Genomic DNA, 48279 nt, shown 5'->3' on the forward strand with positions numbered 1-48279 from the left:
CGGTGAAGTCAACCGGATTCAAGAGACGACGCAGCGGGCCGGAGGAAAAGGCATCAACGTCGCGTTCGTCTTACGTGAATATGACGTCGAAACAGTCGCGTTAGGATTCGTCGGCGGCACGACGGGAGACTTCATCAAGAAGGCGCTGACCGACAAAGGCGTCCAAACGGATTTCGTCGAAGTCGATGGTCAGACGCGCATCAACGTCAAAATTCGAGCGCAAGAAGAGACGGAATTGAACGCGAGCGGCCCGGTCATCTCGGACACGGAACTTGAACGGTTGACGCGTCAGTTCGATCACGTTCAACCGGGCGACATCGTTGTCCTCGCCGGAAGCATTCCGGGCAATCTGCCGGATACACTCTACCGCACGCTCGCTGAGACGGTGCGGGCAAACGGTGCCGAGTTCGTCGTCGATACGACGAAGGAAGCGATGCTCGAAGTCCTCTCACTCAAACCGCTCATGATTAAACCGAACCACCATGAACTCGGTGAACTGTTCGATACAGACATCGAGACGTTCGAACAGGCGCTCCCATATGCGGAGCAGTTGGTCAAACGCGGTGCCCAAAACGTCATCGTTTCATTCGCCGGTGACGGTGCGATGCTCGTCAACAGTTCAGGCGCCTATACGGCGAACACACCGAGCGGCAAACTTGTCAACTCGGTCGGCGCAGGCGATTCACTCGTCGCAGGATTCGTCGCCAACATTCTCGACCACGACGCAACCGAAGCGTTCCGCTATGCGGTCACGACCGGCAGCGCGTCTGCATATACGTTCGGGCTGTGCACAAAAGAAGACGTGGACCGCTTGGTCGGCGAAGTCAGCGTCACCCCACTATCTCGATTGGAGGAAACAACATGAATATCACGGACCTTCTTAAAAAGGACACGATTCAACTGAATCTCCGCAGCCGTTCGAAAGCCGAAGTCATCGAAGAACTCGTCGACGTGCTCGACCGCGCTGGCAAACTATCGGACCGTAACGGCTACCGCGACGCCATTCTCGCACGTGAAGCACAAAGTACGACCGGACTCGGTGAAGGGATCGCCATCCCGCACGCGAAGACGAAAGCCGTCAAACAACCGGCCATCGCCTTCGGGCGCTCGGAAGGCATCGATTACGAAGCACTCGACGGCCAAGACAGCCGCTTGTTCTTCATGATCGCCGCCGGAGAGCACGCCAATAACGAACACTTGGAAACACTCTCGAAATTATCTGTCTTCCTTATGGATCCAGCGTTCCAAGAACGTCTCTATGCGGCCACATCAGAAGATGATGTCATCCGGGCCATCGAAGAAAAAGAAGCGGCTGAGGCGGCTCCTGTTGCTTCGAAACCGGTTCAAGCGGATGCACCTTACATCCTTGCTGTCACGGCTTGTCCAACGGGTATCGCGCACACGTACATGGCTGCCGATAGCTTGAAGCAAAAAGCAGAGGCGATGGGAGTTGACATCAAAGTCGAGACGAACGGTTCGACCGGTGTCAAAAACGAATTGACAGCGACCGATATCGCGAAAGCAACTGCCATCATCGTCGCGGCCGATAAAGCCGTCGAGATGGACCGGTTCGCCGGAAAACATGTCATCGAAGTCCCGGTCGCCCAAGGCATCCGGAAGCCGGAAGAGTTGATCAACCGGGCCGTCAAACAAGACGCACCGGTGTATCGAGGAACTGGTTCGTCAGGTGGGACGAAAGAACAGCGCACAGGCATCTATAAGCACTTGATGAGCGGTGTATCCGCGATGCTCCCACTCGTCGTCGCTGGTGGTCTCTTGATCGCCATCAGCTTCTTCTGGGGCATCAACTCGGCAAACCCGGATGACCCGTCATTCAATGAATTTGCGGCACAACTCAACACAATCGGTGGGGCAGCCTTTAGCTTCCTCGTCCCGATTCTTGCCGGTTTCATCGCGATGTCAATCGCCGATCGTCCAGGTCTCGCACCAGGTCTTGTCGCTGGTTTATTAGCCAGTCAAGGTGGCGCCGGATTCCTCGGCGGACTCATCGCTGGTTTCCTTGCCGGATATGTCGTCCTCTTCTTGGTTAAAGCACTTTCTAAACTACCGGCCTCGCTTGAAGGAATTAAACCGGTATTACTCTATCCGTTACTTGGGTCATTTATTTCCGGTATGATCATGTTACTCGTTGTCAATAAACCGATCGCAGCCTTCATGACATGGTTGATGGATGTCATGAACAGCCTGAGCGGCGCCAACGCCATCTTGCTCGGTGTTATCGTCGGTGGAATGATGGCCGTCGATATGGGTGGTCCGATCAACAAAACAGCCTACGTCTTTGGTACAGCTGCACTCACTGCCGGTAACCAAGAAATCATGGCAGCTGTCATGGCCGGTGGGATGGTACCACCGCTTCTCGTCGCATTCGCTTCGACTGTGTTCGCCCGTCAAAAGTTCTCGAAACAAGAACGTGAAGCCGGGAAGACAGCGTATATCATGGGTGCCTCGTTCATCACGGAAGCGGCCATCCCTTTTGCAGCGGCCGACCCGATTCGGGTATTGCCGTCAGCGATTCTCGGATCTGCGATTGCAGGTGGATTGTCCGCCTTCTTCGCGATCCAATTGCCAGCGCCACACGGTGGGATCTTCGTCTTCCCACTCCTTGAAGGAGCTGGAAACGTCGTCATGAGCATGGGACTTTACGCCCTCGCGATTCTCGCCGGAGCCTTGATTGGAGCACTCCTCCTCTCGTTCTTGAAAAAACCATTGACGGAGACGCAAGCTACAACAACGCGTAACGTCGCTTGACCAGTACGACCGTAGGATTTCCTACGGTCGTTTTTTGTCAAATGATTGTCAGTCAAATCTGGAAGAAGTCTGATTTCGATTGGGTGATTTGTGGTAAAATACTTGTAAAACTTACGCTAAGGAGGGGGTACGGATGCTCATACGGAAAGCCGAGCCAAAAGACGCTTACGGGATTGCGCGGGTGAGGGTGAACGGATGGCGCACAACCTATCGGGGAATTGTGCCGGCCGACTTTCTCTTGAAGCTCGGTTCGAACGCAATCGAGTGGTCTGAAAAGGTCCGCAGCGCCCTCGCGAAACGAGAAGTCGAAGGGTTTGTCGCCATCGTCGAAGAGGAAATCGTCGGGTTCGTTCTTTACGGGGAAGAACGGACGGGCGAATATCCGGACCATCCGAATGAGATTTATGCGATTTACATTCTAGAGGACCATCAGCGTAACGGGATTGGTTCGCTATTGCTGGAGCAAGCGATTCAAGCGATGTCGAATCACGGGCTCATCATTTGGGCGCTCGAATTGAACCCTTACCGCACGTTCTATGAGCAACGTGACGGGCAAGTCATCGATGCGAAAGAGCGCTTGTTCGGGGAACTTGCCCTCCGTGAAGTCGCCTACGGATGGACGAAAGGGAATCACGACGCGATTGTCGGAGCATGAACGGACGCGGCCTGAGCGGGTCGCGTCCGTTTTTATGGATAAGGGGGATGACCATGCAAGAACAGACAAGTAAGCTGCCTGGGTTTGACGGGATGGAAATCTCGTATACATTGCTGACGCAAGAGAGGCCTTCGCGACAACTCGCGATTCTACTACCAGGATATCGGTATTCGACCGCTGCCCCGATGTTCCATTTTACGACGAGCTTGCTCTTAGAACGTTCAAGCGATGTTTTGGAAATCAACTACCAGTATTACCGTGACGACTATGCGCACATCGATGACATCGACGCGGTCGTCCGTCACGATGTGAGGACGGTCATCGATCATGTCTTGTCGACACATAAATACGAAGCGTTCATCTTCGTCGGGAAGTCGCTCGGTACCGTCGCGTTAGCCCATGAGTTGACTCGTCCCATATTCCACGAGGCACATGTCATTTGGTTGACGCCGCTCCTTGGACGCGAGGATGTGACAGAGACGATGAGGACGACTCGGGCATCTCAACTCGTCGTCATCGGTGACAAGGACCATTGTTATACGGCGAATCGGGTAGACGCGTTAGCGGCCATCACATCGCTCAAGACGCACCTGCTCATGGGAGTGAACCATGGGCTAGAGCGGGATGCCGGTACGTTCGGTACGATTGAGGTTCTACAGGAAGTCATAGAAGCAATTGATGCGTTTTTGCCGTCTAAGCTGACGACAGTGAGGTCTCCGTTTTTCAAGACGGAGTGATCCGTGATGAAGCGGCGTATCGACACGGGTCTGTTTACATGATAGAAAACCATCAACGCAACGGGGTTGGCCCAATCTGCGCGAAGTCGCCTACGGGTGGACGAAAGGGAATCACAACGCCGTCGTCGGCGCATGCTCGGACACGACTCAACCGTTGTGTCCGTTTTTTAGAGTACCAATATCAAAAGAACAGGCCAGGTGACTAGATGAACATCTATAGCGTAACCAAATATCATCCTGGAACGAGAGGTGAGATTGACGAATGGACAGAAATCTCTGACATCAATCGAACGTTTGACGGAGTCGTCTTCACATTGGAGGAATATCTCCGCATGGAATCGAATTACGTCAAAGCGATTGAGCAAATCATGTTCTATTTAGGCGTAAAGACGTTGACCGTCTCCTATCTAGAGCGACGCGACTATGACTATCGACCTTCTTCGAAACACGCGTTCAATACGCTTTATCCGATCCGGATGAGAGAACTTCGTAAAAAAGTGAAGCCAGGAAAGGTCTTGTCCCGAGACCAAGTCCCGAACATGCTTCGCCTTATGTTCCGTAATACGCTTTACGCCGAGTTAGAGTATAAAGAAAATGAGTCAGATAAACAATACACGTTCAAGGTGTTCTTCGGATACGACTATATGATGGGGGTCCATTCGGTAAAAGATTTGTCGCCGCTTCGAGACGAGCTGTTGCATTTAGATATGTATCTCGAACATTAAGTCAACAGTGATTCCTGATTCAATCACAATATTTTATAAAAAGGTGTTGGCTATATGCATAACTACACGCTGTTGGAGAGGTTTCTATTTTTTTCGCCTTCCTTTCATTTCGAAAAAATGAAACAAGAAGTGGATGGGAAGACGGTCTTGATCACTGGAGCGAGTTCAGGAATCGGCAAGGCGTTCGCCTATCTGTTAGCGGATACGACTGCGCACCTGATTCTAGTGGCCCGCAGCGAAGCAAGCATGAACGCTATGAAAGACGACATTGAACAGGTTTCAGCCCGTGTGACGGTATTCCCGGCAGATTTGAGAAACGAAGAGGAACGAATCGAATTGCTGACATTTCTGCATCAATTGACGAACGGATTAGATGTTGTCGTCAGCAATGCCGGCATCTCCATAAACCGTCCAATTGCCCAGTCGCTGGATCGTTACCATGACTTCACACGTACAATGGCACTTAATTATTTTGCCCCGGTCCAGTTATTGCTATCGCTCATTCCGATGCTTGCCAAGAATAATGGGCAAATCATCAATGTTTCCTCTATCAACGTCTTGTTATTCCCCATACCTTATTGGGCTGCCTACCAGGCGTCTAAAACCGCGTTTGATACGTGGTTGCGCTCGGCGGAGCCGGAACTGAAAGTCAAAAACATATACACCACTTCTATTTACCTACCGCTCGTGAGAACACCCATGATTAAACCGACCATTGCTTATCAGAGTACTTCTGCCATGTCACCGGTTCACGTGGCGGAAATGATTGGACACGCCTTGTATACGAAACGAAAAGTTTATAAACCGTGGTGGCTGATTCTAGGTCAATGGGCTTCAGTTGTGTTCAGATCACCGTTATCATTTCTCGTTCTCAAGTTAGTAAAGAAAAAGGAGCGTGACAGAGACCATGTTTAATTTATTGAACATATTGTCGCAGCTCAATTTTCTTTCCCCATCGAACTTAGGACGTCTTTGCTTGGCAATCCGTCAAAACGGTGTAAACCTGATGCTTCTTTTTTCATTGACGGAAAAGACAGGAGGGCAAAAGATTGCTTTGGTGGATCATCGGGGAACACTCAATTATGAGGAGCTCCAAAAACATTGTGAAAATCTCGCTCACCAATTAGTGGAGAGGTACGGGATTTGTAAAGGCCATAAAGTAGCGTTCTTCTGTAAAAACCACGCGTCGTTCGTGCAAGGCATCTTTGCTGTCTCACGGCTCGGCGCAGATATATATTTGCTCAATTGTTCGATGAGTCAACTACAGTTCGATCGCCTCGTGCAAGAACATCGTTTCGACTTCCTAATTTACGACGAAGAATTTAGTGGATTGATTGAAAAATCTTCATATCAACATGCGAAACTCGTCAGTTATCATGAAACACATGAATCCATCAACAGGTTGTCAACGTCGGTTCCACATCGAAAAGACAAACTGACGGCCTCTTCAAGCGGAAAGGTTGTCTTGTTGACCGGTGGTACAACTGGAAAGCCCAAACAAGTGGTTCACCGCCCATCCTTGTTTAATTTTCTAAATCCGTTTGCGGCTTTACTGAACCGATTGCAGCTGCCAACATACAACACGGCCTATATAGCCACGCCGATTTATCATGGCTACGGGATCGCTGTCCTGTTATCATTTCTGGCTTTAGGAAAGAAAGTTGTCATTCAAGAGAACTTTGATGCGAAAAGCGCATGCGCCCTCATTCGGCAACACCAAGTAGAAGTGGTCACGGTCGTTCCGTTGATGGTCCATAAAATGTTGAAGCACGATCAAGAAGCGCTCGGATCCCTGGCTTGCATTGCGTCTGGAGGTGCAAAACTAAATCCGGTTTTAGTGAGTGAAGTAACCCATCATCTGGGGAACGTCTTATACAACCTATATGGAACGTCGGAAGCCGGCTTGAACATCATTGCGACACCAGAAGATTTAAATGATCATCCAGATACGCTCGGAAAAGCAATTCCGGGAAGCCACTTGCAGGTCTTAATGGATGGAAAAGAAGTTGAACCCGGCAGGATTGGGCAATTTTGTATTCGGAATAAATGGTCCATGAAAAACAGCCAAAACCTTTGGATTCAAACTGGCGATATGGGTTACCGGGACGAGAACGGTAATTATTTTCTATGTGGACGAACAGACGATTTGATCATTTCAGCCGGCAACAATATCTATCCGTCGGAAATCGAAGCTGCTTTGTGCAATCATCCGAGTGTCGAAGACGTCGCTGTCATCGGTGTGGACGATGTCTACGCTGGCAACATTCTGAAGGCATTCGTACAGCTATATGCTGATAATAAAATGACGGAGGAAGCACTTTTGAGCTGGTTACGCACGCGAGTGGCTGCATACCAAATCCCCCGAGAAATCACTTTTGTTGAGAAGTTGCCGTATACACCTGTAGGCAAGTTGGATAGAAGACGAGTTCAAACAATGACTCGTACTGAGGGCAAAGTAATTGAGGATTCGAGTGATAAAAATTGAGTGTCAAATCAAGATACGTTTAGAACGCTCACCGTTTTGACAGAAGTGATGGTAACACTACATCAATTCCTAGAAAACAGGATACAGTCGGATAATTCTCAGCATTCGATGAAGGAGTGATCCGAAATGAATCGACGTATCGATACAGCCACGACACGGATTGAGGCAACACCTTTACGGGTCTATCAAGCATTTCTCAACCCTGATGAGCTCGTCGAGTGGCTACCGCCGGAAGGCATGTCGGCTCGCGCCACCGTGTTCGAGCCTTGGATTGGAGGCACGTACCAGCTCGTTCTTAAGTATGAAGAAACTGATTTCGCCTCCGGCAAAACGACGGACCGGACCGACGTGTCGAACGGCCGTTTTTTGGACCTCGTTCCCGGCCTCAAAATCGTTCAAATCGGAACGTTCGAGTCATCCGACCCGGCCTTTGCTGGTGAGATGATTCAGACGTGGTATTTGGAGGCGCTCGATGGAGGGACGCGCATCACGATCGTCTGTGAGAACGTGCCGCCGGGCATTCAGAAACAAGACCATGATGCCGGACTTCGCTCCACACTCGACAATCTGGCCCGCTATTTGACCAACGACTGAGTCCGTTTGTTCGCTTCCTGCGAACAGACGGTCTTTTTGTGTATGAAAAGGGTTTCAATAATGAAAAATAGAAAAAGGTGATGTTTTTTTGTCTAGGGTGTCAACATCCTCCTCCATCTGACCGATACAAAGGTTAACATAACGAGTTTTTCTCGAGAATGGGAGTTGTTTTATGAGACGAATGAACGACCGAACCATCACCATCAAACAAAAATTGATTACGATGTCGTTGGTGCTATTATTGATTCCTTCTTTATTGATTGGGTTTGTCGCCTACAATCAGGCGAAACAGAAAATCACCGAACAAATTATGCAGTCGGCCCACGCGGGAGTGGAGCGGATGAATGATGAAATCACCAACCTGATTGAACCGATTCAACGCGATGTCGCGTTCTTTGCGGGACGGATTGATTCGTCCCTTTACGAGTCGGGGGCAGAGAACCTCGACTTGGAAGAGAAGTTTCTCGAGTATTTGGAGACGCATCCGAACGTGACGAATATTTACTACGCCTCGACTGGTGGCGAGATGACGATTTATCCGGCGCAAGAGTTACCGGATGATTACGACCCGCGCACGCGTCCTTGGTATGAAGCGGCCGAAGCGGCCGGTGGGAACGTCGTCGTGACGGACCCATATGTCGATGCAGCCTCGAACAAGATGATGATCACGCTGTCGCAGACAGGGACGGATGGTCGCGGGGTGATCGCGGTGGACGTCGACGTTGACGATATCGCAGCCGTCGCGGCGAGCATTCAAATCGGGAAAGAAGGCTACGTGACAATTCTTGATGCGTTACAACAGTTCGTCACCCATCCGACGATGGCGCCTGGGGAAAAAGGGGAAGGCGAATGGATTGAACCGCTCTATGCGGAAAATGCGGGCCGCTTTGCCTATGAGTTCGAGAATGAAGGCAAGCAGATAGATTTCATGACGAACGAGTTGACCGGGTGGAAAATTGCCGGGACGCTGTATGATGAAGAAATCACGGATGAGACGTCTGGAATCTTATGGACGACCGTCGGTGTGATCGGATTGATGCTCGTCTTGGCAGCGGGACTGCTCTACGTCATCTTACGCTCGATTTTGCGCCCGTTGAACCGCTTGACGGTCGGGGCCGAACGAATTCAAGCCGGTGACTTGACCGAAGACATCGTCGTCGAGTCGAATGACGAGGTCGGTCGTGTCGCCGCAAGTTTCAACGAGATGACGCGTTCCTTGCGCGCCATCATCCAAAATCTCGATCAATCAATCGGACAAGTCGCCGCCTCGTCACAGGAACTGATGGCCAACTCGGCGCAGAACACGGCCGCCTCGGAACAAATCGCCGGAGCGGTCCAACAGATGGCCGCCGGAGCGGATGACTCGAAACGTCAACTTGACGATAACGCCGTATCGCTCCAAGCCATCACCGGTGGTATCATGCGCATCGCGGAAAGCTCGACCGACGTGTCAGAGCTGTCACGGGAGACGGCGCTCGAGGCCGAGAACGGAACGACTGCTGTCACGGAAAACGTGGCCCAGATGCAAGCGATCGACTCATCGGTCGAGACGTTCGGGAAAGTCATCTACTCGCTTGCCGAACGGTCAAACGAGATCGGCAATATCGTTGATGTCATCAACGGCATCGCGACCCAGACGAACTTGCTCGCTTTGAACGCTGCGATTGAAGCGGCACGGGCTGGTGAGAACGGGAAAGGCTTCGCCGTCGTGGCGAGCGAAGTACGGAAACTCGCCGAACAATCGCAACAGTCGACGAAACAGATTTCCGAGTTGATTGACAATATCAAACAAGAGACGGAACGTTCGGTCCAGTTGATGAAAGAAGTGTCGGCTCATACGAAAGCCGGGCTCGAGACGACGGAAAACACGGCCAAGCGTTTCCAAACGATTATGACCCAGACGCAGGCGATCACGCCGCGAATCGAGGACGTGACGGCGACGGTTGAAGAGATTGCCGCCAACGTCGAAGAAGTCTCGGCCGCAGCGACGCAAATCGCCCATATCGCCGATGAGAACTCGGTCGCCTCGAAGCAAGTGGCGGCGACGACGGAGGACCAACTCGGTTCGATGGAAGAGATTGCGCAATCCGCGAAGTCACTTGCGGATATGGCAGAAGAGTTGCAGGAGCTTGTATCACGCTTCAACGTATAATGAAAAAAGGGATGATGATCTGTTCGAGGCAGATCATCATCCCTTTTTTGTTATTTATACATATGCTTCACTAACGTTTGCTCGACACTTGATTGCGGCCCCGGTTCTTGGCGACGTAAAGTGCCTCGTCCGCGTCTTGGAGCGCCTGTTCGACCGTCTTTCCGCCCTCGAGCGAACTGACGCCGAACGAGCACGTGACGCGCGGGACGGGACCGAACGGCTCGGCGTTAATCTTTTGCCGGAGCTTGTCGGCGAGCTGGACGCCGTCGGCGAGTGTCGACCGGGGGGCGACGATTAAAAACTCTTCACCGCCCCAACGTCCGATAGAGTCCGACTTGCGGATGTTGCGCCTGAGCAATTGGGCGATCGAGCGCAAGACGAGGTCACCGGTCGGGTGCCCGAACGTGTCGTTGACGAGTTTGAAATAGTCGATGTCGAGCATGATGACGGCGGCGGGTGCCCGTTTGTCGACCGTCTCTTGGGCCGTCGTCGAGAGGACGTCTCCGACTTTCTTCCGGTTATACAGCTCTGTCAACGGGTCGAGCGACGACAAGTGCTCCATCCGCTCTTCATAGCGACGTTGTTCCGTCGCGTCTTCTAAAATACCGACACCGCCGTCGAGTTTTCCATCTGCTGAAAAACTCGGGGACATCGTCGTCCGGATGAAGCGAGGTTGCCGCTCCGGCGCCTTATACCAGCCAGCCATGCGAATTGTCTCCCCGTTTAAGACGTTCCGGATGGCGCCCAAGAAGTCGAACGAGGAAGAGCTACATCGCTCGAATATTAGATTCGAGGTTGGAAGTATCCCAAGTAAATGGACAAATGATTCATTGTAGCTCACGATTTGGCCGTGCCGATCGAAGGCGAACAGGCCGATTGGAAGCTGGTCCCATGAGGAAGGATCGGGTTTCGTGGTGTGCGTGTCATGATGAGTCCGTTCTTGATCAGCCATTGTATGACATATGCGTGAACGCATACTTCCTCCTTTCCTAACCGTAGCGGTAGTGTAGGACGTTCGTACTGATACTTTATACCCTAAATTGGGAAAGAACTAGCGATTATTCTTTTAAAAGCTAACAAAATTTAGAATATGACGAGAAACCGTCACAGCTTGTTGTGAGGTAAACGTTCACCTTCGACCCAACAAAATCGCCCCGTCATGTCGATGGCTAATCCGACATAACAGGGCGACTACAATAAATGGAGGTTATAAGATCGGACTGAGCAATCGTGACACGCCTTCGCGCATTCGGACGGTCCATTTCCGGGCTGAATAATCGTCAATCGTGTACTTCCGGCTGACGGCGACGTCTGACTCGAACAATGAGGCGAGTTCGAGCGCGACCCGCTCGTCATAGATGACGGCGTTCACTTCGAAGTTCAAGCGGAAGCTGCGGGCATCCAAGTTCGTCGTCCCGACGGTTGAAATCTCATCATCGACGACGAGCGTCTTGGCGTGCAGGAAACCTTCCCCGTACATATACACGTTCGCCCCATAGTCGAGCAGTTCGCCGAGGAATGACAGTGACGCCCACATGACGAACGGATGGTCGGGCTTGCCGGGAATCATGATGTCCATCTTGACACCGGACAGGAGCGCCATCTTACAGGCGTCCATGAAACTCGTATCCGGGATGAAGTAAGGCGTCTGAATGATGACGCGCTCCTTCGCCGACATAATCATTTTAATCATCATGTTTTTCAAATGTTCCGTGTCTGAGTTCGGACCGCTCGTCACGATTTGCATCGGCGACATATCCTTGATGTCATGGCGGGCGAAACAGAACGAGTTCTCCGGGTCATGATGTTTGCTGCCGGAATAGTTCCAATCGAGGATGAACCGGTGTTGCAAATGGTAGACGACGTCTCCCTCGACTCGAAGGTGCGTATCGCGCCAGTAACCAAACTTCTCGACGAGGCCGAGGTATTCGGTCCCGACGTTGAAGCCGCCGACGTAACCGATTTTACCGTCGATGATGACGACTTTCCGGTGGTTCCGGTTGTTCAACTTAAAGTTGATTAAACCGAGCGTCGGCGGGAAGAAGACACGCACCTCGCCGTTATGGGCAATCAACTCTTTGAAGTCGGAGTTGCGGAGGCTGCGCGAACCGACCGCGTCATAGAGGAGCCGCACTTTGACGCCTGCCTTGGCTCGTTCAATCAGTTCATGGATCAATGCCTTTCCGAGCGCATCCCGTTGGATGATATAGTACTGGATGTTGATTTCCGTCTCGGCGCTCCGAATATCGTCCATGAGCGCTTTGAACTTTTGTTCCCCGTCGTGCATGATGGCAGATTTGTTGTGGACACTAATCAAAGATTTTGAGGAGCGTAAGTTCATCTCGAGCAGTTGCTCGTACTTCTCGAATAACGGTTGAGCAATCATCGTCTCTTTCCGGCGAATCTGCTCGATTTGACTGTCGACTTGAAGGGCGTGGAACGAGCGCTCTTCGACGCTCAAGTTGAAGAAGTTATCTTTCTTTAACTGACGTCCGAGAAACATGTAGACGATGAACCCTAGGATTGGTAAGAAAAATAAAACGAGCAGCCATGCCCACGTCGCCCCGACGTCACGGCGCTCCGCGAATATGACGGCTAATGCGAACAATAAATTCAATCCGAGGACGATATACAGTCCCCAACTAATAATGACCGACCAATCCATGCGACCAACTCCCTAAACGACAATTTCACTGCATAGATTAATAATACCTCATTCAAGGGAATAGTAAGCTATCGAAACATAAGGAGGAGACAGAGATGCATTTACAAGTGAATTGGAAACAAGGGATGGCGTTCCAGACGACGACGCCGTCGGGGCATGATGTGACGCTCGACGCCGGGGAGGAAGTCGGTGGTCTCAACACCGGTCCACGGCCGACCGAGATGCTCCTGCAGGCGACGGCGGCCTGTACAGGCATCGATATCGTCTCGATTCTGCATAAGATGCGTTTGCCGCTCGAGCGGTTCGAGATGAAAATCGACGGCGTCCGGGCGACGGAACATCCGAAGAAGTTCACAGCGATTCATATCTTGTACGTCCTTGACGGGGATATGCCGGAAGAACGGGTCCGCCGTGCCATCGAGTTGTCGGTCGACCGCTATTGTTCCGTATCGCACAGTCTGAACGCGACGATGACGTACAGCTATCAATTGAACGGCGGCGAGGTCGTCCCGTTCACATGATGTGAGCAAGATGGTTGAAAAGAGTCGAAATGGTCCGTTATATTTGTATTTCAAATACTGCAATACAAAGGAGGACGTTATGATTCGACTCGCGACGAAACGCGATGCCAAGCACATCGCGGACCTAATCGAACAACGAGCCGTAGCGCTAAAACAACAAGGTAGCGATCAATGGACGGAATATTTGGAGCAAGACCTCATGGATCGGGTGCAGACGGACATCTCCTCGGGACACGTCTACGTGTACGAGCAAGACGAATCGGTATTGGCCTCGATCGCCTTACTTCCGGCAGATGACTGGGATCACAATTTATGGGAAGATGGCGAACGCGGTCAATACATCCATCGAATCGTCGTCAGCGAACGGTTAAAAGGCCAAGGCGTCGGTCAACAACTGATGGAGCACGTCTTGCGTGAGGCCGACACACATGAACCGATTCGACTCGACTGTGTGGCCGACAATGCGTTCTTGAATAGTTATTATCCACGGTTTGGCTTCGTCTTCGTGGACTCACGGGACGGATACAACACGTTCGAATACAATATGGATGAGAGTGTCAGTGCATAAGGGGTCAACCAACCCCTTTTTTTGGTATACTGAAAAGCGAATTGATGGGAGGAAACAAAATGATTCATACAATACTTGTCGGTTTCGGCTTCTCCGCGACGACATTCCATTTACCCTTTTTACAGGAACTCGATGACTTCCAAATCGATGGTGTCGTCTCTTCACGCCCTGAGGATGTACAAGCCGTACTCGGTGACGTCTCGGTGTACGCGACGTTAGACGAGGCACTTGCGACAGACGCTTCGTTGTTCGTCATCACGACACCGTCCCATTTACATAAGGATATGGTCGAACATTGCCTGACAGCAGGCAAAGACGTGCTCGTCGAGAAACCGGCGTTCGTGACGACCGAGGAAGGGGAGGAGTTACTCCGACTGGAACAGGCAAGTGACGGCATCGTCAACGTGTTCCATAATCGGCGGATGGACGGAGACTTCTTGACCGTCAAACGGCTGCTGGAAGAACGACGCCTCGGCGATTGGAAAGTGCTCGAGTCCCGGTTCGATCGGTTCCGTCCGATCGTCCGTGACCGTTGGCGCGAGAACGCGGGGCCGGGCGCCGGAATTTTATTCGACCTCGGCAGTCATTTGATCGACCAAGCACTCGTCTTGTTCGGGGCACCGGACAAGGTATCGGCCGATGTCATGGTACAACGTGACGGGGGTCAGTCCGATGATGGTTTCCATGTGACGTTGCATTATGGAGAGAAGCGGGTCTATCTTCGCTCGAACCCGTTCATCGCCATCGAGGCGCCGCGGTTCGAAGTGCACGGGACGGAAGGCAGCTTCCTCAAATTCGGGCTCGATCCACAGGAGGCGTGTCTCCGGAACGGAGAGGTCAGATGCCCCGACCGTGAGACCGGAGCGGTCGTCACGGATTCGGAAACGACGATTGACATCGAACCGGGCGGCTATGTGACATTCTATCAAGCGCTCTCGGATAGCTATACGACGCGACGTCCGCTCGTCCCACTTGATGACGCGCTTTTGACAACACGCGTCATCGAGACGGCCCGTGAGTCGTCCCGTTCCCAACGTGTCCTCGACTTCAACTCATAATTTTGTAGGACGACCTGCCGTGTTCGGCACGGTCGTCTTTTTCCGTAATTTAAAAAGAAATCATGATGATTTTATTGTGAATGAACAAACTCGCTTCATGTTTGTTAACAACAAAAAGCTATCCGTCTCTTTCAAATAGTCAGCGGTGAATGGGAACAAGACATTAGGAAACGACTTTAGACTGTCCTGTCACGCTTCGAACCAATGACGAACTTTAGGAAGAGGGGAACGGATGATGTTCAATCAAATCGTGAAACACCGTTGGGAGTGGGAGAACTGGTTGCGGGAGGTCAACTGTGATTCGTATGACCATTACGACTATGTGTTGGCCAACTGTGAACCCGGCGAGCAGCCTGAGTTGTATATCGCGGCCAAGGATGATGGGATTTTGCTGTACCCGTATATCCGTCGTCCAATCGCACATCGCCATGATGACCTCGTGACGGCGTACGGTTACGGCGGCCCGTTCCGTGAAGGCAACTTCACGAACGAGGACGTCAAGGAGGCGCGCCGACTCTTTCTGCAGCGTCCCGAGAATCAAGCGACCGTCACCGAGACGATTCGTTATCACCCTTGTCGCATCGATCCGGACTTGATGCATGCGTTCGGGCAAGCCGTCCCGATTCGGCAGACGGTCCACGTCCGACTTGATGATTCGTTCGAACAGCTTGAGCAACGTTTCAGCAAGATGACGAAACGGAACGTGAAGCGAGCTGTACGTGAACAGGTGACGGTCGCTCGTGGGCAGTCGAATGAACTGTGTGAGTTCATTCGACTGTATCGGGCCACGATGGACCGGCGTGCTGCGAACGACATCTATTACTTCCCGGACCGATACTTCGAGGACCTATGGAACAGCGATACGTGTGAGACGGAATTATTGTTTGCCGTCCATGAAGGCGTCATCGTGGCGGGCGTGTTCATGTTGTTCGGGGACGACGGGGCCCACTATCATCTCGGCGGATCGGATGCGGATTACTTGGCACTCCGACCGAACCACTTCTTGTTCCGGGAGATGATTCGTCGCGCGATCGAGAAAGAGAAGACATACGTGCATCTTGGTGGCGGTGCGACCGGGGAAGATGCGCTCTTCGATTTCAAGCAGAGCTTCTCCGGTGATGAGCCGCTCACGTATTACATCGGTCAAGCCGTGCTCGACGAGGTGGTCTATCATCGGTTGAACCAAGACCATTTGCTTCGCTACGGGCCATCTGATTTCTTTCCGCTCTATCGGACACCGGTCGCAGAGACGGTCACCGAGGTGCAAGCGGAACGATAACAAAAAGGTTCTCACTCGAGATGGAGTGAGAACCTTTCATATTAAGCGGCATCTTCGTCCGAAGCGGCCATTTTTTCAGTTTGGCGCGTGATTGGGAAGTTACGGAACAGTTTACTGCCGACGAGTCCGGCAACGATTCCGACACCGAACAAGATGAGCGCCGTCACCGTCACGGTCTGCCAATCATTGAAGCCGTACATGACGAGCAAGCCCGGAATCCCGGCAGCGGAACCTGGGGCATCGTTCACCATCCCGGTCATGGCGACGATGAGTCCGGCAATCGCACCGCCGACAAAGTTGACGCTATAGATGGGAATCGGGTTCGCCGAGATGAGGTCGGCTTGCGTGAGCGGTTCGATCGCGACCGATAGTTGGTCTTTCTTCGTTCCTATGTCCAACCGTTTGAACAGCAAAAAGTTCATCGAGATCGACGCCGTCAAGGCGAGGGCAGCGATGGCCATCGGTACGCCTGTCAAACCGAGCATCGCCGTGAGTGCCATCGAGCTAAGTGGCGACGTCGAGACGACCGTGACGATGCCACCAAGGACAAGTCCCATCACGACCGGATTCTGTGTCGCGGCGAGTTCGATGACCGCACCGATTTGTGTCAGCGTGTTCGTGACGAGCGGGTCGACGCCAGTCGCCACGAGACGGGCGAGCGGAGCCATGATGATGACGTAAAAAATCATATCGACACCAGCCGGCAAGTGCCGGTCCAATTTGCGACCGGCGAGTGCGAGGATATAGCCGGCGAAAAAGCCGGGAAGAATCCCGAAGCCCGCGACCGATAGTCCGAGCATGAGCGCGTAGACCGGATTGATGCCGAGGGCGATTGATACGAGCGCGGCTGCGGCAGGGCCTGATAGCGAACCGGCTGCTTGTCCGACTTCTTCATATAAAGGAAGCGGGAGCAGACCGCCGATGGCGTAGGCGTTGAACGCCTCGACCAAGAAACTGGCGATGGCGGCACCAGCGAGGGCACCCATCGCTTTCATCCCGAACGGGGCTTTGTAGCTGAATAATGTGAATAGGGCGAGAATCAACAGTAAAAGTGCGATCCCTTGAATAATGACCATACGGTGTACCTCTTTCTCTCTGTTGTATATTTCCTCTATAGTTAACCATTCGAACGGTTCTGTAAAGCCATTTCATCCATCTGACACGACTTTTTTATATGGTAGCGTTTCCAACTCAAGAATTGGAAAATTGTGAACGGAATCGGCTGTAAAATTTACGAAAAAACAAGCTCAGATGTGTCAGTACGGTTCGGAGTGGGAAGAGAAAGGGGAACGACTTTTCATACTAGGAATGATCAAGGAGGAGTAGAGATGCAGATGGAGACAAAAAATTGGCACGCACTCGAACCGGATGTGGTAAAGAGTTCGCTCGAGACAGACACATCCAGCGGTCTGTCGAAAGGGGAAGTGTCAAGTCGACAGGAACAGTACGGGAAAAACGTGCTGCCCGAGAAAGAGAAGACACCTGAAATTATAAAATTTTTGCGTCAATTCAATGATATTCTTGTCTTTGTCTTGCTTGGTGCCGCTGTCGTCACCGGCTTTTTAGGGGAGTACATCGATACGATCGTCATCGTGCTCGTCGTGACGATTATCGCGGTCGTCGGTTACCTCCAAGAGAACAAGGCCGAGCAAGCGTTAGAAGGCATCAAAAAGTTACTCGAGACGAAAGCGAGCGTCATCCGTGACGGCAAGCAGAGCCAAGTCGACTCGAGCGACCTCGTCGTCGGGGACATCTTGGTCCTTGCCGCCGGGGACAAGGTCCCGGCTGACGCCCGTGTCATCCAAGCGGAGAAGTTCAAAGTCGAGGAATCGGCATTGACGGGCGAAGCGACGACGGTCGAAAAGAAAATTCAAGTCGTCCCGGAAGACGCCGTCCTCGGTGATCGCAAGAACATGATTTATTCGGGTACGAGCGTGGCGACAGGAAGTGCGAAAGCAATCGTCACGTCCATCGGAGAAGGCACGGAGCTCGGCCAAATCAACGCCTCGATTGCTGAAGTCGAGACGGTGAAGACGCCGCTCATTCGCCAGACGACGAAGTTTGGTCAGACGGTATCGATTGCCATCCTCGTCATCTCGGTCGTCATTTACGCGTTCGGTTACTTCGTCCGCGATTTCGACCCGATTGAGTTGATGTTGACGACAATCGGTCTCGCCGTCGCCGCGATTCCAGAAGGGTTACCGGCCGTTATCTCGATCATCCTCGCGCTCGGTGTCCGGAACATGGCTGAGAAAAAAGCCATCGTCCGCAGCCTACCATCGGTCGAGACGCTCGGCGCCGTATCGGTCATCTGTACCGATAAGACCGGGACATTGACGAAAAACGAGATGACCGTCAAACAAGTCGTCACGGCCAAACACGACATCGAAGTGTCAGGGAGCGGTTATGAGCCGGACGGTGATTTGGAATTGAACGGTCAACCGTTCGATTTGGATGATGACGAGTCGATGATCGATTTGTTAACGGTCGGGAAAACGTGTAATGACGCTCAGTTGTACGAAGAAGGCGGCGAATGGGTCGTCAATGGTGACCCGACGGAAGCATGCTTGCTCACGCTCGCCGAAAAGGCGGAGCGGCCGATCGAACGTTTGGACGTCATCTCGAAGATTCCATTCGATTCGGAGTACAAATATATGGCGACGCTCGTCGATTATAAGGGCGAGCGCATGATTTTCATCAAAGGGGCGCCGGACCGCCTGTTCGATATGGCGGAAGACACGGAATTTGACCGCGCCTATTGGGATGAGAAACGAAAAGAGATTGCCGACCGCGGACAACGCGTGCTCGGCGGCGGCTTCAAGCGCGTCGACGTCTCGAAAGAGACGGTCGACCACGAAGACGTCGAGAACGGCATCACGTTCCTCGGCCTATACGGTATCGTCGATCCGCCACGTCAAGAAGCAATCGAAGCGGTCGCGGCTTGTCGTGACGCTGGGATCCGTATCAAGATGATCACCGGCGACCATAAAGACACGGCCGTCGCCATCGCGCGAGAACTCGGCATGGAAGTCGAAGGTGCCCTCGAAGGGAAAGAATTGACGAACATGTCCGACGAAGAAATCAAAGAGGCGTCGGTTCACAATGACGTCTTCGCCCGGACGAGCCCGAACGATAAACTTCGTCTCGTCAAAGGGTTGCAACAGAACGGCTTAATCACGTCGATGACCGGAGACGGCGTCAATGACGCACCGGCCTTGAAACGGGCCGACATCGGGGTCGCGATGGGGATTAAAGGAACGGAAGTCGCGAAAGAGGCCTCGCAGATGGTCCTCGTCGATGACAACTTCAAGACGATTTACAACGCCGTCCGTGAAGGACGCCGTGTCTACGATAACTTGAAGAAGACGATTTTGTTCTTGCTCCCGACAAACGGTGGACAAGCACTTCTCGTCGCCATGAGTATCTTGCTTGGCGCAGCGGCACCACTCAGCCCGGTTCAAATCCTCTGGGTCAACATGGTCGTCGCCATCACGCTCTCACTCGCCATTGCGTTCGAGCCGCTCGAAGAAAGCACGATGAAACGGCCGCCGCGCCCTGCGAACGTACCGTTGTTAAGTCGCTACTACGTCTTCCGCATCACGTTCGTCTCGATTTTAATCGGGGGCGGTAGTTTAATTATCAACTATATGCTCGGTGATTTCGATTACTCGACCGATAAGTTGCAGACGATCACGCTCAATACGATCGTCATGGCGCAACTGTTCCACTTGTTCAACTGTCGGACCGAGCTCGCGCCAGCGTTCAACCGTCACTTCTTCGACAATAAAATCGCCTTTGTCGTCTCGGCACTACTGATCGGGCTCCAGTTGTTCATCACCTACGTCCCGTTCATGCATACGTTGTTCGGTACGGCACCGCTCGAGCTGCAAGACTGGATTTATCCGGTCGCGTTCGGTCTCATCGTCTTTGTCATCGTCGAAATCGAGAAAGCCATCTCACGTCGTGTCATCGGTAACAAAGACTTACACTAATGTTTTAGTGAAGACGGAATGTGGAATTAATGCATTATGCAGAGGAGGGATGCTCAATGAAACGTGATGAATCACAACCTGGGGTACACCCAGATCCAGTCCCGGATGAAGAGTCAGATCCGGCCACTAAACCGGCACCGACCCAACATCCAGATCCAGACCCGGAACAGGACAATGACGACTCAAACTAAGGACGCCGATGCTTGATCGGCGATTCATACAAAAAGGGATTTCCGATCAATGTCGGAAATCCCTTTTTGCTGTTATTTCTTCGGTGCCGGGCTGCGATACTCGGTCATCTTGTCGAATTCTTTCTCATTGAAATACTCGACGACGACGAAATCGCCGACCGGGCATTCCCAACGGTCTTTGGCGATTTGACACTCTTTCAGTGTCACTTTCTGGTCGTACATATCAAGCTCGAGCGTGTCCTTCAAAAACTGATCGACTTGTTTGTCGTTAATTTTGAAGTATTCGCTCAAGATGATGTCTTCGCCTCTGTCGTTCGTATGCGTCATCACTTTAAAAAATCTCATTGGTGTACCTTCTTTCGTCTGTAAGCTGAATTCTCAGTATAAAGGAGCTGGCCTGATTTGGGAACCGTCATCCCGGTTTCCATAGAGATGCCCCTTCCGTGTTGAATGTGAAAGGGGCTCGTCTCATTTTAATTTGTGGCGGTTCGGTGGTGCCTCGTTGAACGGTTGTTTATGGCGAATGATTAGCCAGAACAACAAACCGAACAAGGGGATATAAGGCAGAGGCCACAAACTCATCTTGTAGCGCTTGGCATCCCGATTCATCAACGTGATTTGGATGAAGGCGAGCAAGAAGAAATCGACCGTCATCGTCCGGACGAACTGGTTCTGTTCGACGTAAGACCAATACTCGGCCACGTTCCCGGTCGTTGAGGCGGCGATGAACAAGCCGATCGTGACGAGCAAGAGCAGCACCCCGAGCAGTCGCGTCGGGAGCGGCTTAATCGGTGTCGGATAAGGCGACTGCCGCGCGAACGCCAAGTACGGGGCGATGATGAAGCCGCCGACGACGAAACCGGTCGCTGCCGGTAAGAGCGGGTTCGGGCGCAACTGGTTCACCTCGGACCAAAGAAGCGGGAACAAGGCGAGCGGATAGACGCCTAGGATGCTGAAAAGGGAAAGCGAATATCCTTCATAGGCGTCCGTGTTATACGTGATGAAATCGAGCAAAAACCGGCTCGAGAACGGTTCATTCGGGCCGAGGAGCGCGATCGCGATCGCGGCGGCCCACGGAATGAGTAAAAACTTTCTAGTCATGCCCTACACCTCGAGTCTGTCTCTGTTTCCATTAGTATACCCCGGAATCAAGCGAACAAAAAATGAGAAGTGTCAATCGACACGTTCTCATTGGTTTTCACGAGCATACGCTTTAATCATCGTCACGAGTTGCTGGGTCTCGTCTGAGTCTGATTCGAGTCGGATCCCGTAATCATATTGGCTTCCCATTTGTCCGCGGTGGCGGACGTGACCTGTCAGATCGATCGGTTGAATCAACGGGACGAGGTCGAGTTTGACTTGGACTTTCAGCCCTTCTGAAAGTGGGAATAAGTAGTCGCACCGCATCTTCAGACCGTGGGCACTGATATTGAGCAGTTGTGCTTCCCCGTCATGCAGTTCTTTGTCTTCCCAAATGAGGCGATATGGGATGAAGCGGGGATTCGGTAAAATATAGCGAAACGTTTCTTGTCGTCGATAGCGCATCGGTTCACCTCATTTCTCTACCTAGATTATCGGCTATTTGTGGCGATTCGTGAAGGGGGGAGCCACCAAAATTTAGGAAGCGCGGTTTACAGAATTGCAAACGCTTTCTATAATAGAAAGACAGAGTTGGTGAAGGAGGGATCGTATGAATGTCAAGGACTTACTCCGACGCTATTCGATCGACGAACCAATCATCTACGCGAAAAATCTACACGGGCAGTGGGTCAAAATCGAGCAACTGCCGCCCTACACCATACTAGAGGTCGAGGCGACGGACGAGGCCATCGAGGCGCTCGCCATCGACGCGTACGTGGCACTCACCGTTTGTCGGGAGAAATCGTCGCTTGAAGATGCACGCCCTTATGCGGTGCGGCTCCATATCAAAGGAAAGTAAAAACCGCGAGCCGATGGGCTCGCGGTTTTGCTTAGGCTGCTTCTTCTTTTTCGTCGTCCTGTGGGACGGTCCGTTTCGCATAATACATGAACGGCGTCGCCATCCAAGCGATGATGAACTTGGCGACATATGTCGTGATGAAGATGTTCCACCAGATATCCCATTCCATGCCCCAGAAGGCGATCGTACAGAAAGTGAGCGTATCGATGAACTGAGAGACGACGGTCGAACCGGTCGTCCGAAGCCACAGTTTTTTCTCACCCGTCTTGGCGCGAATCTTCGAATAGATGAAGACGTCGAACAGCTGCGAGACGAGGTACGCGGCGAGACTACCGAGCGTGATGAGCGGAAGCATCGAGAACAGCGCTTCGAAGCTCTCATGCATGAACAACGCCTCTTCAAACGGCTCATAGAGCAATGCGAATTGCATGAGCACGGTCGAGACGATCAAGATGAAGAAGCCGAGCCAGACGCCTTTACGGGCGGTGTGACGACCGTATTTTTCATTCAAGATGTCTGTCGCTAAATAAAGGGAACCGTAGACGATATTCCCGAGAGTAAAGATGAAGCCACCGATTACAATCTGCTGCGTCACTTGGATGTTGGCGACGACCGAGGCCATCGCAATCCAGGCGAACAGTCCGACGCGTCCGAACAGCTTGTAGCTGAGGACGAGCAGACCGAGCGTGAGCAAGGCAGAAGGAATCCATAACCATTCATTGTGCATGGGGATCGTACTCCTTCCAAATCATTCATTCTGTCAACTTTACAAGTTTATAGAGGAACGGAAACTGTGTCAAGACAGTTTCCATGACTAAAAGAAAAAGCGACCTGTCCTGATAAGGAAAGGTCGCTTCATTTGATGCCTCCGACGAGAATCGAACTCGTGCTGCAGCATTACCATTGCTGAGGTCTGCCACTAACCTACAGAGGCGGTTACATCTAGTATGTTACACAGTCTGTCATGAAATTTCAAGCTTTTTTAGAATAATAAGACCCCCGTCCTCCTCATGGTGAGAAGGGCGGGGGTGCGTTGAATCAAGCTTACTTCGTCCGGACCCAAACAGCTCCAGCCGAGTTGTCTTTCGCTTCGCCGACGACGTCGACGACGAGTCCGTATTGTGGAAGTTTACGGCCCGCATCTGGGATGAGCGAGTTGATGTACGTGTTGGCGTCGTTGAACTGTTTCACGCCTGGTTGAGCTTTGTAGTCATAGATGCCACGGCTCGGTGAATCGATGTACCATGGGAGCGTCTTATCTAAGCTGAACGCCGCATCTGCGATCTGGTAGCGCGTGCTGCCAGCGACTGTTTCTTGACCGTTCAAGTTGCCGATAAGGGCCTCAGGATGCGAGTCGACGACACCGAGGAAACCTTCACCCGGGTGAATCCCGACCCAGTTGTCTGAGAACGAATCATCCGCATACCAGACGACGAGACCTGTGTTGTACTTGACGCCACGGCCGTTCAAGAGACCTGTGTCTGCACCTTCATGGTTGCGCCATTCAAGGTAGTAGTAGTGAGGTTTCGTGTCATAGCCGTCCGACTTGACGAAACCGTCGAGTGTGACTTTCTCTGCGCCTTCCGCATCGTCTGCGAGAAGCGATTGACCGCCTGACGTAATCGACAAGTTGTCGAGTGCGAATCCTTCAAGGGCAAGTCCACCGTCTGTCACGTATTCGAAGACGATTTGCACGTCTTGACCCGCGAATTGAGACAAGTCGTACGATTTGTTCACCCAAGCACCGTTCGTCGATTCCGCACCGTTTCCAGTGTTGTCATCGCCGTAGACATCAAGGACGACTTCTTTGCCGCCGCTGAGTGCTTTCACGTACAAGTAGTCGTAGTCAAATTCGATATCGAAACGTGTGTCGAAAGCGAGCGTACCGTCCGCGCCGAGTTTGACCGTCGGTGTTGCGAGTTCGGTATGCAAGTTATCGCCTTTTGTCGAGTAGTAGTAATACTCGCCGAATGCTGGCTCGATACCTTTTACTTTCTTGTCTGGAAGGTTTACTTTCAACAATCCAGGGTTCGTCGATTTCGTCACGGATTGATCGAGTTTCGAGACGAAACCTTGTTGTGTGATGTCTTCAAGATCAACTTCCGTGATGTTCGCCCAGTTGCCGCCCATCAATTTTTGGAAGTACTCTTTGTTTTGTGGCGAGAAGCTCGTCGGCTCCGTACCTGCAACTTTACCAGCCCAGCTGCCGCCACTCATGATCGACCATGATTGGACCGGTTCGCCTTGACCTGTGTATTGTGTGTCGTATTCATCTGGAAGACCGAGGTCGTGACCATATTCGTGAGCGAAGACGCCGACTGCGCCGTCTTCCGGTTGAATCGTGTAATCGAATGCCGCCATTTGACCGCCCCAGTACGGGACGTCTGCTGTCGTTCCGGCTACGCGGTAAGGACTGTTGCCGACGACCCAACGGTGTGACCAGACTGCGTCATCACCGAGGACACCGCCCCCAGCTTCTTGGCCAGTACCAGCATGAATGATCATCAAGTGGTCGACCAAGCCGTCCGGCTCATTGAAGTCGCCGTCACCATCGAGGTCATAGAGATCGTATTCATCGTAATCTGCAAGGTTTAATCCTGACGCGACTGCCGCGTTCAACGTGTCTTTAACGAGTTGACGCGGACCTGGTCCGATGTTGTCATTCCCGCCAGCCGGATTGTCACCACCGTAGTCTTTCGCTGTGCCCGGGACAGTCAACCAGTCAGAAACCGTGCCGTCGACCGTGTAGCTGCCGCCCGACTGCTCTTCATAATACTGTTTGAACGTTTGGACTTTTTCACCGTTGAACAGTTCGAACGACTCGTCGCCGAACATATACTGCTCGTAGTGTTCTTTACTGAAGTTGTCGCTATAGAGATAACCTTCTTCTTGGACGACGTTGTTATGTTTGAAGTCGCTATACTCGACGAGAAGGACGAGGACTTTGTCTTCACGGACGGCGCCGTTATAGCCTGCCTGTTGGGCAGGATCGACTTTGACTTGACCGTTCGGCTTGCCTTTCCGATAGTTCGCTTGTCCTTTTTTCGCTTTGTCGAGGAGACGTTTCGATTCTTTCTCGAATTGGTTATGTATCTTCTCTTTTGCTTCAGCGGCTTTATCGTTCAAGCCGTGCTTATGGACGTCTTTCGCATTGCCTTGCTTCTTCTCGATATAGGCATCGACGGCCTTTTGGCGTTCGGTGGCCGAAAGCCCTTTTTTGATGACGCCTCGCTTCTCGAGCGCTTTGGCGAGCCGATCCTCATCAATGATGTTGTGATCGAATGGAGCATTCGTGCTCGGGGTTGGTAGCGGCGAGGCGGCGAGTGGAGCGGCACCGACGGCCGGGATCGCACTGACGCTCATGACCGATGTCAGCGCGACGGCGAGCGTCGTACGACGGATGGAACGTTTTTTCATTTGTACTAACCTCCTGTGAAAATAATGGGAAATTGTGTGAGCTTGAATCCAACATTAAACTTGTGTCAGATTAATGTCAATATTCAGAAAATAAGAATCGAAAAAAGAGACTTTCGTCCCGATTGGTCCTAAAGACCTAAGGGGTCAAGTCTCTACATCAATGATGCCGTAATGAAATTTGGATGTTTTGCGAACAATCCGTGTAAAACCAAACGTTTCGAACGTCTCACTCTCAAAATGAGCCTTTAGGACAATCCGTCTGGCCGCGACACGACGGGCCTCCGTCATGAGTTCAAGAGACAGTGGATTCGTGTTGGCGAGTGAACGTAATGGGTTCAAGTGAACCGATTCTGAAATCGTCTTTTCGAACATCGGATCGAAGTAGACGACGTCGAACGAATCGTCCGGGCATGATTTCAAATAGGTGAGGGCATCCGTCCAGACGACCTCGAGTCGACGCATCGCCTCATTGACCGCGTCGTGTTTCTCTTCCCAGACGGTCAAGCCTTCTTTGACGAGCATCGCGGTGACGAACTCACTCTCGAGACCGACGGCGCGACCGGTCGGACCGACGGCATGACTGAGGACGATGCTGTCCGAGCCGAGCCCGAGTGTGCAGTCGAGGACGCGGTCACCTGGTTTGATTGCGGCAGCATCGACGAGCGGGTCGTTCCCACCGCGCGCAAGTTGCTTCACACGGAAAACCGAGCTCGATGGGTGGAAAAAGAACGGTTCATCTCCGTCGAGTGGGGTATATTCGACACGGCGCTTATCAAAGACGAGGACGCCTGTCTGGTGGCGTTGCTTTAACGTGTCGATGGAGTGTTTGCGTCGGGGGATAAAACGGACGTCGTACGTTGCTGCGTGAGCCGCGGCCCGTTCGATGGTTGCCTCGGTCGGGCGTAAACAAGTCGTAACGATATAGGTCATAGCATCTCCTTACTGAAAAAATGAGACGCGGAGGCGTCTCATTTTTTCTTGCTGAGTAAATCCGACAATTCATCGATGAGCGCCTTATGCGAGGCGAGTTCTTTCTTCTTCTCATCATTCGGGTTGATCGGGCGTTTCGAGCGGCTTTGAAGCGCTTCGAGCGTCTCATCGATTGACGATTTGAGCGTATCACGATCTTCCGGCTTGAGCGTCACTTCATGCGGGTTTTCACCGCTTGCGTCGAGTTCACGCAGACGAGCCATCAACTGTTTTGCTTCTCGGTTCAAATCGGCGAGTAATCTGTCAATTTGTTCCAAGCGAAGCTTGATTCCATCACGTTCTGTAAACATTCGTTTCACCTCTTTTGTTGGGTAACCGTTAGGTATCTTCTCATTTACTTTACCATAATTATCGAAAGACGAAACTACCGGGAATATATTCCATTTTATTTGACTGAGGAAAACACTGTTTCTCTATGCCCACACGACATTCGACTGGTATACTAACTTAGCTAATAAGGAGGTGGTCGGATGCAGTCGACAACTCATCCACCAAAAGCGCTCAAAGGCGCCATTTTATCCATCACGACGTATTTGGTCTTATCTGTCCTAAAAGTCGTATTCGGTTATTTGTATAATTCGGAAGCCGTCCTCGCCGACGGATTCAATAACACGACCGATATCATCGCTTCAATCGCCGTTTATATCGGCATTCGCATCGCCGCACTGCCCCGGGACGCGGAACATAAATACGGGCACGCCAAGATGGAGACACTCGCCGCACTCGTCGCATCACTGATCATGGTCGCCGTTGGGGTGTTCGTTCTATTGAACAGTATCGCCACTCTGATTGGGGGCGAATACGTGGAACCGAACCCGCTCGCGGCCGTCGTCGCGTTCGTGAGTGCGCTCGTCATGTTCGGCGTATATGCGTACAATTCGAGATTGGCCAAGCAGACCCGGTCACTCGCCTTGAAGGCGGCAGCGAAAGACAATCTCGCCGACGCCATGATTTCAATCGGGGCGACGCTCGGCGTCCTGTTTGCCTACTTTAAATTGCCGTGGATGGATACGGTGCTCGCCGTCCTCATCGCGGGGATGATTATCCGGACGGCGATTCAAATCTTTCTCGACGCGACCCATCAGCTCTCGGACGGGTTCCCACCGGACCTTGTCGATTCGTATGAAGAGACGATCCAACACTTTGATGCCGTCAAGGAAGTCCGTGAAATCAAAGGACGCCACCTCGGCAATCACGTCATGCTCGATGTGACGATTGCCGTCGAAGGAAGCCTCACCGTCGAGGAGGCGCACGATTTATGTGATGACATCGAGCGCGAACTCGACGAACACCATGCCGTCGATACAGTCCACATTCACATCGAACCGGTCTGATTTCGGTTATCTTTTGCGCTTCACGGCGCCGTTCGTATATAATGAGTGTGGAAAGACAATGAGATAACTGTTAAGGAGGGCACGGGATGGAAATCGTGCGTCAACCTATTCGTCAGATTGATGAGATCGAATATGAGCATTTTAAAAAATACGGTCAAAGTTCCTACGGCATGTCAGCCGAAGAGTTAAAAGGCATCTTTGTCGAGATGGGCGAAGAGCAGGTGTACTCAGCCGACGCCCATAGCTATGGGGAGGACTTCTATTACGACCTCCGTGTCGATGGTCAAGTCGTCGGAAAAGTGTTGCTCTTGAAACTGGCTCGCGTCTATCAGCTTGATTTGATGGTGTTCGACCCATTCAAAGACAAGGGTTATGCGACTGAAGGGCTTCGCCTCGCGCTCGAGCAGTCCGATTTGAAAGAAGGGCATACGGTCCGCGCCGGCATCCCGCCGACGAGTCCGCATCAGGAAGCGGTACGCCATGTCCTCGAGAAGAACGGCTTCGAGAAACGGAACGGCCTTTATTATTTAAACTTTAAAAAACGATATGTAATCAACCATTGAACTGACGGCGTCTAACGCGTCAGTTTTTTCGTATGGAGGTTTTTGAGATGAAACAAGTGACAATCAACGACATCGCCAAACTGGCCGGGGTCGCGAAAAGCACCGTCTCCCGTTACTTGAACGGGGGCTCGGTCGGACAGGCGACCCGCGACAAGATTGAGCGCGTCATCCAAGAGACGAACTATGAGCCGAACCAGTTCGCGCAAAGCTTGAAGTCGAAACAGACAAAAATGATTGGTGTCATCGTACCGCGGCTCGATTCCTATGCTGCTTCGCGGACCATGATGGGCATCGATGAACGACTGACCGAACGCGGGTATCAAATGCTTGTCGTCAACACGGCCCAACAGACCGAACGGGAAATCGAGCAACTGTATAACTTGGCGAAACAGAAAGTGGCCGGCATCATCTGGCTCGGGACGACCGTGACGGAGCGACACTTGCAGGCAATACAAGACATTCAAATCCCGGTCCTATTGATCGGTCAGGAACATGGACACGTTCATAGCCTCGTATATCCCGACTTTGACGCGGCGTACGCCCTCGGAAAGCAGTTCATGGATTGGGGACATCGCGACATCATCTATGTGGGCGTCGAGGAGTACGACATCGCCGTCGGTCAAACGAGACGTGATGGTTTCTTACGCGCCTTCAACGAGGCAGGGGCGGATGTGAAGACGTACACGACGTCATTTAAAATCGATGACGCGATTCCGATTGGGGCTCAGGTAGGGCATGAACTGTCGGCGTCACTCGTCGTCTGTGCGACCGACAACATCGCACTCGGCGTGTTGAAGGGACTTGCCAACGCCGGCAAAACGGTCCCGGGCGACATCTCGGTGAGTGGATTTGGAGGCTATGATTTCACCGAAGTGCTCCATCCGTCGATCACGACGGTCCACCTCCCATACCGTCGGACCGGCTCTCACGCGGCTGACATGATTCTCCAGTTGTTAACAGGTGACACCATCCCGATGAAAACGTTCACAACTTTTGAATTAAAACTGCGCGAAAGCGTTGACATTTTAAATTAAATCGTTTACATTTGTGTTGCGGAACCGGTTCCGCAACATTTTTTATTTATTTTTGGAACCGGTTCGACAGATGCTACGAAGCAATACATTCAGACATGGAGGTGGACGGATGAATACCGTACATTGCATTGGTGAACTATTGATTGATTGGGTTTGTGAGGACGCGTCGAGCGACCTCGTCAACGGGACGACATTCGTGAAGAAAGCAGGAGGCGCACCGGCAAACGTCGCGGCCGTCGTCAGCAAACACGGTGGAAGCTCGAGCTTCCTCGGTCAAGTCGGGGCTGACCCGTTCGGCCGATTTTTAAAACAGACGCTCGTTGATAACGGTGTCGGCGTCGAGAACCTCGTTGAGGAAGGTGACACGACGTTCGCGTTCGTCTCGATTCAAGAAGACGGAGAACGGGACTTCACGTTCCGCCGCGGCAGCGACGGTGACTACGCGTTCGAGTCGATTGACTTGTCGGCATTCAAGCCTGGAGACATCGTCCATTTCGGGTCGGCGACGGCGCTCCTCGACGGCGAGTTAAAGAACGCCTACTTCAAACTTCTTCAGTTCGCCAAACGTGACGGCCTGTTCGTCTCGTTCGATCCGAACTACCGTGACGCGCTTGTGACCGACCTCGAGGCGTTCAAACAAGATTCGCTCCATTTCATCGCTGAATCCGACTTCGTCAAATTGAGCGAAGAAGAGGCGCACTTGTTGACGGGGCTTGAAGATTTGAATCAAGCGGTCGCGTCACTGCTTGAAGCGGGTGCGAAACGAATCGCCATCACGCTCGGCTCGCGCGGGACGCTGATTGCGACGAAAGATGTCAAAGATGTCATCGCTTCAGTGAAAATCGACAGCGTCGATTCGACGGGAGCGGGCGACGCCTTCGTCGGAGCCTATCTATATCGGTTGTCGACACTCGGGATGGATGACGACCGACTCTTGCAGGACATCGAATATGCGAACGTGACCGGTGCATTGACATGCACGGCATACGGCGCGATTCCAGCCATACCATCACAACAACGCGTGCTTGAAGCGCTAGGAGGGAAACCAGCATGAACTACAGACAAGAAGCAGAAGCGATTTTAGAGGCAATCGGCGGAAAAGACAACGTCGCCGCCGCGGCCCACTGTGCGACCCGGCTCCGCCTCGTCTTGAACGACGAATCGAAAGTCGATGAGAAGAAGTTGGACGCCTTAGACGTCGTCAAAGGGACGTTCTCGACGGGTGGCCAATATCAAATCATCATCGGTACAGGTACGGTCAACAAGGTATACGCCGAATTCGCTCAACTGACAGGCCTCGGCGATATGTCGACAAGCGACGTCAAGTCGGCCGGTGCGAAGAAAGGCAACCCACTCCAACAGTTCGTTAAGATGTTGTCTGATATTTTCGTCCCGATCATCCCGGCCATCGTCGCCGGTGGTCTCTTGATGGGGATCAACAACTTGCTCACGGCACCTGATTTGTTCTTCGAAGGCAGCTCATTGATTGACCAGTACCCTGGCATCGCCGACCTCGCCGCGATGATCAACACGTTCGCCAACGCCGCCTTCGTCTTCTTACCTGTCCTGATAGGTTTCTCCGCCGCCAAGCGGTTTGGGGGTAACCCGTACCTTGGCGCCGCGCTCGGGATGATCATGGTTCACCCGGATCTCGTCAACGCCTACGCGCAAGCAACGGTTGGCGATATCCCGGTTTGGAATATTCTCGGCTTTGAAATCGAGAAGCTCGGTTACCAAGGACAAGTGTTACCGGTCCTCGTATCCGCTTATATCTTGTCGAAACTTGAAATCAATATCCGTAAATTCATGCCAGCTTCACTCGATATCTTGCTCACACCGCTCCTCTCGCTCCTCATCACAGCGTTCGTCACGTTCGCTTTCGTCGGACCGATCACGCGTGAAGCGGGTAACTTGATGATCGACGGTCTCGTTTGGACGTACGACTCACTCGGCTTCTTCGGCGGTCTCGTCATGGGTCTCTTGTACGCACCAATCGTCATCACAGGGATGCACCACAGCTTTATCGCCATCGAGACACAACTTCTCGCGGATATCGCCCGCACAGGCGGGTCGTTCATCTTCCCGATCGCAGCGATGTCGAACGTCGCGCAAGGTGCGGCCACACTCGCCGTCTTCTTCTTGACACGTGATCAAAAGATGAAAGGTGTCGCTTCGGCATCTGGTATCTCGGCACTCCTCGGAATCACGGAGCCGGCCATGTTCGGGGTCAACTTGAAACTACGCTATCCGTTCATCGCGGCCATCATCGGCTCAGGAATTGCCTCGGCGTTCATCGTCGGACGTGAAGTCCTCGCCGTCGCCCTCGGTGCGGCAGGTCTTCCAGGGATTATCTCGATTGCACCAGCGTCAATCGTCTCGTATATCATCGGGATGGCCATTGCCTTCGCGGTCGCCTTCGGATTGACGTTCGTGCTCGCAAAACGCCAAGCGAAAAAAGAAGCAGTAAAAGAAGCAGCTTAACAAAAAGGAAGTGATGTTATGAGTTGGACGAAGGCAGAGCGTTATCGCTCGTTACGTGACGTGAGTGCCCTCGAGATGGAGACGCTCCGCACAAAGACGGCGGCTTCCCCGTGGCGGTTCGGATACCATATCCAACCGCCGACGGGACTCCTGAACGACCCGAACGGATTCACGTATTACAACGGGGAATATCACATGTTTTATCAGTGGTTCCCGCTTGGACCGGTACACGGTCTCAAGCATTGGTATCATGTCACATCGCCCGACCTCGTCACGTGGACGGACCGCGGGGTGGCGTTAGTCCCGGAGACGAAAGAAGATTCACACGGTGCCTATTCAGGTAGCGGGTTCGTGAAAGACGGGGAACTCCACGTCATGTACACGGGCAATCACCGGACGGATGACTGGACGCGTCACGCCTCGCAGGTCATCGGTGTATTACGAGACGGCAAAATCGAACGTCGGAACGTCGCGATCCCGGACGTGCCGGCCGGGTACACGGAACACTTCCGTGACCCGAAAGTATGGCTCGAGGACGGCATCTATTACGCCGTCGTCGGCGCACAACGCACGGACGAGACAGGATGCGTCGTGTTGTACCGCTCGATCGACTTGGATGAGTGGACGTTTCTCGGTGAGATTAAGACGGGACTCGATTCGTTCGGCTACATGTGGGAATGTCCCGACGTGTTCGAACTGAACGGACAGCATGTCCTCGTCTTCTCGCCGCAAGGGATTGAACCGGACGGGCATCGCTATCACAACATCTATCAGTCCGGATTCTTGATCGGCAAGCTCGACCTTAAAACGTTGACGTTCACCCACGGCGCGTTCGAGGAACTCGACTTCGGTTTCGATTTCTATGCGCCGCAGACGACCGAACAAGACGGACGTCGCGTCCTCGTCGGATGGATGGGCTTGCCTGAGATCGAGTATCCGACGGACCGCTTCGGCTGGGCACACGCCTTGACGCTACCGCGAGTGCTCACAATTGAGGACGGGATGCTCAAGCAGCGTCCGGTAACGGAGATGACAACGCTTCGCCAAGACACATTCCTCGATGCGTCTGGAACGTCAATCAGCGTCGCGACACCGGAACGGTACGAGCTGGAGCTGAAAACGGACGGCTTAGACTTCAGCCTCGACTTGCTTCAAGTCGGCGACGAGTCGCTCGTCATCCGTTACGACGCGTCGGCGGGCGAATTGACAATCGACCGGACGAATGCCGGCGAGCCGTTCGCGACCGAGTATGGCACGACACGGACGAAAGCGATTCATGTGACGTCGCTTCACGTGTTCGTCGACTCTTCAAGTGTCGAATGCTTCGTCAATGACGGTGAGGCGGTCGCCACACTCCGCGTCTTCCCTAGTGAGCTTGAGAAACAGTTGCGCTACGAAGGCGCGACTGCGAGCCTGACCGGTTGGACGTACCAATAAGAACAAGCTGAGCTTCGGCTCGGCTTTTTTTTGTTTGTCTATAAATGAAGTGGCTTGTGTTACTCTGAGAATATGTAATAACTTACATATTAGATAGGGGACGGTTTAGACATGTGGATGATTTTAGGATTGCTCGCGATTGGCGCGACACTGGTCAATTTGTATACGTTTAGCGTCGGGAAAGATTATAAACTGCCGATGGCGCTTGCGTTATCGCTGACCGCGTTGACGGTGTGTGCAGATTACAGTTATTTGTCGGTCTGGGTCGAAGCGGAGGATTGGGGTGCATTGGCGGATGTCATCCCCGGCATGGGACGGGCATTATGGGTGCTCACCAGCATCTCTATTATCTTGAACCTGTTGCCGATTTTCTTGGAGCGAACGCGGAAACAGGCATGAATGATATGATGTCAAAAATTGTGAAACCTTTCGTCAAGATTTTCGTAAAAGATGACTATCAACGTGAATGGGGTGGAGGACATGAAATTAAATCGAGCCATGTTGACAGGGGCTTCGGCGATAATCAAAGCGTTGATGGAACCGGACTGGAATGAATTGAACAACGAAGAAATGACTCAAGCGCGAGTCGCTGAGTCATCAGGGATCGGTTCGTTCAATGAGACGGATTTCATCATGTTCAACGGAATCGAAAAAGTGAGACCGTTCGCGGACATGTTGCGCAATGCAGATGAAGCGCTCGAAGATTCCATTCACGGGGAACCGGACTTTGACCTGGAACTTCATTGGAAAGGCGGAGTGATGGCGCAGTATCATCTTTGGCTCGGTCAGAAGCAGCACCCGAGCTATTTGATGGACGTGACCCATCCGCACCTCATCTACCGCGTGTCGGCAGACATGACGAATCAGTTGATTCAAGTGCTCGGGGTGGATGAGTGATCGATAGACATGTGATGGGAACTTTACTAGCTTTCATCGCGTATATCAACCATACACAAACAAAGGGAGTCTATTCATGAAACAACGTCATATGTCAGTTCTTGGTTATATAATATTAGCCCTTACTTTGACTGGCTGCGGCTCGAACGATTTTCGGACGGATGGGATTGAAGAAGTCCGCGTCTCGAAATCGGACGGTTTTTCAAGTTTCCAAGAGCGCGATGTCGTCACGTTCGACGAACCGGAAGCGATACGAGTATTCGAAGACATGCTGCGTGAAGCGGACGAACTTCCCGGTGTCGCCAATGTGGTCGGCCCTGAATACGATATTGAAATCCACTTCGAGGACGGGGAGATGGACCGCTATTACATCTGGCTGAACGATGATCCGAAATCCGTCAGTAGCCTGTACGACGCGGACGATACGAACATCGGGTACCGCCTCCCGGCGGACGTGACGGAGGAATTGATCAACCTGCTCGAAGCGGGCGACTAAAAAAGACGCCCGGAATGGCGTCTTACGAGTTGAAGCGGATAAAGCGTTCAATCTGTTGCTCGCTCTTCCGCGCTTGACGACCGATCCAAATCAGATGACCCGGGCTGTTCAAGATGGTGAGCTGGGCATGCGGGATGAGTCGCTTCGCATGATGCGCGTGGCGGACCGGGACGGCCTTGTCATTTTTGGAGTGGACGATATACGTCGGACACGTCACCCCGAGCAGCGCTTCATCGGTCACTTGTTGCCGCAAGTCGAACTGGGCACCGAGACCGAACGCCATTTGGTTCGCGACCCGTTTTAATAGGAAGATATCGTACGGGGTCACTTCGTCACGAATGACATCGAGTGCGAGCAGGCTCGTCGATTGAATCATGCGGGCTGTCGCTTCGAACGGTTGTTTTTGAATCGCCCGGAGCACGAACTGTCTCATGGCGAACTGTAGCGCGATGAACGCTGGTTGGGCGACGTTACGGCTGATGTAGTGCCGATACGGAAAGTCGACGACACTCGTCACCGCGGCTGCGAGCGTCAGACTGAGCGCATGCTCATTCTGCGACGCGAGCTCGATGGCGGTCGGTCCCCCGGCCGAGATGCCGTACACGTGATACTGATCGATGGCCATGACTTCCATCATGCGACGTAAATTGGCGGCGAACGCTTGTGGTGAGGCTGAAAATGAGTACGGAGTCTCACCGTAACCGGGACGGGATGGGACAATGACCCGGAAACCGGACACGACGAGCCGGTCCACATGGTACGGTTCGAGGCTTGACGACTGGGTCCCATGAATCAGGATGATGATCGGACCGTGACCTCGGTCCATATATTCGATTTTTGTGCCGTTGACGTGCGCGTAATGTTTCAAAGCGGAATGGCCTCCTTAAACGCATTGTAATGGAAAATAACTTTATTTCATGGAAATAACATGCTACTGTCTGTTTATACATATTTTACATAGAGAAATGAAAGGGGATTAAACCGTGAACAACCGAGAACGGTTACTCGAGGTGAGACGGTTTTTCGAACGCCATACAGATGACAACCATCCGAAGACGTTAGAAGACTTGCTCGAATATTTATCTACTATCGGAGATACTTCTAAGTTAGCAAAAAAATCAGTGAAAGACGACATCCAAGCATTGACCGATTCGGGGTTCGAGGTGCAGGATGAGCTCGAGAAGAACGGCCTCGCCAAAAAATATTGGCATTCGGCCCGCTTGTTTGAAATCCATGAGCTCCGGATGATGGTCGATGCCATCGTCGCGGCGAAGTTCATCTCGGAAGACGTGACAGAGCGGATCGTCGAGAAACTTCAAAAACTGACGAGCATCCCGGAAGCGGAGACGCTCCAGTCGATTATTAAAACACCGAAGAAGAAACATGGACAGATCCCGTACCATATCGACCGCATCCAGCGTGCGATTCAGGAACAAAAGGCGATCTCGTTCCAATACACGGACGTCGTCGGCTTTGATGCCACGAAGCGGACGTTCCCGCTCCGCCGTGACGGCGAACGTTACGTCGTCAATCCGATTGACCTGCACTGGAACCATGAGCAGTACTATTTGATCGGTATCGATGAGTCGATCGGGGAGATCCGAAACTATCGCGTCGACCGTATCGTCAACTCGGAAATCGTCGAGGATGACACGCCGCGCATGAAGCATCATCTGCCGGACGACTACTTCCAAAAGTCATTCAATATGTACAACGGGCTCGACGAAGAAATCGTCCTCGCCGTCGACGAGCGGGTCCTCCCGGTCATCTTCGACAAGCTCGGCGAAGACGTCTCGATTACGCAAGACGGTGACCGCTTCCTGATCCGTTTTGACGCAGCCGTCTCGGACGGCTTCGTCTTCTGGCTCTTGTCGCTCGGGACGCAAGTCGAAGTGCTTGAACCGGTGACGCTCCGCGACCATATGCGCGATACGATCGAGGCGATGGCCGGACGATATGCGAAGGCGAGCATTCACTAAACGATTGAAATGAAGGTATGATATACTGCTTGCGACACTTGTAGAAAGGGGACAGGCGGATGTTGAATTGGATGCCTTTAATCATTCCGATTGTCGCTGTCATTTTTGTCGCCGTCGTCGCAAGACGCGCCATGAAAATGGACCGAGAAAAATAAGCTAGGACGGACATCCTCCTCGTCATGAGGGGGATGTCTTTTCCGTCCAAAAGGAGGAGACCGTTGGATACGATTACCCATACGCTGTTCGGTCTGACGCTCTACGGGGCGGCCGATAAGCGAGACTTTCAGAAACAAGAAAAACGGGCCTTATTCGTCACGACGCTCGTCGGGAGTCAAATCCCGGACAGTGACGTCATCTCGCGACTATGGGACACGGAAGGGATGTATCAGATGTGGCACCGCGGCATCACCCATTCGATTTTTCTCGTCCCGTTGTTCGCGCTACTCATTTACCTACTTGTACGCGTCTTGTTCAAGGTGACCGATATCCGTTATTTCTGGTGGGCGCTCTTGTCGGTGTTCATCCATAACACGGCGGACTTATTCAACGCCTGGGGAACGGGTTACTTCGAACCGTTATCGGCTGTCCGGATCACGTTCGGCGTCATCCCGATCGTTGACTTCGTCTATTGGGGCATCTTCCTCGTTGCCTGGCTGATCGCACGTCGAACGGACGTCAGGCACACGGTGTATCGCTACGCCTGGGCAGCGATCGTCGTTCACGTCCTGATTCAAAGTGCGCAAGGGGCATACTTGTATCAGTCGTATGCCGCCGATCACGACGAGGTGGCGCTGTCGGCCTCGTTCATCCCGACCCAGTTCACCGTCATCACGAAGACCGACGAGTCGGTGTCGATTTACAGCGACTCGGTCTATCAAGAACCCGAAGTCCAATACGAGTTGACGAGTGCCGACGATGCAGATCTTGCACCGCTCTTCGCCGAGAACAAAGAAGCAATCACGCTCAAACAGTGGTCCCCGTTCGTGGTCGTCGTCGAGGATGACGAGCGACTCGGTCTATATGACCCGCGCTTCTTTGACGGCGAGTCGTCGTTCTTATACGAATACATCGAATTGTAGGTGAGAGGATGCGACGTCTCCGTTATTTGTTCATCTTTGGTTACGAACAAGCACTCAGCTGTATCTTCCCGGTCGCCATCTTCGGTGCGCTCGCGCTGACGAAATGGTTCGACTTTCCGCTCCCACGCTATGACGTGCTACTCATCTGGTGTCTGTTCGTCCAAGTCGTGCTCGTCAAGACCGGGCTCGAGACGATGGAAGAAGTGAAAGTCATCAGCTGGTTCCATGTCATCGGGCTCGGCCTCGAGCTGTTCAAAGTCCAGATGGGGTCGTGGAGCTATCCGGACGAGGCGCTGACAAAAGTGTTCGGCGTGCCGCTCTATGCAGGCTTCATGTATGCGAGCGTCGGCAGCTACGTCGTCCAATCGTGGCGCCGGCTCGATTTGGAGTTTCTCAAGATGCCACCGCCGCTCATCGCGTTCGGCCTTGGGATCGCCATCTACTTCAACTTCTTTTGGCACCACATCTGGCTCGATTTGCGCTGGGTGTTGATCGGGCTCGTCTTTCTCGTCTTCGGCCGTACCATCGTCACGTACCGGCTCGACGACCGCCGTTTCACGATGCCCGTCGTCGTCGCCTTCTTTTTGATTGCCTGCTTCATCTGGTTCGCGGAAAATATCGTCACGTTCTACAACGGTTGGGCATATCCGAACCAGTTGAGCGGTTGGGCGCTCGTTGACCTCGGCAAGCTGTCGTCGTGGTTCCTGCTCGTCATCATCAGCATCTTGCTGGTGGCGTGGCAGAAACGAAGACAGGGGCTCTCATGAAAAAACGTGTGCACCCGCTTCGGGTTGCACACGTTTTTTGGTTACGTCGTTCGTTGTTTGGAGCAGGCGACCATATGGACGATGAACACATAGAGCGGGAACGTGAATGTGAGCGCGATAATCAATAGCCCGACGGCCGGACCTGGCCATGCCGCTTCACCAGGGGTGGGGACGATTTGTGTCCAGACATAGGTGAACAGCGCCAAATAAGGGAGCCATAACACGTACAGGGATAGGTTCCATGGTGAAGGTGCGAGTTGCCTGACACGTTTGATGATGAGCCGCGTGAACAAGATGAGTGAAACAAGACCGAACATAGTGATGGCTAGCATATAAGCATCACCCATCAACAAATAAAGCCGTCCGCTGTTGGCGAGCAGTTGAATGTTCACTAATAGCAGGACCGCGAGCAAAATGGAGATAGATTGTAACTTGAGGAAGTGGGCCATATAGGACTCCTTAATCTGATAGGATGATGAAACATTATTCAGTAACGCTCGTATAATATGAAAGAGGTGATCAGGTTGGCACAATTAATTGCGTTTTGGTTTGTCGGATTCATCTGTGTGCTTTCGACATTTGTATATATGTCACAATGGCGGAGCGAGCGCAAATTGATGAAAATGCTGGGAGCCATATTTAGTGTCTTCATAGCTATCGTTTGTTTTATGATTGCCGTACCTGATACATATGATCGCGCGCTTGGCCGTTATGAGACGGAAACTGGGAGTTGCTACGTCGTTGACAATCAGTCGAAACAAGGGGGCGTGACGCTCTGGTTTGAAGAGGTATCTTACGATTTTCCAGACATACCGGAGGACGTCACATATGGACCGGGCACGTCGTTTGATTGCACCGTCACGTTGACGAAAGTGAATTCGACTGGAGTTGACTATGTGTTGAAGTCCAAAGACGGCGATACGCTCTTTTCAACATACTAAAGTATTCTTCTAATTAGAAGGATACTTTTTTAATGATTTTTCTGCCATTCATCCTCGGAATTCAATTATCATTTGAAATCTACTTTTTCGATAAAGCAATAGGGTGAATGCAATGGATATGTTGAGTTGTAAAGAACGCCGATTTCCATGTGGAAACTGTCGAAGCAAATGACTATTTAAATTTCTGAAATTTTCGGAATATTGTTTTTATTCATAAATGATTATGATAAAATCATAACAGTGTAAATGGGGAAATTTTACTTTGGGATGAGGGAAATGCTTTATTTTGGAATCGGCTTTTTGGATTCTATAGTTTATGGTCTATAAGCAAGCTCGAAACGGTTATAAGAATGTATTTGTTTTTTGAAAGGGGGAGAACTTAATGAACTTGATTGCTCAAAAATCGGCTCAGTTTTTCATCACCGTTTTTGTATTGATTGCAATCAGTGCTTTGCCGTCGCTCGTCGTGCAACTCGAGTTCGTGCCTTCGAACTACTGGTACGGGATTCAACAACAATTCAGTCAGTTGGCGAAACTCGATGAGATTACATACTTCAACGTCACAGCGCAACGCGAGTTACCGTTATTGCCAGATCTCGGTCCGCTCATGAAAGAGACGCTTATTATCTTTACGACATCACTTGTTGTCTCAGTTGTGTTCGCCCTTATGTACGCCTATTTCTTTTATCGGAGCGGGAAGCGTGTGCGCACGGTGCTCCAACAAACGAGCCAGACGCTCGAGATGATTCCAGATTTATTTTGGCTCATCTTTTCACAATATCTTGCGATCACGATTCATAAGACGACCGGATTTGATCGAATTGAAGTCGCTGGCGGATTTGCCGAATACATACGTTTTCTACCGATTTTGACGTTGACGCTAACCATTCTATTCTTCTTCCTAAAATGGTTGACGAAACATATCCTCGAGGAGGAAGCGACACCGTTTCTCGAGCTGGCGCGGGCCAAAGGCGTCCGGCCGGCAGGGTTGTTCTGGAAACACTTGCTTCCGAATTTGGTGTATCGCTTCTATCTCTTTTTCCGCTCGAATTTGATCACGGTGCTATCGAGTCTCCTGATCATCGAATATTTGTTCAACGTACAAGGGATTTTCCGTTTTGTCGTCTATAATCCTGTGATGCCAATCCTACTCGTGATCTTGCTGGTCGTCTATATCCCGATCTTCATATTGGATTTACTGGCGGAGTGGCTTATCCCGAAATCATGGAAAGGGGAGATTTGATGCGTCGTACGCTGCTACGTGACCCAGTTTTCTTAATCGTCTTTACGATTTTGATGGGCTTGCTATTGTTAAGCATCGGAAATACGATTTTTCGAGATGGTCAAGTCGATCAATTCCTGAACCGTTACTCCGATGAGGGACGGTTGATTGGCATTCCACCGCTCGAACCGTCCAAAGATCAGTGGCTCGGAACCGACCGCGCTGGGAATGATTTGTTTCAAATGATGATCGAAGGGTTCAAATGGACGGTCGGTATTTGTGCGACCGTGGCGCTCGGACGGATGGCGCTTGGATTAGTAGTCGGGATTCCGCTCGCCTTTCGCGGGGCACGGTTGAACCGAATTTTCAAAATGCTGTTAGATGGGTTTTTGATTCTACCGATTTCCCTTCTTGCCATGATGATGCTGTTTTCGTCCCTGTTGTTCGCAGACTCGACGATGGTGCCACCGCTAGTTGATCGCGTGACGCTTCAATTGACGGTCTTCGTGTTGCTCGGTCTACCTGCCGTCACGCTGTACTTGATTACAGAAATCCGGCAGTTGCTCCAGCAAGAGTTTATGATTGTCGCCGAGACGTTAGGCGGCAGCGTCTGGCATCGAGTGAGGCGACACCTGTGGCCGCACCTCGTCCCGACGATGGTGATCGTCTTCATGCAACAGTTTGTGCAAACATTGATGTTACTCATTCATCTGTCCTTGTTCGGCGTCTTTTTCGGAGGGACCATTTACTTATTCGAAGGTGTGATGCCGACACTGTTTGAGTGGTCGTCGATGTTCGGCTATTATTTCAAGCAGTTCACGGCGACGACCTGGATGACGAGTCACATGTTCCTCGTCCCTGCGATTGGATTGTCGATGCTCGTATTTCTCAGTAACTTGCTGACAAGCCGCCTCGAGCGGGCGTTCCGGTTACGGCGACAAGAAGCGGTCGTCACGGAAAAGACGATGTCTCAAGCCGAGGCAGCGGCCGCGTCGCTCGCGGAGCCGTTCACACTTGTGCATGCGGATGGCTCATTTCAAAAGATGAATCAAACATGAATCCAAAGAGAACGGATGACATCACACTCTGATGCCATCCGCTTTTAGTTATATACGAATCGTTTAACCAGTCTTGTATCAAAGAGAACTTTTATATATTCAGTCTTCAATCATATCTTCTCCAGCTTGTCGCAGTTTCTCAAGTGAGTCGAGCATATGCGCGATCATATCGTCAGGGTGGCGTTCCCACGCCCCGAGTTCGGCCACGACTTTGAGCGGGGCGCTCGACCGGTACGACCGGGTCGGGTTGCCGGGGAAGCGCTTCTCCGTCAAATTCGGGTCGTTCTCGAAGTCACCCGTCGGTTCGACGAGATAGATGCGCTCACGAGCCTCACCGCTCGCCAGTTCGGCTCCCCATTTGGCGGCGTCGAGAGTGGCCGTGAAATAGATGTAGTTCGACTGCTTGTCTTGATAGTTCGAGCGTCGCTTCGGTTCAAGCAAGTCCCCAAGTTTCAGTTCGGCTTTCGTGCCGTGGAAAAACGGCCCGGGGTCGAGCGGTCTCATGTCATCGGTCATGCTTCATCTCTCCTTCAGTCAGGCTGTCTTCACAGTATAGTGGATGGATTTAGGAGAACACAGTCTGTTTTTGGTTCGAGAATCGCGATATAATAGAGACGGGAAGAGCGACAGGCTCTTCTTTTTCTTTACATAGAATTCAAAGCTGTTTTCGGAACGAATAGCTCGTGATGGCGTAGTCCATCTTGTCTTTATAAAAGCGATGCGCCTCGGTCCGGGCTAGTCCTGACTCGAGGGCGACATATTTGGCACCACGTTCGTGTGCGTATTCGTGGACGAAGTGAAGCAGCATCTCACCGTATCCGTTCGAGCGATGGTTCACGCACGTCACGAGGTCGTAAATGAAGACGTGTTTCTCGAGATATAGATTGACGCGGAGCTCAATCCCCGCAAGCGAGACGATGGCATCGTCGGCGTATAACGCATATAGTTCATACCCTTGTGGTCGCATGGCGGCGACGAGCTCACGATACGTGTCGAGCGTCAAGTCGGTACGCAGTTGGTTCATGACTGGGAACGATTCATCGAGTTCGTGTGGCGACTCGATTGGTTTGATGGAATAGATGGTCGATGGAATGGGAATCATGCCTCCTTGAGGGGGGTGTTATATGTAGATTTCGCTTTCGTAAGTCAGGATTCCTTTCCTTACTTATAAACGTACAGAAGGGACAGATACATCGTGAAACATGCGCTAGTGATCGGCGGCAGCGGGATGCTGGCGGGGAGGGTCCTTTGGTTGGAAGAGGTTGGCTATCACGTGTCCATCATCGGGCGGGATGCCGAGAAAATGAGCCGATTGACCGAACAAGCACCCGACCGACTGTCTGCCGTATTGGTCGACTATCGGGACGACTTGCGTCTCAAGGAAGCGCTGCGAAGTTCGATTGCGGATCACGGAGATTTCGACTTGGTCGTTGCCTGGGTTCATTCGGACGCATCTGACGCCTTAACGTGTGTGTTGTCAGCACTACGAGGGGGAACGGACGTGTTCCATGTTCTCGGTAGCCGCGCCAACTCGAGCGGTGTGAGAAACGGGCTGACGATCACTGAAGACGTCCGTTATCACCAAGTGCAACTCGGTTTTCAAGTCGTGAAGGGGGAGCGCCGCTGGTTGACGCATAAAGAGATTGCCGGAGGCGTAATCGAGGCGATTCAAGGGAAGGAACCTCTCCATTTAGTCGGACATGTAACGAGATGAAACGATTAACAATAATAAACTGAAGTGATAAAAGGTCGAACGATACATATGAAAATGCTCTTCGGGCAACCTAGATAGAGTATCATCTAGAGCGATTTAGGTAAGAAATTGAATTGGGTTAACTCTGTGATGGATTTGATGCTGTATCCAAATGGATATTCTGAGTTTACGTATGATGGGCTTGGATAGACGTTACAGACAGCAGTCGTGATGGAGAATCGAAACGGCTAAATGTGGGGGGAAATCGATATGATGACACAAAAAACCTTGAATGCGCACTTTTATTAAGTGTCGATCATTCAAGGTTTTATTATCAGGTATTTCTCAACTAGTCGACGATGCCTTCGCAACGATTTTATCAACGACCGTGTTACAATTTTCTTGATTCACCTCATAAAACGTATCCTCATACGTCAATGACACGTGTTTACCGCTTTGAAGCTCATACTGTTCTAGTAGCGGACGAATCCGGTCATGGACGACTTGTGCGGCTTTTTGTGACGTGTAGGGGAAGATGATGGCGAACGTATCGACTGCGATCCGATACTTGTGATCGGTTCGTCTTGTTGCCATATGGAGCTCGTCACTGAAATAATTCAAGAACCATTCATATTCAGTTCGTCCGTAATGTTCCTTGAAACGAGCGAAGTCATTCAAGTGAATGAACGAGACTGAGAATGAGCCACCGTGGCGAATGAGACGGTCTCGTTCCGCACTCAAGTCCATCCGAAATCGCTCGGTATTATCAAGCCACGTCTCTGGATCGACCGCAATCAATTGTCGCGCTTGTTCCTCTAACTCGTGCCGGGACAGTTGAACGGTGTTCACGAGTTGATGAACGAGACCGGACAGGATGGATATGACGAGAAGTAGAATTGTAAAACTGATGCCCTTGCCGTTGAAAAATTGAACGTTACCTGCTTCATAAATGGAAGAGAACCATCGAAAATAGCTGAATAAAAAGATGAGGAGCGTGACAGACAAAGTCAGCCCAGCGCGCATCCCGAAGATGAGAGAAGATATGACGATGGCAGGTAAAATCAAGTAGCCGAGAAAGCCGACGTTGCTTTCGGACAAAAGGACAGTGTACGCCATCGTGCCGACAATCATACGAGCGATGAGCCCGAATAAATAAATTGATTCATTGGTCCATTGCTTCATTTTCATCCCCCCATCTGTCTCGAATCGGCTCTAGATGAGCCACCTCCTCAATTACCCGCTATCTGTGGTGAACCAACCAAAGGTGTCATATACATTCATTATAGAACATTGGATTGAGACGATGGGCTCATTTTTTGAATCGGGGCGGTAAGACGACTTAACGCACTGTATCATCGAAATGGGCTGTGATAGCCCGAGGCATGTCCTCGAGCGGTCCCGTCAATTGGACGACATGAGGTAGATGATAGAACGTGCTCGTCATCTCAATATCGTCGAAACGATTCGTGGCATCATGGATGAACACCGTCACACATGCACCGAGAGCCATGCCGAGCTCGACATGGCTGCTGTTTTGCCGGCCGACAGTAAGACGATGACAAGTCCGACGTCATGATGGCCTCAGACTCACTCGTACCGATGGCTCGCAAGTTTTCAAGTGTCGTGGCACGGTCGTTCGTCGTCCAGTCATATGTATGCGCGTGACCTTGCGAGAGTAGGCGATCACGCAGCGCTCTCACTCGTTCGATGTTGGCAAAGCTTGAGCCGATATAGTAATTCATGTTAGTCCTCCTAGTGTATGTCATGTCGAGTGATTCATGTTGATGGCAATAACTTACCACAAGATATACAGGGAAATGAGTCCAAGCATCAAGAGTATGCCGACGCCTACGAAAATGGACTTGGATCGATGCCATCCTCGATATTTGGAAAGATGCACTGTTAATCCGATTGAAGAGATTATCAACAATATCATCGTTCCAAGTATCCACACGAATCCTGGCCCAATCCAATTTGGGGAGAACAAAACGTAAACGATGGATATGAAAAGGCTCCTGCCGCTAATCATCACCGCTTGAAAACGACGCGTCACATGACTTCCGTTCATTGTTTGACTCGATCGAATCGTGTCACCGCTACTTCATGAACGATAAGCAACAAAATCGCGATGAAAAAGACAAGCAAAGCAACGTATTCCGGATTGACGTTCAGGAAGTAATTGAGTCCAAACAGCGGTGCCACGAAAAGAATGTAGAGCGGATACTGAATCGCAAACAAGGCGTCCAACACCACGATGTCATACATATATGTTTCGAAGCTATTTAATGTGAAGACAGTGACACTTGCGAACAAAATAGCCATGATGAACAGTTTTGCGGCACGGTTTCGAAGTAAACACGTCCCAAGCATGCAAACGAGCAGTAAGCCGGATGCGAAAGCATGAATTGGGTGAATCTCTGCATCAGGAAACATGAAGGATGGAATTAGGTTCACGATGAACGCGAGTATATAGACCGATGACAAGACGACGAGGCATTTCTTTGAATTAGCCATTTCTGAACCCCTTTCTTGATGAGGGTTATATTTACATTTACTTACAAGTGTAATTTTACACTAAAGGGAGAGTGTGTCAAGATGAACAGGTGGAGTTAGACTAAAAAAAGAAAGGTGGAACAACAATGACAAAAGAGGAATTGAAAGCACTATTGCCGATAGAAGAGGTCGAAATCAAACTCGAAGATGTGGAAGGATTGCCGCGCTTCGCATTCGTTAACGAGCGTGAACGTTTCGAGGAAGTACAGGAGGAGTATCAGGACGACGAGGAGCCATGGCCGGACGGGCTTTATATCATCGGGTATGGGGACTTTTTAGGGACCCCATTTGTGTGAACATCGAGTCGAATTACGTCATCATCGTCAGTCATGAGACGTTCGAAGTGGATGAGATGTTGTCGACTTCCGTCAAGGATTGGTTACGGTAAGGTGGGCGAGCCATTGTTTGAGCAACAAGTCATCATTTCATCCTTAGGTGAGGAGGAAATGGAACTTCAGATGTTCACGATAGTCGGTGCTTCAAAAAAAGCAACGCTGTTAACGAGGGCCGACGCTGCACAACTTCGTGCTTTACAAGAAACCGATTTGCGGTTCATCTGCGTTGGTTACGACAGCGTTGGGAGTTGGTTAGCGATCGATTTAGGCAATGGGGAGCTATTTTTTTGTAACGACGAATACAGACCGAGTGATGTGATTCGCACACCGATTGAAACGGTTATGAACTGGGCCCCGACGACAGAGCGATTATTGCTCTTGACGCAACGTTTAAAGCGCGGAGAGTTGTCTGAACAAGAACTTCCTCGAAAACGTTATACCCCGACGTTCGAAGAGATGATCAAATGGGTTTTGTATGTGAAGGAGGGCTTAGTGACGCGGGAAGACGTATCCGATTGGGCCGGACGTGTGCTTCAGCAGTCAGATGACGACCTCATTGTGGGCATGACGACTGATTCACTTGTCTGGTTAAACGGGATCGATTTACCCGACGGAGACAGCGGTTACTTACATGATGAATCGGATCTGGATGAATGGGTCTTGCAACTTGAAAGGAAGATTGATGAGCTTTAGTAAGTTGGAGTCGTAAAAAACGTCCAAACCACACACATCATATGAATCGTCGCAAGTGTATAAAGGACAGCGAGTAAACCGAATAGGCGCGGGTTGTCACGATTCTTGAAATAGCGAATCGTGTATTCTGAAATGATTGCGCTAGTGAGTGGAATCACGGAGAACATCATGAGGAAGGGCAAATACATGAAAGTCTCGAGGTCGATGAGCGCAACGATGAAATGGTCTTGATCGATCAGGACAGTCTCTATATACAAATACTGACGAATGAGGATATAAATCCATGCCACAAACGATAAAATGCCTAGCAGATGAATGCGCAAATTACATTCTCCTTCTTGTTATAAATTGGATATTGATTGAAATGATTAGGCTCATCACCATAAGGTGTGGTTGACGCATAAAATCCATCAGATTTTGAATTGAACATAGAAAAAAAGCGAAAACCCCGGTATCGTAATTGTTGCCTAGACAAACCACGATTGGAGTTTTCGCTTTGTCCCAACAGTTTATCAAATTACTTCTTCCACTTCCAGACCTTTTTCAGATCCAGATGTCTTCAGACGAAGAACCGAACGTTTTCCCGGTCATCCCGGATCGACACGACATCCCTTGCCCGCTTTGCCAGAGAAAGACAGTCCTGCATTCGAAAAGGCGACGTCGCTTCCGACACGGTCACGCATGGAACGTCGGTATACTCTGGATTGAGCTGGATGTCCCACGTCAAAGATGCTTCTCTTGTGATTTGACGTTCGTGTATGACTACGGTCTCGGGCTCGTCCGCACCTCCACCGAGGTGTTTCGGAAAGGCATCGCAGAACGTTGCCACGGTAGGACGATCTCAGATGTAGCGCGTGAATAGGGATTACCTTACACGACGGTGGAACGATGGTTTTATCGGTACGCCTCAGTAGAGACAGAGAAGCATACGACAGACGTCCTCATCGACGAGTTCGCCACACGAAAAGGACATCACTATG

Annotated in this window: 53 protein-coding genes and 1 tRNA gene (1 of these 54 cut by a window edge); 34 read left to right on the forward strand and 20 right to left on the reverse strand. The window is 51.5% G+C overall.

What is annotated here, in order from left to right:
* From pfkB to KNP71_RS02700, 9 genes are all read left to right on the forward strand, one after another.
* Positions 1 to 865, forward strand: partial view of a 1-phosphofructokinase gene (gene pfkB, locus KNP71_RS02660; RefSeq protein ID WP_214755910.1) — the 3' portion only. It extends 65 nt beyond the left edge of the window; the window shows 865 of its 930 coding nt (coding positions 66-930); its start codon lies beyond the left edge, outside the window; it ends in the stop codon at positions 863 to 865.
* The gene (locus KNP71_RS02665; RefSeq protein ID WP_214755911.1) at positions 862 to 2769 is read left to right on the forward strand and encodes a PTS fructose transporter subunit IIABC; all 1908 of its coding nucleotides are present in this window, start codon (positions 862 to 864) and stop codon (positions 2767 to 2769) included. The genes pfkB and KNP71_RS02665 overlap by 4 nt, the downstream gene beginning before the upstream one ends.
* A 133-nt stretch (positions 2770 to 2902) precedes the next feature.
* Positions 2903 to 3424, forward strand: a complete 522-nt coding sequence (locus tag KNP71_RS02670) for a GNAT family N-acetyltransferase (protein WP_138859476.1) — start codon at positions 2903 to 2905, stop codon at positions 3422 to 3424.
* Positions 3425 to 3477: 53 nt separating this feature from the next.
* Positions 3478 to 4161 carry an alpha/beta fold hydrolase gene (locus KNP71_RS02675; protein ID WP_051627731.1) on the forward strand — a complete coding sequence of 228 codons (684 nt, stop codon included), beginning with the start codon at positions 3478 to 3480 and terminating at the stop codon, positions 4159 to 4161.
* 206 nt (positions 4162 to 4367) lie between these two features.
* The gene (locus tag KNP71_RS02680; protein ID WP_029595565.1) at positions 4368 to 4886 is read left to right on the forward strand and encodes a hypothetical protein; all 519 of its coding nucleotides are present in this window, start codon (positions 4368 to 4370) and stop codon (positions 4884 to 4886) included.
* Positions 4887 to 4940: 54 nt separating this feature from the next.
* Positions 4941 to 5801, forward strand: a complete 861-nt coding sequence (locus tag KNP71_RS02685; protein WP_214828075.1) for an SDR family NAD(P)-dependent oxidoreductase — start codon at positions 4941 to 4943, stop codon at positions 5799 to 5801.
* A gap of 61 nt (positions 5802 to 5862) precedes the next feature.
* Complete coding sequence (locus KNP71_RS02690; protein WP_251128731.1) at positions 5863 to 7371, forward strand: AMP-binding protein; 1509 nt, start codon at positions 5863 to 5865, stop codon at positions 7369 to 7371.
* Between the two features lie 126 nt (positions 7372 to 7497).
* Positions 7498 to 7965 (forward strand): SRPBCC domain-containing protein, encoded by a 468-nt coding sequence (locus KNP71_RS02695; RefSeq protein ID WP_214828069.1) that lies wholly within the window; start codon positions 7498 to 7500, stop codon positions 7963 to 7965.
* A 172-nt stretch (positions 7966 to 8137) separates the two neighbouring features.
* Positions 8138 to 10117: a methyl-accepting chemotaxis protein gene (locus tag KNP71_RS02700; RefSeq protein ID WP_251128730.1), complete on the forward strand. Its 1980-nt coding sequence runs from the start codon at positions 8138 to 8140 to the stop codon at positions 10115 to 10117.
* A gap of 70 nt (positions 10118 to 10187) precedes the next feature.
* Here the strand turns inward: KNP71_RS02700 and KNP71_RS02705 are convergent, their stop codons facing one another.
* Positions 10188 to 11093 (reverse strand): GGDEF domain-containing protein, encoded by a 906-nt coding sequence (locus KNP71_RS02705; protein WP_214828066.1) that lies wholly within the window; start codon positions 11091 to 11093, stop codon positions 10188 to 10190.
* Between the two features lie 231 nt (positions 11094 to 11324).
* Positions 11325 to 12782 carry a cardiolipin synthase gene (gene cls, locus KNP71_RS02710; protein ID WP_214755916.1) on the reverse strand — a complete coding sequence of 486 codons (1458 nt, stop codon included), beginning with the start codon at positions 12780 to 12782 and terminating at the stop codon, positions 11325 to 11327.
* A gap of 95 nt (positions 12783 to 12877) precedes the next feature.
* Between cls and KNP71_RS02715 the strand changes: the two genes are divergently transcribed.
* The 4 genes from KNP71_RS02715 (at position 12878) to KNP71_RS02730 (ending at position 16208) form a co-directional block, all read left to right on the forward strand.
* Entirely contained in the window at positions 12878 to 13303 is a 426-nt protein-coding gene (locus KNP71_RS02715; RefSeq protein WP_214755917.1) for an OsmC family protein, read from the forward strand.
* A 79-nt stretch (positions 13304 to 13382) separates the two neighbouring features.
* Positions 13383 to 13871, forward strand: coding sequence for a GNAT family N-acetyltransferase (locus tag KNP71_RS02720; protein ID WP_214755918.1), 489 nt, complete (start codon positions 13383 to 13385; stop codon positions 13869 to 13871).
* A 59-nt stretch (positions 13872 to 13930) separates the two neighbouring features.
* Positions 13931 to 14929 carry a Gfo/Idh/MocA family oxidoreductase gene (locus KNP71_RS02725; RefSeq protein ID WP_214755919.1) on the forward strand — a complete coding sequence of 333 codons (999 nt, stop codon included), beginning with the start codon at positions 13931 to 13933 and terminating at the stop codon, positions 14927 to 14929.
* A 232-nt stretch (positions 14930 to 15161) separates the two neighbouring features.
* On the forward strand, positions 15162 to 16208 hold the full coding sequence (locus tag KNP71_RS02730) for a lipid II:glycine glycyltransferase FemX (protein ID WP_214755920.1): 1047 nt from the start codon (positions 15162 to 15164) through the stop codon (positions 16206 to 16208).
* Positions 16209 to 16249: 41 nt separating this feature from the next.
* Here KNP71_RS02730 and KNP71_RS02735 read toward each other — a convergent pair whose 3' ends face one another.
* On the reverse strand, positions 16250 to 17284 hold the full coding sequence (locus tag KNP71_RS02735; protein ID WP_214755921.1) for a PTS sugar transporter subunit IIC: 1035 nt from the start codon (positions 17282 to 17284) through the stop codon (positions 16250 to 16252).
* A 252-nt stretch (positions 17285 to 17536) separates the two neighbouring features.
* On the opposite strand from KNP71_RS02735, the gene KNP71_RS02740 reads away from it, so the two are divergent.
* Together KNP71_RS02740 and KNP71_RS15915 are read left to right on the forward strand one after the other, a co-directional pair.
* Positions 17537 to 20200: a cation-transporting P-type ATPase gene (locus KNP71_RS02740; protein ID WP_214829941.1), complete on the forward strand. Its 2664-nt coding sequence runs from the start codon at positions 17537 to 17539 to the stop codon at positions 20198 to 20200.
* Between the two features lie 56 nt (positions 20201 to 20256).
* Complete coding sequence (locus tag KNP71_RS15915; protein ID WP_021067349.1) at positions 20257 to 20391, forward strand: hypothetical protein; 135 nt, start codon at positions 20257 to 20259, stop codon at positions 20389 to 20391.
* A 72-nt stretch (positions 20392 to 20463) separates the two neighbouring features.
* Here the strand turns inward: KNP71_RS15915 and KNP71_RS02745 are convergent, their stop codons facing one another.
* From KNP71_RS02745 to KNP71_RS02755, 3 genes are all read right to left on the reverse strand, one after another.
* Positions 20464 to 20736, reverse strand: a complete 273-nt coding sequence (locus tag KNP71_RS02745; protein ID WP_021067350.1) for a hypothetical protein — start codon at positions 20734 to 20736, stop codon at positions 20464 to 20466.
* A gap of 123 nt (positions 20737 to 20859) precedes the next feature.
* Positions 20860 to 21492, reverse strand: a complete 633-nt coding sequence (locus KNP71_RS02750) for a hypothetical protein (RefSeq protein ID WP_029595552.1) — start codon at positions 21490 to 21492, stop codon at positions 20860 to 20862.
* Between the two features lie 87 nt (positions 21493 to 21579).
* Entirely contained in the window at positions 21580 to 21936 is a 357-nt protein-coding gene (locus tag KNP71_RS02755; RefSeq protein WP_214755923.1) for a PilZ domain-containing protein, read from the reverse strand.
* 145 nt (positions 21937 to 22081) lie between these two features.
* Between KNP71_RS02755 and KNP71_RS02760 the strand changes: the two genes are divergently transcribed.
* Complete coding sequence (locus KNP71_RS02760; RefSeq protein WP_029595550.1) at positions 22082 to 22330, forward strand: hypothetical protein; 249 nt, start codon at positions 22082 to 22084, stop codon at positions 22328 to 22330.
* A gap of 31 nt (positions 22331 to 22361) precedes the next feature.
* On the opposite strand, the gene KNP71_RS02765 is transcribed toward KNP71_RS02760, so the two are convergent.
* The 5 genes from KNP71_RS02765 to KNP71_RS02785 all read right to left on the reverse strand — a co-directional run bounded on the left by KNP71_RS02765 (position 22362) and on the right by KNP71_RS02785 (position 27027).
* Positions 22362 to 23057: a queuosine precursor transporter gene (locus KNP71_RS02765; RefSeq protein WP_021067354.1), complete on the reverse strand. Its 696-nt coding sequence runs from the start codon at positions 23055 to 23057 to the stop codon at positions 22362 to 22364.
* 136 nt (positions 23058 to 23193) lie between these two features.
* A tRNA-Thr gene (locus KNP71_RS02770) sits at positions 23194 to 23264 on the reverse strand.
* Positions 23265 to 23374: 110 nt separating this feature from the next.
* The gene (locus KNP71_RS02775; RefSeq protein ID WP_214829943.1) at positions 23375 to 25747 is read right to left on the reverse strand and encodes an immune inhibitor A domain-containing protein; all 2373 of its coding nucleotides are present in this window, start codon (positions 25745 to 25747) and stop codon (positions 23375 to 23377) included.
* A 144-nt stretch (positions 25748 to 25891) separates the two neighbouring features.
* Positions 25892 to 26677, reverse strand: coding sequence for a class I SAM-dependent methyltransferase (locus tag KNP71_RS02780; RefSeq protein WP_029595547.1), 786 nt, complete (start codon positions 26675 to 26677; stop codon positions 25892 to 25894).
* Positions 26678 to 26715: 38 nt separating this feature from the next.
* Positions 26716 to 27027, reverse strand: coding sequence for a hypothetical protein (locus tag KNP71_RS02785; protein ID WP_021067357.1), 312 nt, complete (start codon positions 27025 to 27027; stop codon positions 26716 to 26718).
* 180 nt (positions 27028 to 27207) lie between these two features.
* Between KNP71_RS02785 and KNP71_RS02790 the strand changes: the two genes are divergently transcribed.
* From KNP71_RS02790 to KNP71_RS02830, 9 genes are all read left to right on the forward strand, one after another.
* Positions 27208 to 28071 carry a cation diffusion facilitator family transporter gene (locus KNP71_RS02790; protein ID WP_021067358.1) on the forward strand — a complete coding sequence of 288 codons (864 nt, stop codon included), beginning with the start codon at positions 27208 to 27210 and terminating at the stop codon, positions 28069 to 28071.
* Positions 28072 to 28157: 86 nt separating this feature from the next.
* Positions 28158 to 28634 carry a GNAT family N-acetyltransferase gene (locus tag KNP71_RS02795; RefSeq protein ID WP_021067359.1) on the forward strand — a complete coding sequence of 159 codons (477 nt, stop codon included), beginning with the start codon at positions 28158 to 28160 and terminating at the stop codon, positions 28632 to 28634.
* A gap of 47 nt (positions 28635 to 28681) precedes the next feature.
* Positions 28682 to 29668: a LacI family DNA-binding transcriptional regulator gene (locus KNP71_RS02800; protein ID WP_214828053.1), complete on the forward strand. Its 987-nt coding sequence runs from the start codon at positions 28682 to 28684 to the stop codon at positions 29666 to 29668.
* Positions 29669 to 29777: 109 nt separating this feature from the next.
* Positions 29778 to 30722 carry a carbohydrate kinase family protein gene (locus KNP71_RS02805; protein WP_029595546.1) on the forward strand — a complete coding sequence of 315 codons (945 nt, stop codon included), beginning with the start codon at positions 29778 to 29780 and terminating at the stop codon, positions 30720 to 30722.
* Entirely contained in the window at positions 30719 to 32149 is a 1431-nt protein-coding gene (locus KNP71_RS02810) for a sucrose-specific PTS transporter subunit IIBC (RefSeq protein WP_214828050.1), read from the forward strand. Before KNP71_RS02805 ends, KNP71_RS02810 begins: the two co-directional genes overlap by 4 nt.
* Before the next feature lie 18 nt (positions 32150 to 32167).
* Entirely contained in the window at positions 32168 to 33586 is a 1419-nt protein-coding gene (locus tag KNP71_RS02815) for a sucrose-6-phosphate hydrolase (RefSeq protein ID WP_214828047.1), read from the forward strand.
* Positions 33587 to 33697: 111 nt separating this feature from the next.
* Positions 33698 to 33985 (forward strand): hypothetical protein, encoded by a 288-nt coding sequence (locus tag KNP71_RS02820; protein WP_214755928.1) that lies wholly within the window; start codon positions 33698 to 33700, stop codon positions 33983 to 33985.
* A gap of 81 nt (positions 33986 to 34066) precedes the next feature.
* Entirely contained in the window at positions 34067 to 34483 is a 417-nt protein-coding gene (locus tag KNP71_RS02825; RefSeq protein ID WP_214828045.1) for a YhfM domain-containing protein, read from the forward strand.
* Between the two features lie 76 nt (positions 34484 to 34559).
* Complete coding sequence (locus KNP71_RS02830; protein WP_214828043.1) at positions 34560 to 34979, forward strand: YhfM domain-containing protein; 420 nt, start codon at positions 34560 to 34562, stop codon at positions 34977 to 34979.
* Positions 34980 to 35001: 22 nt separating this feature from the next.
* On the opposite strand, the gene KNP71_RS02835 is transcribed toward KNP71_RS02830, so the two are convergent.
* A complete protein-coding gene (locus KNP71_RS02835; protein ID WP_214828041.1) occupies positions 35002 to 35847 on the reverse strand; it encodes an alpha/beta fold hydrolase in 846 nt (281 codons plus the stop codon).
* Between the two features lie 115 nt (positions 35848 to 35962).
* Here KNP71_RS02835 and KNP71_RS02840 point away from each other — a divergent pair, with 115 nt between their 5' ends.
* The 3 genes from KNP71_RS02840 to KNP71_RS02850 all read left to right on the forward strand — a co-directional run bounded on the left by KNP71_RS02840 (position 35963) and on the right by KNP71_RS02850 (position 38804).
* Positions 35963 to 36958, forward strand: coding sequence for a helix-turn-helix transcriptional regulator (locus tag KNP71_RS02840; protein ID WP_214755932.1), 996 nt, complete (start codon positions 35963 to 35965; stop codon positions 36956 to 36958).
* A 218-nt stretch (positions 36959 to 37176) separates the two neighbouring features.
* Positions 37177 to 38037 carry a metal-dependent hydrolase gene (locus KNP71_RS02845; RefSeq protein ID WP_214828038.1) on the forward strand — a complete coding sequence of 287 codons (861 nt, stop codon included), beginning with the start codon at positions 37177 to 37179 and terminating at the stop codon, positions 38035 to 38037.
* Between the two features lie 8 nt (positions 38038 to 38045).
* A complete protein-coding gene (locus KNP71_RS02850; protein WP_214755934.1) occupies positions 38046 to 38804 on the forward strand; it encodes a DUF817 domain-containing protein in 759 nt (252 codons plus the stop codon).
* 41 nt (positions 38805 to 38845) lie between these two features.
* On the opposite strand, the gene KNP71_RS02855 is transcribed toward KNP71_RS02850, so the two are convergent.
* Positions 38846 to 39253 (reverse strand): hypothetical protein, encoded by a 408-nt coding sequence (locus tag KNP71_RS02855; RefSeq protein ID WP_214828036.1) that lies wholly within the window; start codon positions 39251 to 39253, stop codon positions 38846 to 38848.
* A 75-nt stretch (positions 39254 to 39328) separates the two neighbouring features.
* On the opposite strand from KNP71_RS02855, the gene KNP71_RS02860 reads away from it, so the two are divergent.
* From KNP71_RS02860 to KNP71_RS02870, 3 genes are all read left to right on the forward strand, one after another.
* Positions 39329 to 39745 (forward strand): hypothetical protein, encoded by a 417-nt coding sequence (locus KNP71_RS02860; protein WP_214828034.1) that lies wholly within the window; start codon positions 39329 to 39331, stop codon positions 39743 to 39745.
* A 382-nt stretch (positions 39746 to 40127) separates the two neighbouring features.
* Positions 40128 to 40988, forward strand: coding sequence for an ABC transporter permease subunit (locus KNP71_RS02865; RefSeq protein ID WP_214828032.1), 861 nt, complete (start codon positions 40128 to 40130; stop codon positions 40986 to 40988).
* Positions 40988 to 42025 (forward strand): ABC transporter permease, encoded by a 1038-nt coding sequence (locus tag KNP71_RS02870; protein WP_214829945.1) that lies wholly within the window; start codon positions 40988 to 40990, stop codon positions 42023 to 42025. The genes KNP71_RS02865 and KNP71_RS02870 overlap by 1 nt, the downstream gene beginning before the upstream one ends.
* A 99-nt stretch (positions 42026 to 42124) precedes the next feature.
* Here the strand turns inward: KNP71_RS02870 and arr are convergent, their stop codons facing one another.
* Positions 42125 to 42541, reverse strand: coding sequence for an NAD(+)--rifampin ADP-ribosyltransferase (gene arr / locus KNP71_RS02875; RefSeq protein WP_214829947.1), 417 nt, complete (start codon positions 42539 to 42541; stop codon positions 42125 to 42127).
* Positions 42542 to 42680: 139 nt separating this feature from the next.
* Positions 42681 to 43127 (reverse strand): GNAT family N-acetyltransferase, encoded by a 447-nt coding sequence (locus KNP71_RS02880; RefSeq protein WP_251132729.1) that lies wholly within the window; start codon positions 43125 to 43127, stop codon positions 42681 to 42683.
* Between the two features lie 93 nt (positions 43128 to 43220).
* On the opposite strand from KNP71_RS02880, the gene KNP71_RS02885 reads away from it, so the two are divergent.
* The gene (locus tag KNP71_RS02885) at positions 43221 to 43739 is read left to right on the forward strand and encodes a Rossmann-fold NAD(P)-binding domain-containing protein (protein ID WP_214829949.1); all 519 of its coding nucleotides are present in this window, start codon (positions 43221 to 43223) and stop codon (positions 43737 to 43739) included.
* Positions 43740 to 44063: 324 nt separating this feature from the next.
* Here the strand turns inward: KNP71_RS02885 and KNP71_RS02890 are convergent, their stop codons facing one another.
* The 4 genes from KNP71_RS02890 to KNP71_RS02905 all read right to left on the reverse strand — a co-directional run bounded on the left by KNP71_RS02890 (position 44064) and on the right by KNP71_RS02905 (position 46232).
* Positions 44064 to 44900: a GGDEF domain-containing protein gene (locus KNP71_RS02890; RefSeq protein WP_214829952.1), complete on the reverse strand. Its 837-nt coding sequence runs from the start codon at positions 44898 to 44900 to the stop codon at positions 44064 to 44066.
* 157 nt (positions 44901 to 45057) lie between these two features.
* The gene (locus KNP71_RS02895) at positions 45058 to 45204 is read right to left on the reverse strand and encodes a hypothetical protein (RefSeq protein ID WP_158570795.1); all 147 of its coding nucleotides are present in this window, start codon (positions 45202 to 45204) and stop codon (positions 45058 to 45060) included.
* The gene (locus KNP71_RS02900) at positions 45191 to 45460 is read right to left on the reverse strand and encodes a hypothetical protein (RefSeq protein WP_214829954.1); all 270 of its coding nucleotides are present in this window, start codon (positions 45458 to 45460) and stop codon (positions 45191 to 45193) included. Before KNP71_RS02900 ends, KNP71_RS02895 begins: the two co-directional genes overlap by 14 nt.
* A gap of 322 nt (positions 45461 to 45782) precedes the next feature.
* Entirely contained in the window at positions 45783 to 46232 is a 450-nt protein-coding gene (locus tag KNP71_RS02905) for a hypothetical protein (protein ID WP_034777569.1), read from the reverse strand.
* A 125-nt stretch (positions 46233 to 46357) separates the two neighbouring features.
* Here KNP71_RS02905 and KNP71_RS02910 point away from each other — a divergent pair, with 125 nt between their 5' ends.
* Both KNP71_RS02910 and KNP71_RS02915 read left to right on the forward strand, forming a co-directional pair.
* Entirely contained in the window at positions 46358 to 46567 is a 210-nt protein-coding gene (locus tag KNP71_RS02910) for a hypothetical protein (protein WP_034777570.1), read from the forward strand.
* Between the two features lie 105 nt (positions 46568 to 46672).
* Entirely contained in the window at positions 46673 to 47299 is a 627-nt protein-coding gene (locus KNP71_RS02915) for a hypothetical protein (protein WP_214829957.1), read from the forward strand.
* Here the strand turns inward: KNP71_RS02915 and KNP71_RS02920 are convergent.
* Entirely contained in the window at positions 47296 to 47622 is a 327-nt protein-coding gene (locus tag KNP71_RS02920) for a hypothetical protein (protein WP_214710163.1), read from the reverse strand. The genes KNP71_RS02915 and KNP71_RS02920 overlap by 4 nt on opposite strands.
* Between the last annotated feature and the right edge of the window lie 657 nt (positions 47623 to 48279).

Source organism: Exiguobacterium sp. s56 (genome assembly GCF_018618255.1).
Classification (GTDB): domain Bacteria; phylum Bacillota; class Bacilli; order Exiguobacteriales; family Exiguobacteriaceae; genus Exiguobacterium; species Exiguobacterium chiriqhucha.

Bases quoted from the DNA above. Each gene is read 5' to 3' on its own strand.
- KNP71_RS02665 (WP_214755911.1), top strand. From the start codon at position 862: ATGAATATCACGGACCTTCTTAAAAAGGACACGATTCAACTGAATCTC.
- KNP71_RS02670 (WP_138859476.1), top strand. From the start codon at position 2,903: ATGCTCATACGGAAAGCCGAGCCAAAAGACGCTTACGGGATTGCGCGG.
- KNP71_RS02675 (WP_051627731.1), top strand. From the start codon at position 3,478: ATGCAAGAACAGACAAGTAAGCTGCCTGGGTTTGACGGGATGGAAATC.
- KNP71_RS02680 (WP_029595565.1), top strand. From the start codon at position 4,368: ATGAACATCTATAGCGTAACCAAATATCATCCTGGAACGAGAGGTGAG.
- KNP71_RS02685 (WP_214828075.1), top strand. From the start codon at position 4,941: ATGCATAACTACACGCTGTTGGAGAGGTTTCTATTTTTTTCGCCTTCC.
- KNP71_RS02695 (WP_214828069.1), top strand. From the start codon at position 7,498: ATGAATCGACGTATCGATACAGCCACGACACGGATTGAGGCAACACCT.
- KNP71_RS02700 (WP_251128730.1), top strand. From the start codon at position 8,138: ATGAGACGAATGAACGACCGAACCATCACCATCAAACAAAAATTGATT.
- KNP71_RS02705 (WP_214828066.1), bottom strand. From the start codon at position 11,093: ATGCGTTCACGCATATGTCATACAATGGCTGATCAAGAACGGACTCAT.
- cls (WP_214755916.1), bottom strand. From the start codon at position 12,782: ATGGATTGGTCGGTCATTATTAGTTGGGGACTGTATATCGTCCTCGGA.
- KNP71_RS02715 (WP_214755917.1), top strand. From the start codon at position 12,878: ATGCATTTACAAGTGAATTGGAAACAAGGGATGGCGTTCCAGACGACG.
- KNP71_RS02720 (WP_214755918.1), top strand. From the start codon at position 13,383: ATGATTCGACTCGCGACGAAACGCGATGCCAAGCACATCGCGGACCTA.
- KNP71_RS02725 (WP_214755919.1), top strand. From the start codon at position 13,931: ATGATTCATACAATACTTGTCGGTTTCGGCTTCTCCGCGACGACATTC.
- KNP71_RS02730 (WP_214755920.1), top strand. From the start codon at position 15,162: ATGATGTTCAATCAAATCGTGAAACACCGTTGGGAGTGGGAGAACTGG.
- KNP71_RS02735 (WP_214755921.1), bottom strand. From the start codon at position 17,284: ATGGTCATTATTCAAGGGATCGCACTTTTACTGTTGATTCTCGCCCTA.
- KNP71_RS02740 (WP_214829941.1), top strand. From the start codon at position 17,537: ATGCAGATGGAGACAAAAAATTGGCACGCACTCGAACCGGATGTGGTA.
- KNP71_RS15915 (WP_021067349.1), top strand. From the start codon at position 20,257: ATGAAACGTGATGAATCACAACCTGGGGTACACCCAGATCCAGTCCCG.
- KNP71_RS02745 (WP_021067350.1), bottom strand. From the start codon at position 20,736: ATGAGATTTTTTAAAGTGATGACGCATACGAACGACAGAGGCGAAGAC.
- KNP71_RS02750 (WP_029595552.1), bottom strand. From the start codon at position 21,492: ATGACTAGAAAGTTTTTACTCATTCCGTGGGCCGCCGCGATCGCGATC.
- KNP71_RS02755 (WP_214755923.1), bottom strand. From the start codon at position 21,936: ATGCGCTATCGACGACAAGAAACGTTTCGCTATATTTTACCGAATCCC.
- KNP71_RS02760 (WP_029595550.1), top strand. From the start codon at position 22,082: ATGAATGTCAAGGACTTACTCCGACGCTATTCGATCGACGAACCAATC.
- KNP71_RS02765 (WP_021067354.1), bottom strand. From the start codon at position 23,057: ATGCACAATGAATGGTTATGGATTCCTTCTGCCTTGCTCACGCTCGGT.
- KNP71_RS02775 (WP_214829943.1), bottom strand. From the start codon at position 25,747: ATGAAAAAACGTTCCATCCGTCGTACGACGCTCGCCGTCGCGCTGACA.
- KNP71_RS02780 (WP_029595547.1), bottom strand. From the start codon at position 26,677: ATGACCTATATCGTTACGACTTGTTTACGCCCGACCGAGGCAACCATC.
- KNP71_RS02785 (WP_021067357.1), bottom strand. From the start codon at position 27,027: ATGTTTACAGAACGTGATGGAATCAAGCTTCGCTTGGAACAAATTGAC.
- KNP71_RS02790 (WP_021067358.1), top strand. From the start codon at position 27,208: ATGCAGTCGACAACTCATCCACCAAAAGCGCTCAAAGGCGCCATTTTA.
- KNP71_RS02795 (WP_021067359.1), top strand. From the start codon at position 28,158: ATGGAAATCGTGCGTCAACCTATTCGTCAGATTGATGAGATCGAATAT.
- KNP71_RS02800 (WP_214828053.1), top strand. From the start codon at position 28,682: ATGAAACAAGTGACAATCAACGACATCGCCAAACTGGCCGGGGTCGCG.
- KNP71_RS02805 (WP_029595546.1), top strand. From the start codon at position 29,778: ATGAATACCGTACATTGCATTGGTGAACTATTGATTGATTGGGTTTGT.
- KNP71_RS02810 (WP_214828050.1), top strand. From the start codon at position 30,719: ATGAACTACAGACAAGAAGCAGAAGCGATTTTAGAGGCAATCGGCGGA.
- KNP71_RS02815 (WP_214828047.1), top strand. From the start codon at position 32,168: ATGAGTTGGACGAAGGCAGAGCGTTATCGCTCGTTACGTGACGTGAGT.
- KNP71_RS02820 (WP_214755928.1), top strand. From the start codon at position 33,698: ATGTGGATGATTTTAGGATTGCTCGCGATTGGCGCGACACTGGTCAAT.
- KNP71_RS02825 (WP_214828045.1), top strand. From the start codon at position 34,067: ATGAAATTAAATCGAGCCATGTTGACAGGGGCTTCGGCGATAATCAAA.
- KNP71_RS02830 (WP_214828043.1), top strand. From the start codon at position 34,560: ATGAAACAACGTCATATGTCAGTTCTTGGTTATATAATATTAGCCCTT.
- KNP71_RS02850 (WP_214755934.1), top strand. From the start codon at position 38,046: ATGCGACGTCTCCGTTATTTGTTCATCTTTGGTTACGAACAAGCACTC.
- KNP71_RS02855 (WP_214828036.1), bottom strand. From the start codon at position 39,253: ATGGCCCACTTCCTCAAGTTACAATCTATCTCCATTTTGCTCGCGGTC.
- KNP71_RS02865 (WP_214828032.1), top strand. From the start codon at position 40,128: ATGAACTTGATTGCTCAAAAATCGGCTCAGTTTTTCATCACCGTTTTT.
- KNP71_RS02870 (WP_214829945.1), top strand. From the start codon at position 40,988: ATGCGTCGTACGCTGCTACGTGACCCAGTTTTCTTAATCGTCTTTACG.
- arr (WP_214829947.1), bottom strand. From the start codon at position 42,541: ATGACCGATGACATGAGACCGCTCGACCCCGGGCCGTTTTTCCACGGC.
- KNP71_RS02880 (WP_251132729.1), bottom strand. From the start codon at position 43,127: ATGATTCCCATTCCATCGACCATCTATTCCATCAAACCAATCGAGTCG.
- KNP71_RS02890 (WP_214829952.1), bottom strand. From the start codon at position 44,900: ATGAAGCAATGGACCAATGAATCAATTTATTTATTCGGGCTCATCGCT.
- KNP71_RS02900 (WP_214829954.1), bottom strand. From the start codon at position 45,460: ATGAATTACTATATCGGCTCAAGCTTTGCCAACATCGAACGAGTGAGA.
- KNP71_RS02905 (WP_034777569.1), bottom strand. From the start codon at position 46,232: ATGGCTAATTCAAAGAAATGCCTCGTCGTCTTGTCATCGGTCTATATA.
- KNP71_RS02910 (WP_034777570.1), top strand. From the start codon at position 46,358: ATGACAAAAGAGGAATTGAAAGCACTATTGCCGATAGAAGAGGTCGAA.